This is a genomic window from Serratia sp. Z4 (assembly GCF_009900725.1).
Lineage (GTDB): Bacteria > Pseudomonadota > Gammaproteobacteria > Enterobacterales > Enterobacteriaceae > Serratia > Serratia nematodiphila.
Map to the genome: position 1 here is coordinate 846,351 of NZ_JAAABD010000001.1, position 57,671 is coordinate 904,021.

At 60.7% G+C, this 57,671-nt stretch carries 45 protein-coding genes (2 of these 45 cut by a window edge); 23 read left to right on the forward strand and 22 right to left on the reverse strand.

The annotated features are described in order from the left end of the window. Positions 1–6, reverse strand: the start of a protein-coding gene (locus GT753_RS04205) for a lipoprotein (RefSeq protein ID WP_015377301.1). The gene continues 537 nt to the left of window position 1, outside the view; 6 of the gene's 543 nt are visible here — the first part of the coding sequence; its start codon is at positions 4–6; the stop codon falls past the left edge of the window. Positions 7–165: 159 nt separating this feature from the next. Here GT753_RS04205 and GT753_RS04210 point away from each other — a divergent pair, with 159 nt between their 5' ends. Beyond that, positions 166–489: a heavy metal-binding domain-containing protein gene (locus GT753_RS04210; RefSeq protein ID WP_160125302.1), complete on the forward strand. Its 324-nt coding sequence runs from the start codon at positions 166–168 to the stop codon at positions 487–489. Positions 490–542: 53 nt separating this feature from the next. On the opposite strand, the gene GT753_RS04215 is transcribed toward GT753_RS04210, so the two are convergent. Then, positions 543–2,108 (reverse strand): DUF3300 domain-containing protein, encoded by a 1,566-nt coding sequence (locus GT753_RS04215; protein ID WP_160125303.1) that lies wholly within the window; start codon positions 2,106–2,108, stop codon positions 543–545. A gap of 187 nt (positions 2,109–2,295) precedes the next feature. On the opposite strand from GT753_RS04215, the gene GT753_RS04220 reads away from it, so the two are divergent. Continuing rightward, on the forward strand, positions 2,296–3,132 hold the full coding sequence (locus GT753_RS04220; RefSeq protein WP_015377303.1) for an N-acetylmuramoyl-L-alanine amidase: 837 nt from the start codon (positions 2,296–2,298) through the stop codon (positions 3,130–3,132). Here the strand turns inward: GT753_RS04220 and GT753_RS04225 are convergent, their stop codons facing one another. Both GT753_RS04225 and GT753_RS04230 read right to left on the reverse strand, forming a co-directional pair. After that, positions 3,133–4,143, reverse strand: a complete 1,011-nt coding sequence (locus tag GT753_RS04225; RefSeq protein WP_004928393.1) for an NAD(P)-dependent oxidoreductase — start codon at positions 4,141–4,143, stop codon at positions 3,133–3,135. A 158-nt stretch (positions 4,144–4,301) separates the two neighbouring features. Then, positions 4,302–5,741 (reverse strand): DUF2867 domain-containing protein, encoded by a 1,440-nt coding sequence (locus tag GT753_RS04230; protein WP_160125304.1) that lies wholly within the window; start codon positions 5,739–5,741, stop codon positions 4,302–4,304. A 149-nt stretch (positions 5,742–5,890) separates the two neighbouring features. On the opposite strand from GT753_RS04230, the gene GT753_RS04235 reads away from it, so the two are divergent. After that, complete coding sequence (locus tag GT753_RS04235) at positions 5,891–6,238, forward strand: DUF1294 domain-containing protein (RefSeq protein ID WP_004928387.1); 348 nt, start codon at positions 5,891–5,893, stop codon at positions 6,236–6,238. A gap of 29 nt (positions 6,239–6,267) precedes the next feature. On the opposite strand, the gene ltaE is transcribed toward GT753_RS04235, so the two are convergent. From ltaE to GT753_RS04260, 5 genes are all read right to left on the reverse strand, one after another. Next, entirely contained in the window at positions 6,268–7,284 is a 1,017-nt protein-coding gene (gene ltaE / locus GT753_RS04240) for a low-specificity L-threonine aldolase (RefSeq protein ID WP_021504350.1), read from the reverse strand. 75 nt (positions 7,285–7,359) lie between these two features. Continuing rightward, positions 7,360–9,081 carry a ubiquinone-dependent pyruvate dehydrogenase gene (gene poxB / locus GT753_RS04245; protein ID WP_025302253.1) on the reverse strand — a complete coding sequence of 574 codons (1,722 nt, stop codon included), beginning with the start codon at positions 9,079–9,081 and terminating at the stop codon, positions 7,360–7,362. A gap of 199 nt (positions 9,082–9,280) precedes the next feature. Next, entirely contained in the window at positions 9,281–10,282 is a 1,002-nt protein-coding gene (gene hcr / locus GT753_RS04250) for an NADH oxidoreductase (protein ID WP_076740377.1), read from the reverse strand. Positions 10,283–10,338: 56 nt separating this feature from the next. Beyond that, positions 10,339–11,988 (reverse strand): hydroxylamine reductase, encoded by a 1,650-nt coding sequence (hcp, locus tag GT753_RS04255; RefSeq protein ID WP_075684374.1) that lies wholly within the window; start codon positions 11,986–11,988, stop codon positions 10,339–10,341. Positions 11,989–12,169: 181 nt separating this feature from the next. Beyond that, positions 12,170–13,066 carry a lysine exporter LysO family protein gene (locus GT753_RS04260; RefSeq protein ID WP_075684375.1) on the reverse strand — a complete coding sequence of 299 codons (897 nt, stop codon included), beginning with the start codon at positions 13,064–13,066 and terminating at the stop codon, positions 12,170–12,172. Positions 13,067–13,253: 187 nt separating this feature from the next. Here GT753_RS04260 and GT753_RS04265 point away from each other — a divergent pair, with 187 nt between their 5' ends. After that, a complete protein-coding gene (locus GT753_RS04265) occupies positions 13,254–14,912 on the forward strand; it encodes an ATP-dependent endonuclease (protein WP_160125305.1) in 1,659 nt (552 codons plus the stop codon). Between the two features lie 14 nt (positions 14,913–14,926). Here the strand turns inward: GT753_RS04265 and GT753_RS04270 are convergent, their stop codons facing one another. Further along, a complete protein-coding gene (locus tag GT753_RS04270) occupies positions 14,927–15,880 on the reverse strand; it encodes a VirK/YbjX family protein (RefSeq protein WP_004928358.1) in 954 nt (317 codons plus the stop codon). Positions 15,881–16,074: 194 nt separating this feature from the next. On the opposite strand from GT753_RS04270, the gene macA reads away from it, so the two are divergent. Continuing rightward, positions 16,075–17,190, forward strand: a complete 1,116-nt coding sequence (macA, locus tag GT753_RS04275) for a macrolide transporter subunit MacA (protein ID WP_075684377.1) — start codon at positions 16,075–16,077, stop codon at positions 17,188–17,190. Continuing rightward, positions 17,190–19,136 (forward strand): macrolide ABC transporter ATP-binding protein/permease MacB, encoded by a 1,947-nt coding sequence (gene macB / locus GT753_RS04280; protein ID WP_015377314.1) that lies wholly within the window; start codon positions 17,190–17,192, stop codon positions 19,134–19,136. The genes macA and macB overlap by 1 nt, the downstream gene beginning before the upstream one ends. Positions 19,137–19,223: 87 nt before the next feature. On the opposite strand, the gene cspD is transcribed toward macB, so the two are convergent. Continuing rightward, positions 19,224–19,445: a cold shock-like protein CspD gene (cspD, locus tag GT753_RS04285; RefSeq protein ID WP_004928349.1), complete on the reverse strand. Its 222-nt coding sequence runs from the start codon at positions 19,443–19,445 to the stop codon at positions 19,224–19,226. A gap of 356 nt (positions 19,446–19,801) precedes the next feature. Here cspD and clpS point away from each other — a divergent pair, with 356 nt between their 5' ends. Both clpS and clpA read left to right on the forward strand, forming a co-directional pair. Then, a complete protein-coding gene (gene clpS / locus GT753_RS04290) occupies positions 19,802–20,122 on the forward strand; it encodes an ATP-dependent Clp protease adapter ClpS (RefSeq protein ID WP_004928347.1) in 321 nt (106 codons plus the stop codon). 27 nt (positions 20,123–20,149) lie between these two features. Further along, a complete protein-coding gene (gene clpA, locus GT753_RS04295; RefSeq protein WP_004928343.1) occupies positions 20,150–22,429 on the forward strand; it encodes an ATP-dependent Clp protease ATP-binding subunit ClpA in 2,280 nt (759 codons plus the stop codon). A 207-nt stretch (positions 22,430–22,636) separates the two neighbouring features. Here clpA and infA read toward each other — a convergent pair whose 3' ends face one another. From infA to trxB, 5 genes are all read right to left on the reverse strand, one after another. Next, positions 22,637–22,855, reverse strand: a complete 219-nt coding sequence (gene infA, locus GT753_RS04300) for a translation initiation factor IF-1 (RefSeq protein WP_002211347.1) — start codon at positions 22,853–22,855, stop codon at positions 22,637–22,639. 105 nt (positions 22,856–22,960) lie between these two features. Further along, on the reverse strand, positions 22,961–23,686 hold the full coding sequence (aat, locus tag GT753_RS04305; RefSeq protein ID WP_015377315.1) for a leucyl/phenylalanyl-tRNA--protein transferase: 726 nt from the start codon (positions 23,684–23,686) through the stop codon (positions 22,961–22,963). A 29-nt stretch (positions 23,687–23,715) separates the two neighbouring features. Next, positions 23,716–25,455: a cysteine/glutathione ABC transporter ATP-binding protein/permease CydC gene (gene cydC, locus GT753_RS04310; protein WP_021504341.1), complete on the reverse strand. Its 1,740-nt coding sequence runs from the start codon at positions 25,453–25,455 to the stop codon at positions 23,716–23,718. Between the two features lie 2 nt (positions 25,456–25,457). After that, complete coding sequence (gene cydD / locus GT753_RS04315; protein WP_160125306.1) at positions 25,458–27,224, reverse strand: cysteine/glutathione ABC transporter permease/ATP-binding protein CydD; 1,767 nt, start codon at positions 27,222–27,224, stop codon at positions 25,458–25,460. A 240-nt stretch (positions 27,225–27,464) separates the two neighbouring features. After that, entirely contained in the window at positions 27,465–28,436 is a 972-nt protein-coding gene (trxB, locus tag GT753_RS04320) for a thioredoxin-disulfide reductase (RefSeq protein ID WP_004928321.1), read from the reverse strand. Between the two features lie 654 nt (positions 28,437–29,090). Here trxB and lrp point away from each other — a divergent pair. The 5 genes from lrp (at position 29,091) to serS (ending at position 36,925) form a co-directional block, all read left to right on the forward strand. Further along, positions 29,091–29,585, forward strand: a complete 495-nt coding sequence (gene lrp, locus GT753_RS04325) for a leucine-responsive transcriptional regulator Lrp (protein ID WP_004928318.1) — start codon at positions 29,091–29,093, stop codon at positions 29,583–29,585. A 120-nt stretch (positions 29,586–29,705) separates the two neighbouring features. Then, positions 29,706–33,362 carry a DNA translocase FtsK 4TM domain-containing protein gene (locus tag GT753_RS04330; protein WP_160125307.1) on the forward strand — a complete coding sequence of 1,219 codons (3,657 nt, stop codon included), beginning with the start codon at positions 29,706–29,708 and terminating at the stop codon, positions 33,360–33,362. A gap of 195 nt (positions 33,363–33,557) precedes the next feature. Further along, positions 33,558–34,169: an outer membrane lipoprotein chaperone LolA gene (gene lolA / locus GT753_RS04335; protein WP_015377319.1), complete on the forward strand. Its 612-nt coding sequence runs from the start codon at positions 33,558–33,560 to the stop codon at positions 34,167–34,169. 67 nt (positions 34,170–34,236) lie between these two features. Next, positions 34,237–35,523: a replication-associated recombination protein A gene (locus GT753_RS04340; RefSeq protein ID WP_160125471.1), complete on the forward strand. Its 1,287-nt coding sequence runs from the start codon at positions 34,237–34,239 to the stop codon at positions 35,521–35,523. Positions 35,524–35,632: 109 nt separating this feature from the next. Next, positions 35,633–36,925, forward strand: coding sequence for a serine--tRNA ligase (gene serS, locus GT753_RS04345; protein WP_015377321.1), 1,293 nt, complete (start codon positions 35,633–35,635; stop codon positions 36,923–36,925). A gap of 53 nt (positions 36,926–36,978) precedes the next feature. Here serS and GT753_RS04350 read toward each other — a convergent pair whose 3' ends face one another. Beyond that, complete coding sequence (locus GT753_RS04350) at positions 36,979–37,344, reverse strand: DUF1801 domain-containing protein (RefSeq protein WP_015377322.1); 366 nt, start codon at positions 37,342–37,344, stop codon at positions 36,979–36,981. 163 nt (positions 37,345–37,507) lie between these two features. On the opposite strand from GT753_RS04350, the gene GT753_RS04355 reads away from it, so the two are divergent. Further along, positions 37,508–38,659 carry an MFS transporter gene (locus GT753_RS04355; RefSeq protein WP_033654251.1) on the forward strand — a complete coding sequence of 384 codons (1,152 nt, stop codon included), beginning with the start codon at positions 37,508–37,510 and terminating at the stop codon, positions 38,657–38,659. A gap of 48 nt (positions 38,660–38,707) precedes the next feature. Here the strand turns inward: GT753_RS04355 and pflA are convergent, their stop codons facing one another. The 4 genes from pflA to ycaO form a co-directional block, all read right to left on the reverse strand. Next, positions 38,708–39,448 carry a pyruvate formate lyase 1-activating protein gene (gene pflA, locus GT753_RS04360; protein WP_015377324.1) on the reverse strand — a complete coding sequence of 247 codons (741 nt, stop codon included), beginning with the start codon at positions 39,446–39,448 and terminating at the stop codon, positions 38,708–38,710. A 281-nt stretch (positions 39,449–39,729) separates the two neighbouring features. Beyond that, on the reverse strand, positions 39,730–42,012 hold the full coding sequence (gene pflB, locus GT753_RS04365; protein ID WP_004928286.1) for a formate C-acetyltransferase: 2,283 nt from the start codon (positions 42,010–42,012) through the stop codon (positions 39,730–39,732). Positions 42,013–42,066: 54 nt separating this feature from the next. Beyond that, positions 42,067–42,927, reverse strand: a complete 861-nt coding sequence (gene focA / locus GT753_RS04370) for a formate transporter FocA (RefSeq protein WP_004928284.1) — start codon at positions 42,925–42,927, stop codon at positions 42,067–42,069. Between the two features lie 462 nt (positions 42,928–43,389). After that, positions 43,390–45,153 carry a 30S ribosomal protein S12 methylthiotransferase accessory factor YcaO gene (gene ycaO, locus GT753_RS04375; protein WP_015377325.1) on the reverse strand — a complete coding sequence of 588 codons (1,764 nt, stop codon included), beginning with the start codon at positions 45,151–45,153 and terminating at the stop codon, positions 43,390–43,392. 148 nt (positions 45,154–45,301) lie between these two features. Between ycaO and ansB the strand changes: the two genes are divergently transcribed. The 9 genes from ansB to lpxK all read left to right on the forward strand — a co-directional run bounded on the left by ansB (position 45,302) and on the right by lpxK (position 57,602). Then, the gene (gene ansB / locus GT753_RS04380; protein ID WP_015377326.1) at positions 45,302–46,348 is read left to right on the forward strand and encodes an L-asparaginase 2; all 1,047 of its coding nucleotides are present in this window, start codon (positions 45,302–45,304) and stop codon (positions 46,346–46,348) included. A 302-nt stretch (positions 46,349–46,650) separates the two neighbouring features. After that, positions 46,651–47,736: a 3-phosphoserine/phosphohydroxythreonine transaminase gene (serC, locus tag GT753_RS04385; protein ID WP_004928275.1), complete on the forward strand. Its 1,086-nt coding sequence runs from the start codon at positions 46,651–46,653 to the stop codon at positions 47,734–47,736. Between the two features lie 114 nt (positions 47,737–47,850). Next, on the forward strand, positions 47,851–49,137 hold the full coding sequence (gene aroA, locus GT753_RS04390; RefSeq protein ID WP_016928320.1) for a 3-phosphoshikimate 1-carboxyvinyltransferase: 1,287 nt from the start codon (positions 47,851–47,853) through the stop codon (positions 49,135–49,137). Between the two features lie 259 nt (positions 49,138–49,396). After that, on the forward strand, positions 49,397–50,086 hold the full coding sequence (cmk, locus tag GT753_RS04395; RefSeq protein ID WP_004928270.1) for a (d)CMP kinase: 690 nt from the start codon (positions 49,397–49,399) through the stop codon (positions 50,084–50,086). Positions 50,087–50,270: 184 nt separating this feature from the next. Beyond that, complete coding sequence (gene rpsA / locus GT753_RS04400; RefSeq protein WP_004928267.1) at positions 50,271–51,944, forward strand: 30S ribosomal protein S1; 1,674 nt, start codon at positions 50,271–50,273, stop codon at positions 51,942–51,944. A 62-nt stretch (positions 51,945–52,006) separates the two neighbouring features. After that, a complete protein-coding gene (gene ihfB / locus GT753_RS04405; RefSeq protein WP_004928264.1) occupies positions 52,007–52,291 on the forward strand; it encodes an integration host factor subunit beta in 285 nt (94 codons plus the stop codon). 270 nt (positions 52,292–52,561) lie between these two features. Further along, positions 52,562–54,838 carry a ComEC family protein gene (locus tag GT753_RS04410; RefSeq protein WP_371732146.1) on the forward strand — a complete coding sequence of 759 codons (2,277 nt, stop codon included), beginning with the start codon at positions 52,562–52,564 and terminating at the stop codon, positions 54,836–54,838. Positions 54,839–54,873: 35 nt separating this feature from the next. After that, positions 54,874–56,622, forward strand: coding sequence for a lipid A ABC transporter ATP-binding protein/permease MsbA (msbA, locus tag GT753_RS04415; protein ID WP_015377329.1), 1,749 nt, complete (start codon positions 54,874–54,876; stop codon positions 56,620–56,622). Then, the gene (gene lpxK / locus GT753_RS04420; RefSeq protein ID WP_015377330.1) at positions 56,622–57,602 is read left to right on the forward strand and encodes a tetraacyldisaccharide 4'-kinase; all 981 of its coding nucleotides are present in this window, start codon (positions 56,622–56,624) and stop codon (positions 57,600–57,602) included. The genes msbA and lpxK overlap by 1 nt, the downstream gene beginning before the upstream one ends. A 2-nt stretch (positions 57,603–57,604) precedes the next feature. On the opposite strand, the gene GT753_RS04425 is transcribed toward lpxK, so the two are convergent. Further along, on the reverse strand, positions 57,605–57,671 hold the end of the coding sequence (locus tag GT753_RS04425; RefSeq protein ID WP_004928247.1) for a VOC family protein. The gene runs 1,340 nt beyond the window's last position; only the last 67 of its 1,407 coding nucleotides appear in the window; its start codon lies beyond the right edge, outside the window — the gene reads right to left on this strand; it ends in the stop codon at positions 57,605–57,607.

The following is a 57,671-nucleotide window of genomic DNA, read 5'->3' on the forward strand; positions in this document are numbered from 1 at the left end:
TTTCATCTTATTACCTTATGTGAAAGTCTCTACCATGAAGACCGATAGCTTACAGTATAAATGCGTTTTTTGGCCTTGCATTCGTACTGCGTGCCATTGATTAAGCGAACATAATGTCAATCTTCTGGTCATAGATACGTTGAATTAATCAAACAAGGAGTTCTGATGCAGCTTTCAACTACCCCGACCCTGGAAGGGTTTACCATCACCGAATACTGCGGCGTCGTCACCGGCGAAGCGATTCTCGGCGCCAACATTTTTCGTGATTTCTTAGCCGGCGTGCGCGATATCGTCGGCGGCCGTTCGGGCGCTTACGAGAAAGAGCTGCGCAAGGCGCGACTGATCGCGTTCGAAGAGCTGGAAGACCAGGCGAAAGAGCTGGGCGCCAACGCGGTGGTCGGCATTGATATCGATTATGAAACCGTTGGCAAAGACGGCAGCATGCTGATGGTGACCGTCAGCGGCACCGCGGTGAAAGTGAGCCGCTAACGCCATGCTTTCTTTTCGCCCCGGCCATTCCGCCGGGGCGACATCCTCTTGATTTATCCCACCTTGTGCTGCTCGACGATTGGGCGGTGTTCCTGCGGCTTCGTGGACACCGGCTCCTGGCGATGCGGCATCGGCTGAACGGACGTCTGATGGAGCTGCGGCGCCGGGGCCGCATGCGGCATGATGCGCTGTTGCGGCGCCGGCATCGGGCTTATCGCCGCCGGATGCTGCGGCGCTGCCGGTTCGCGGATCACCGGCTGAGCGACGTGCGGAGCCGGCTGAATCTGCGGGCGCGCGACGGCTGGATGCATCGCCGCAGCGGCCGGCATCGGATGCGTCTGCAGCGGCGCTGAATGTACGGCTGTCGGCTGCTGTGGGTGAGGCGCCGTCGGAACGGCATGCGTGAACGTCGGCGTGCTCATCGGCTGCTGTGCATGGGGCGCGATGACCGGTTGTTGCACGTGTGGGGCGGCCGCTACCGGCGGGTGTACGGCTATCGGCTGCTGTACGTGAGGCGCCACCGGCTGAGTATGCGCAAAGTTCGGCATGGTCATCGGCGCGTGGGCCGCAGGCGCGACGCGCGGCTGTTGCGGCGCAGCGTTAGGCACCGGTTGGCTGAAACGCGGCGCCGGCGCGGCGGCGGTATTGTAGTTGTTCACCGTGCTGGTGCTGCTGCGATTCACAGTGTTCACGTTGTTATATTGGTTGATGTTAGTGACGCGATTCACCACGGTGGTGGAATGCGATACGTAAGGCGCATTGCGGTAGACCACCGGCTGGCGCCGATCGTCCCAGCGCATATCCCAGTTGTGCCAGCCGCTGTTGTGTTGGTTGAGCAAAGAGGCCACCGCGATGCCGACGCCGAAGCTGATCACGCCGGCCGCCAGCATGTCGCCGCCGCTGTAGCCCGAGGGCTGATACTGATAGCTCGGATAGGCCTGGATCGGCGTGCCGTAGGCCTCCCAGGGATCGTAATACGGAACGTAAACCGTATCCGGCTGGCTGGGTTCGATAACGATGGTCTCGCCCGGCGCCGCCACCACGCGCTGGCGATAGGGCTGCTGTTCGACATAACGCGTCGTCGGCGCCACGACGATGCGCTGCTGCGGGGTGTTTTTCAGCGTGCCCTGGCTGGCCGCCCGTTGACGCATCACCTGAATGGCGTTCATCACGTCGGTGGGATCGTTCAGGTAGGCGCTGCCCAGGGTGGTGGTCCAGGGGATGTTTTTCGCCATTTGATCGAGCACGTCGGGGAATTGCACCAGGCCGCGCACGCTGGGATCCCAGGGCTGAGCGTCGGCCGCCGAGCTGAGCGCCGCCGGTTGCAAGCCGCGGTTTTGCGCCAGCCAGGCATCCGCGGCGCTGATTTGGTCAGGATAGCCCGCGCCGGCCAACACCTGCGCCAGCAGCTTGTCGGGGAACAGCGCCACCGGGCTGACCAACTGGTACAGTTGATCGGCGCTCAGCGGCGTATAGGCCGGCGCGCTGGCACTCGTGACGGGCGCGGCCGAGGGCGGGGCGCTCCCGCCCATCGCATCGGCGACTTTTTGCCGATCGCAGCCGCTGAGCGGCAGCATGACGGCACAGAGCAACCAGGACAGATAGCGTGGCGTGAACATGTTCGACTCCGCTCTTTCAGCGCAGATGATACTTTGAGACTATCATGGGCGGGAAAGGCCGCCAGCCGGGAGCAACACTCGCTTGCACATCGGCGCTCTCTGTCATTATTTCTCGATGAGCGTGATGATTGGATACAGATCAATCGCGTCGCGTTACATCTTTCACGGACGTCAATCAGGAGGATAAGTGAAAATTTGGCCAGGGATCATCGCCGCCGCGCTGTTGGCGGGATGCCAAAATCCGCAGCAGAACACGCTCGTCGATCGTGGCGCTTACCAGCTCGAAACCTTGCATCAGGCGCAGGGCGCCGATCAGCGTATTCGGTTTCTGGTGATGCACTATACGGCGGAAGACTTTCATTCATCACTGAAAACGCTGACCGATGAACACGTCAGCGCACACTACCTGTTGCCGGCGCACCCGCAGCGCGAACACGGCAAACCGACGGTGTACCGGCTGGTGCCGGAAGCGATGCGCGCCTGGCATGCCGGTGCCAGCGCCTGGCGCGGCCGCAGCAATCTCAACGACACCTCGATCGGCATTGAAATCGTCAACAAGGGGTTCACCCGCAGCATGCTGTTCACCCATTGGCAGCCTTATACGGCGGAGCAGATCGCCGTGCTGATTCCGCTGAGCCGCGACATCATCCAACGCTATGGCATCCAGCCGCAGGACGTGGTGGGGCACAGCGACATCGCACCGCAGCGCAAACAGGATCCCGGCCCGCTGTTCCCCTGGCGACAACTGGCGCAGGCCGGCATCGGCGCCTGGCCGGACGAGGCAGACGTGCAGCGTTTGCTGGCGGGGCGCGATCGTCATGCGCCGGTGCCGCTGGCGCCGCTGCTTGATAAGCTGGCGCGTTACGGCTACGCGGTTGATTCGTCATGGGATGCGCGGCAGCAGCGCAATGTGCTGGCGGCGTTTCAGATGCATTTCCGGCCCGACGATGTTCGCGGTGAACCGGATGCAGAGAGTGAGGCGATTATCGATGCGCTGCTGTTGAAGTACGGCGCGTGGCGTTGATTACAGGCCGTGCAGTTTGCCGTGATCTTTCAGCCAGCGGGCGGTGCGCGCGATGCCTTCTTCCAGCGAGACGATCGGCTGATAGCCCAGCTCTTGCTGCGCGCGGGTGGTATCGAGCGTGAGGTCGAAGTTGAGTTTGGCGACGCCGTAATGGGTCAGCACCGGCTCCTTTTCGCTTTTGCTGCCCAGGCGCTCCATGCCGCGCGCCATCATGTCGAGCATCGGATAGGGGACGGAGCGGATGCGGCACTTCATGCCCAAATCGTCGATCAGTTGCTGCACCACGGTGCGCAGCGGGCGCGGCTGCTGGTTGGTGATGTTGTAGGCGCGGCCGGACGGCGTGTCTTCTTTTAGCGTCGCCAGCCACATGGCGTGCACCGCATTCTCCAGGTAAGTCATGTCCACCATCGCCGCGCCGCCGCGCGGCAGCAGCAGGTTGCCGTAGCGTTTGATCATCTGCAGCAGCCGCGGCAGCATCACCTTGTCGTGCGGCCCGAACAATCCCTGCGGGCGCAGAATGGTGAAATGGGTCTGCGGATTGGACAGCGCCAGTTGCTGGATCACCTGCTCGCCGGCGGCTTTGCTGCGCGCGAATTCGTTGGCGTAGCGCTGCGGGCGAAAGTCTTCGGTCACGTTGCGGTGATGGTGGTAGTCGAAATAGATCGCCGGGGAGGAGATGTGAATGAACTGCGCCACGCCATAGGCCGCCGCCCATTCACCAAGGCGGCGAGTGGCGCGGACGTTGGCCAGTTCGAAGGCTTCTTCGGTGCCCCAGGGCGAGGTAAAGCTGGAGCAGTGCCACAGCACATCGACGTCCGCCAGCATCGCTTTGGCCTGCGAAGAGATCAGGTTGGTGAGATCGGCATGAATGAACTCAGCGCCCATTTTTTCCAGCAGGCCGCCCATCGCCTGGTTGCGGCCGGTGGCGCGCACTTTGATGCCCTGGCGGCGCAGATATTCAACGGCGTTACGGCCTAACCCACTGGTGGCACCGGTGACCAATACCTTCATAACGGACTCTATTCTCACCCAAAATCGGAATACCGGCGGGCGCTTGCGGCGCTCCCAGCAAATAAGATGCCATTCTTCCGTGATTTCGTGCGCTATGCAATCGGAAAGCCCCGAAGCACAGCGGCAAACTGTGCGGTTGATCGACAAATGAGCGCCGTTCAGCGCTGTTGGCGGTCCAGGTTCTCGGCAAGCTCGGCGATGCGCTTCGCCATGCCGCGAAAAATGAACAGATGCGCGGGCATCATGGCGAACCAATACAGCAGCCCGCTGAAGCCGGCCGGGTGCCACCAGGCGCGCACGTCCAGCGTGCGGCGATCGCCGCGATCGGTGATGGTGAAGCTCAGCCGCCCCAGGCCGGGCGCCTTCATGCCGAACAGCAGCGCCAGCTGCCGCAGCGGCTTCAGCGTGATGACTTTCCAGCCGTCGATCTCGTCACCCAGCGCCAGGGCCACGCGCGCCGGGCGGCCATAGACCACGCCGTTGCCGATCATGTCGTCCATGCGGGCGCGGATCCGCCACAGGATATTGGCGTAGAAATAGCCTTCCTCGCCCCCTAGCTGCTGCACCGTTTGCCACAGGGCCTGGCTGGAGGCGGCGGTGTCGAGCGAACATCCCGCCTGTTTCGGGTAGTAGCCGTAGCCAGGGCGCCAGCGAGCCCGCGCCGCCGGATCGTAGCCCCAGTCGGCGGAGTCGACCACTTCCAGTTCGCGCTGCAGCGTGGCGGTGACCGCCTGATCAAAAGTGTGCAGGCGCTGCGGGATCAAGGCTTGCAGCGGCCGGCCGTCGGCGGGCAGATCGTGCTTCAACCCCTGGATCAGCGCGCGGGCGATCGGCGTTGGCACCGAGGTGATCAGGCTGATGAACCACACTGAAATCAGCCGCGTCGGCAAGGGGATCGGGATCAGCCAGCGCCGTTTGCCGCTGATGGCGATAAAGCGTTGGAACATGTCCTGATAGCTGAGGTATTCCGGCCCGGCGACGTCAAAGATGCGGTGTTCTTGCGCCGGGTGCGCCAGCAGATCGGCCAGGTAAACCAGCAGGTTCTCCAGCGCCACCGGCGAGGACTTCGAGCGCACCCAGCGCGGCGGCGTCAGCACCGGCAGGTTATAGACCATGTCGCGCATCACTTCGAACGCCGCCGAGCCGGGGCCGACGATGATGCCGGCGCGCAGCTCGGTCACCGGCACGCCGCTCTGGCGCAAGATCTCGCCGGTCAGGCGGCGGGCCGCCAGGTGCGGCGAACTGTCGTCGTTCGGCTGCAGCGCGCCGAGAAAGATCACCTGCTTGACGCCGGCATTGCGCAGCGCGTCACGCAGATTTTCCGCCGCCTGGCGCTCCTTTTCGATAAAGTTGTCGCCGTCGCCCATCGCGTGCACCAGATAGTACAGCGTATCGATCTCCCACAGCGCCGCGCTCAGGGTGTCCGTGCGGTACAGATCGACATACAGGCAGTTGACCTGCGGCCAGTTCTGCTCCTGCAGCCACTCGATGCGCCGCGCGGCGGCGGTAATCTGGTGCCCCTGTTCGATCAGGTGCGGGATCAGGTTCTGGCCTATATAGCCGCTGGCTCCAAGAACCAGTACGCGTTGGGGTGTCATCGGGCCGCCTTGTGCGGTGAAAGAGTCGCAGAACGACAGGATGCCAAATTCAGGGTTTAAATGCACTTTTTGTATGGGTATAAGCCAGTTGCATCCGCCGCGGCGCAGGTTCACACTACGCGCCCCTTATCGAACGAAGACCGGATGTCATGAAGCTCAATGTGATTTGTTACGCCCTGCTGGGCCTGGCGCTGATCGCCAGCCTGTTCTCGCCGCATCCGGTGTGGATGGGGTTGCTGCTGGCGAACCTGCTGACGTTTCTGATCTACGGCGGCGATAAGCTGGCGGCGCGCAAGGGATGGCGACGGGTGCCGGAGACGACGCTGTTGCTGTTCGGCGCGCTGGGCGGCTGGTTGGGCGCGCTGCTGGCGCAGCAGCTGTTTCGCCACAAGACCCAGAAGCAGCCGTTTAAAACCTGGTTCATCCTCAGCGTGGCGCTCAACCTGGCGGCGGTGCTGGGGCTGTGGTACTGGGTTTACGGCCGCTGGATTTTCTGATTGCGGGGCGCGGCCTGCGCCCCAAGCGATCAGGCGTGCTGCTGAAGAAACTCCCGCCACAGTTCGACCACCCGCTGCAGATCCTGACGGCTGACGTCGAGGTGGGTCAGAATGCGCGTCAGCGGGCCGCTGCTGATCAGCACGCCGCGTTCGCGCATCCACGGACCGAATTTGGCCGCCAGCGCCGGCGGTTGGCGCAGGTACAACACGTTGGTCTGCGCGCCGGGAGCGGCGATCTCCACGCCGATCTGCCGCAGCTGTTGCTCCAGCCAGGCCGCGTTGTCATGGTCTTCGCGCAGCCGCGCAACGTTATGCTCCAGCGCGTAGAGGCCGGCCGCCGCCAGGATGCCGGCCTGACGCAGCCCGCCGCCGGTCATCTTGCGCCAGCGCAGCGCACGCTGAATGAAGGCCTCGCTGCCGCACAGCAGCGATCCGACCGGCGCGCCCAACCCTTTCGACAGGCAAATGGTGAAGGTGTCGCAGTATTGCACGATCTCTTTCAGCGGCAGGTTCAGCGCCACGGCGGCGTTGAAGATGCGTGCGCCGTCGATATGCAGCGCCAGCTGGCGCTCGCGGGTAAACTGCCACGCCTGCTGCAGGTAGGCCTGCGGCAGGACTCGGCCGCTGATGGTGTTTTCCAGGCTCAACAGCCGGGTGCGGGCGAAGTGGATATCGTCGGGTTTGATGGCGGCGGCGAGCTTGTCCAGCGGCAGCGTGCCGTCGGCGTCGGCCTCGATCGGCTGCGGCTGGATGCTGCCCAGCACCGCTGCGCCGCCGGCTTCGTATTTGTAGTTGTGCGCCTGCTGGCCGACCAGATATTCATCGCCGCGCTGGCAGTGGCTCAGCAGCGCCACCAGGTTGGCCTGGGTGCCGCTGGGCAGAAACAGCGCCGCTTCTTTGCCCGACAGACGCACCGCCTCGGCCTCCAGCGCGTTGACCGTCGGATCATCGCCGTAGACGTCGTCGCCGACTTCTGCCTGAGCCATCGCCTGGCGCATGGCGGCGCTGGGGCGGGTAACGGTGTCGCTGCGTAGATCGATAAGCATAGGGTTCCTGGAATGTAAGGGAGAGGAAAAGGGTACATGGCATCATATACCCTTTATTTTACCGGGGCAGCTTGCTTAGCGCAGCCAGTTGGTTTTCGCCAGCTCGACCACTTCGTCGCCGCGGCCGTTGATGATGGCGCGCAGCATGTACAGGCTGAAGCCTTTCGCCTGTTCGAACTTGATCTGCGGCGGCATCGCCAGCTCTTGCTTGGCGGTGACCACGTCCAGCAGCGCCGGGCCGGGATGCGCCAACATCTCCTGCAGCGCGCCGTCCAGATCGGAGGCTTTTTCCACGCGGATGCCCTTGATGCCGGCGGCGTTGGCGATCGCCGCGAAGTCCGGATTATGCAGGTCGGTGCCGTCGGTCAGGTAGCCGCCGGCCTTCATCTCCATCGCCACGAATCCCAGCACGCTGTTGTTGAACACCACGATTTTCACCGGCAGCTTGAGCTGCGCCAGCGACAGGAAATCGCCCATCAGCATGGTGAAGCCGCCGTCGCCGCACATGGCGATCACCTGTTTATCCGGCGCGGTGGCCTGAGCGCCGATCGCCTGCGGCATGGCGTTGGCCATCGAACCGTGGTTGAACGAACCGAGCAGGCGGCGCTTGCCGTTCATTTTCACGTAGCGGGCGGCCCACACCGTCGGCGTGCCGACGTCGCAGGTGAAGATGGCGTCGTCGCTGGCGTACTGGCTGAGCTGCTGCGCCAGATACTGCGGGTGGATCGGCTGGTCGTCGTTGGCGGTCGCCAGCCCGTCGAGATCCTTGCGCGCGTTGCGGTAATGTTCCAGCGCCTTGTCGAGGAACGCCCGGTCGCGCTTCGGTTCCAGCTGCGGCAGCAGGGCGGTGAGGGTGGTGTGGATATCGCCCACCAGCGCCATATTGACCGGGCAGTGCGCGCCGATGCTGCCGGGGTTGATGTCGATCTGAATGATGTTGGCGTTGGTGGGGTAGAACGCGCGATAGGGGAACTGGGTGCCGAGCAGCACCAGCGTGTCGGCGTTCATCATCGCGTGGTAGCCGGAGGAGAAGCCGATTAGCCCGGTCATGCCGACGCTGTAGGGGTTATCCCATTCGATATGCTCTTTGCCGCGCAGCGCGTGCACCACCGGCGCCTGCAGCAGCTCGGCCAGCTTGACCACTTCATCATGCGCGCCGGCGCAGCCGCTGCCGCACATCAGGGTGATGTTCTTCGCCTTGTTCAGTGTTTCCGCCAGCTTGTTCAACTCGCTCATCGGCGGCTGCACCAGCGGCAGCGCCGGGGTATGCCAGGTCAGGGTCGCGTCTTCCGGCGCCATGCGCAGCGCCACGTCGCCCGGCAAGACCACCACCGAGACGCCACGATTGAGGATCGCCTTGCGCATGGCGATCTCCAGCACGCGCGGCAGCTGTTCCGGGTTGGAGACCAGCTCGCAATAGTGGCTGCATTCGCGGAACAGCTCCTGCGGATGGGTTTCCTGGAAGTAGCCGCTGCCGATTTCGCTGGAAGGGATGTGTGCGGCGATCGCCAGCACCGGCACATGGTTGCGGTGGCAGTCGAACAGGCCGTTGATCAGGTGCAGGTTGCCGGGGCCGCAGGAACCGGCGCACACCGCCAACTGGCCGGTAAGCTGGGCTTCGGCGCCGGCGGCGAAGGCGGCCACCTCTTCATGGCGGGTGCCCAGCCATTCGATGGTGCCCATGCGGTGCAGGCTGTCGCTAAGGCCGTTGAGCGAATCGCCGGTCACGCCCCAAATGCGTTTTACGCCGGCTTGATCCAGCGTTTTGGCGATCAGTGTGGCTACGGTTTGCTTCATGGTTCCCCCAAACAAGGTTTGAAAAACGATGTGGACTCGATCCGGTGAGTGGCAGCAGAACAACTGCAAGCATAGCTTACCGGCTGTGGACGAGATGCGGTCAGGAAGGGTAAAGAGCGTAGGACGGGGAAAAGTGTAACCGGGCTGGCCGCGGGGAGCTTGCCGATAAATGCCCCATCGCGGCGATGGGGCCAGGGGATCACGCCAGCGTGACATCGCCCTGCAGTTGGCAACTGCAGGCCAGCACGTAGCCCTGCGCGATTTCTTCCGCGCTCAGCGTCATGGTGCTGGTGGTGGTGTAGTCACCCTCAAGGATGCGGGTTTTGCACGAGCCGCACACCCCGGCGCGGCAGGCGGCGTTGACCGGCAGGGCATGGGCCTCCATCGCCGCCAGCAGCGTGCTGCCAACCGGTACGCGGAATTCGCGCAGCGGGCGCGCGGCGCGCAGCGTCAGCCCTTCGGTGGCGTCGGCCTGCGCCGCCGGCGTGTGGAACTGCTCTTTATGGAAACGCTCGGCCGGCACGCCGAGCCGGCGGCACAGCTGCTCCACCTGATCCATGTAGGGCGCAGGGCCGCAGGTCATCACCGTGCGTTCGGCGATATCCGGCGCCGCCTGCCGCAGCGTCTGTTCATCGATGCGGCCGCTGAGGTAGCCGGGTTGCAGATCCTGCTCGGCCATCAGCGTCAGGCGCAGCTGCGGATGGGCGGCACACAGCGCGCGCCATTGATCGGCGAAGATCGTGTCGGCGGGAGTGCGCACGTTAACGATCGCGACGATATCGCAGGCCGGACGGTTAGCGGTCAGCCAGCGGCACATCGAGACGATCGGCGTCACGCCACAGCCGGCGGCCAGCATCAGGTAACGATCGGCCGGGTGGCGCTCGCAGCTGAATTCGCCCTGCGCGTCGGACAGCCACAGGGTGTTGCCGGGCTTGACCTCTTGCGTCAGCCAGCGCGATCCGACGCCGTCCGGCAGGCAGCGCACGCTGATGCTGAGAAAGCGGCTCTGGCCGGGCGAGGAGGAGAGCGTATAGGCGCGCAGCGTCTCCTCGCTGTTGCGGATGCTGACCAGCGCAAACTGGCCGGCCTGGTAAGGATAGAAAACGTCGCAGATCAGGTTCAGCGTCCAGACGTCGGCGGTTTCACGCTGGATGGAATGCACCTGCATGCGGTTCGGGCAAAGCGGAGTGGGTTGAGTCATCGGAGCACCTCAAAAAGCAAAGGGGCCGGCGCAGGCGGCCCCATAACGTAACGGCATCAGGCGAGCAGCGCGGTGATATCCTGCTCGACGGTAGTGATCGGGCGCAGGCCGAATTTCTCGTTGAGGATCGCCATCAGGTTGTCGGTCAGGAAGCCCGGCGCGGTCGGGCCGGTGACGATGTTTTTCACCCCCAGCGACAGCAGCGTCAGCAGAATGACGATCGCCTTCTGTTCAAACCACGACAGCACCAGGCTGAGCGGTAGCTCGTTGACGCTGCAGCCGAGCGTATCCGCCAGCTTGACCGCCAACATGATGGCGGAGTAGGCGTCGTTGCACTGGCCGACGTCCAGCAGGCGCGGCAGCCCTTCCAGCGTGCCGAAATCCAGTTTGTTGAAACGGTATTTGCCGCAGGCCAGCGTCATGATCAGGCAGTCTTGCGGCACGCTGCGGGCGAAGTCGGTGAAGTAGCTGCGCTCGTCGCGGCTGCCGTCGCAGCCGCCGACCAGGAAGACGTGGCGCAGTTTTTTCTGCGACACCAGGTCGATGACCGTGTCGGCGGCGTTCAGCAACGTCTGGCGGCCGAAGCCAACGGTGATCAGGTGTTCGATCTCGGTGTAAGGGAAGCCGTTCATTCCCTGTGCCTGGCGGATCACGGCGCCGAAGTCGTCGCCTTCCAGATGGTTGACGCCCGGCCAGCCGACGATGCTGCGGGTCCAGATACGATCGCCGTAGTTGCCGACGTTAGGATCGATGATGCAGTTGGAGGTCATCACGATCGGGCCGGGGAATTTGGCGAATTCCGTCTGCTGGTTTTGCCAGCCGCTGCCGTAGTTGCCCACCAGGTGCTTGAATTTTTTCAGTTCCGGATAGCCGTGCGCCGGCAGCATTTCACCGTGGGTGTAAACGTTGACGTTTTGCCCTTCGGTTTGCTCGAGCAGCATGCGCAGATCTTTGAGATCGTGGCCGGAAATCAGAATGGCTTTCCCGGCCACCGGGCGCACGTTGACCGCGCTGGGCTGCGGATCGCCGTAGGCCTGGGTTTCGCCGCGATCGAGGATCGCCATCACGTTGAAGTTCATCTTGCCGATGCCCATGGCGTTGTTCAGCAGGGTGTCGACGTCGCGCGGCCGGGTGCCGAGCCAGGCCATAAAGGCGTGGTAGTCGGCATAGAGTTGCTCGTCGAACTGGCCGAGCACGTGCGCGTGTTCCATATAGGCCGCCGCGCCTTTCAGGCCATACAGGCACAGCAGGCGCAAACCGTGTACGTCGTCGCCGACCTCGGCCTTGTCGCTGTCGAGGGCAAACTGCGCCGCCTGCTGCAGCAGCGCAGGCATAGCGTCGCCGGCCAGCTGCAGCGCCGCCATCGGGTGATCGACGCGCACGCCGGCGTCCAGCAGCCGGCAACGGGCGGCCAGCGAGTCGCGCAGCAGCAGGGTTTCCCGCGCGTAGCCGATGATGCGCTGGGAATCGAAGTTGACGTTGGTCAGGGTGGAGAAGAAGGCGCGCGGGGCGAAGCTGTCGATTTCGTGGTCGACGATGCCCAGCGAACGCGCCTGCAGCGCCCAGGCGGAGAGGCCCTGCAGCGCCGCCACCAGCAGATCCTGCAGATCGGAGGTTTCCGCCGTTTTGCCGCACATGCCCTGAGCATACGCGCAGCCGTTGCCTGCCGGGGTACGAATGGTTTGTTCACATTGCACACAGAACATAGTCGCTTCCTTTTATTTTTAAAGTTGCATTTATAATGCTTGTTTAAAAGCATAGATCGGCGATCGGGGTTGCAAAAGGCTTTTGTGCGACTACTGCGGGCAAGTTTGATTTAGCGCAATTTTGCGGTGCGGATGGGAATGATTACGCTTTGGGGGCCAGGCGGCCCCCAGGGGGAAAGGATCAGGAGAACAGGGCGATCAGCACCGGCGCCAGCAGGCTCAGCAGGAAGCCGTGCACGATGGCGGGCGGCACCATGTCCAGCCCGCCGCTGCGCTGCAGCACCGGCAGGGTGAAGTCCATCGAGGTGGCGCCGCACAGGCCGAGGGCGGTGGAGCGGCTGCGGCGCACCAGCGTCGGGATCAGCATGATCGCCACCAGCTCGCGCGCCAGATCGTTGAAGAACGCGGCGCTGCCCATCACCGGGCCGTAGGCGTCGGTGATCAGAATACCGGACAGCGAGTACCAGCCGAAGCCAGAGGCCATCGCCAGCCCGGCCTTGACCGGCAGCCCCAGCAGATGCGCCGCCAGCGCGCCGCCGGCCAGAGACGCGATGACCACCGCCAGCGCCACCAGCGTGCCGCGGCGGTTGAGCACGATCTGGCGCAGCGTCATGCCGCTGTTGCGCAGCTGAATGCCGACCAGCAACAGCAGGAAGATCAGCGCATATTCGCTGCCTTTATGGGCGAACTGCAGCCATTGCCACTGCGTCAGGCCGAGCAGGAAGCCGCCGAGCACCACGCCGCACAGCTTGAGCGACTCCAGCGCCATGTGCACGCGCGAAGGCAGCTTTTCCTGTTTATGGCTGCTGCGCCACGGCATGCGCCGCTCCAGCAGCGCCAGCAACAGCAGGTTGGCGCAGAGAATGCAGAAGAAAAACACTGCGCTGTACTGGAAGATCAGCATCAGATTGCTGCTGAGATTCTCCATAAACGCCAGGCTGATGCCCATGAAAAACAGGATCACGTACACCATCCAGCTCAGCAGCCGGTTGATCAGCACCAGCAGCGGGCGATGGCGTAAGGGAATGAGGTAACCGACAATCAGCGGTAACAGAATAATCAACAGTCCTGAGTACATGGTGCAACGAGTGTCCTTGAGTTTTGAAGCGCGCCGAACGGCGGCGAGGAGCACACGCTAACCAAAAGCCCGGCCGGAGTAAAGCGGCAGATTTGACGTTGGCCGCTTGACCTGCAAGGGGTTTTTTGACCATGCTCTGTGAAGGTCACCTCATTGAAGAGGCGACGGCGCGCACGGGAGGCGGCGGATGTTCTTGGAGCGTATCGAAATTGTAGGTTTTCGCGGCATTAACCGGCTGTCGCTGATGCTGGACGACAACACGCTGTTGCTCGGCGAAAACGCCTGGGGTAAATCCAGCCTGTTGGATGCGCTGACGCTGCTGCTGGCGCCGGAGCAGAAGCTGTATCGGTTTGAAGCGCACGACTTCCATTTCCCTCCCGGTGAGGAGTCGGCCAAAGAGCGCCACCTGCAGGTGGTGTTCACCTTCTGCGAAAAAGACATCGGCCATGCGCACCTGCCGCGCTATCGCCACCTGACGCCGCTGTGGGTCAAGGGCGAAGATGGCTTGAGCCGCATTCATTACCGCTGCGAGGGCGAGCTGGCCGACGACGGCACGGTGTGCACCTGGCGTGGTTTTCTCGACGCCGACGGCAACGCCTTTCAACTGCACCATATCGAACAATTGGCCCACGCCATTATCCGCATCCATCCGGTATTGCGCCTGCGCGACGCGCGCTTTATTCGTCGCCTGCGCCCCAGCAGCCTCGGCGATGAACGCAAACCCGATACCCAGGCGCTGGCGCAGCAGTTGGATCAGCTGACGCGCGAGCTGGTGCGCAATCCGCAGAAGTTGACCAACGGTGAGCTGCGTCAGGGGCTGGCGGCGATGCAGCAGCTGCTGGAGCACTATTTCGCCGAGCAGAGTTCACAGGTGACGCGGCCGCGCCGCCGCGGCGGTGAACCGGAGCAGGACGCCTGGCGCGCGCTGGACGGCATCAACCGCATGGTGGCCGAGCCGAACAGCCGCAGCATGCGCCTGATCCTGCTGGGGATGTTTTCCACCCTGCTGCAGGCCAAGGGTGACGTCAAGCTGGATCCCCATGCCCGGCCGCTGCTGCTGGTGGAGGACCCGGAAACTCGCCTGCATCCGATCATGCTGTCGGTGGCCTGGGGGCTGCTCAATCAGCTGCCGCTGCAGCGCATCACCACCACCAACTCCAGCGAACTGGTGTCGCTGGTGCCGGTGGAGCACGTCTGCCGGCTGGTGCGCGAGTCGGGGCGGGTTGCGACCTACCGTCTCGGGCCGCGCGGGCTGAGCGCCGAAGACGGGCGGCGCATCGCGTTTCACATCCGTTTCAACCGGCCGTCGTCGCTGTTCGCCCGCTGCTGGCTGCTGGTGGAAGGCGAGACCGAAGTGTGGCTGCTGAACGAGCTGGCGCGCCAGTGCGGCTACCATTTCGAGGCGGAAGGAGTGAGGGTCATCGAATTCGCCCAGTGCGGCCTGAAGCCGCTGCTGCGCTTCGCCCGCCGCATGGGTATCGAGTGGCATGCGCTGGTGGACGGCGATGAGGCGGGCAAAAAGTACGCTAACACCGTGCGCAGCCTGCTGGACAATCATGAAGACAACGAACGCGATCGGCTGACCGCGCTGCCGGCGCCGGACATGGAACACTTCATGTTCCGCGAAGGGTTCGCCCCGGTCTATCACCGAATGGCGTCGGTGCCGCTCAACGCGCAGATGCCGGTGCGCAAGGTGATCCTGAAAGCGGTTCACCACTCGTCGAAGCCGGATCTGGCGATTGAGGTCGCGATGCAGGCCGGCGAATGGGGTACGGACTCGGTGCCGCCGCTGCTGAAGAAAATGTTCTCACGGGTAATCTGGCTGGCGCGCGGCCGGGCGGACTGACGGCCCGCCGGGCGTTATCGGGCGCAGAAATGCGCCGCCAATCCCTGTTCCAGTTCGTCCAGCAACTGATAGCGGCGGCGATACTCGGCGCGCTTCTTGCTGGCAATTTCTTCGATCGGCTTGCGGGCGATGCGCTCGGGCAGCAGGAAATAGCCGCTGTCGAGCGGTTTGGCGCCCATCGACAGCCAGAACTGATCGTAATCGGCGTGCAGTTGATCCTTCTTCTTACTCTGGTAACGCCAGTTTTGATAGATATGGGTGGCATTGCCGACGGCTACGATCCGGCGGATGCCGAGATGCCGAGCCAGCGTGCAAACGCCTTCCAGCACCAGACGTTTAGGGAACAGACCGTGACACTCCTTGGTGGTGTGCTGGATCTCGGCGTGCGGCACCTCATGGTTCGCGCCCTGCAGGCCGCCGATGAACAGCGTCGGCTGCTGCTGATAATGCATCAGCGCAAAGGTGATTTCCGCCAGCATCACGCCGTTGGCGTTGCGCAGCAGCAGCGTGGCTTCCCCTTCCTTATTCAGTTTGTCGATCGCCGCCAGTTCCAGCGAGATCGGCGCTTCGTTTTTGCCCATCGCGCGGGCCAGCACGAAAGGCTGTGGGCCGAGGTGGCCGAGACGCATCTTCAGCGGCATGCGCTGTACGATGAGATCGTAATGATCGCGCAGGGCGAACAAGCATTCGATCTTGCTCATGTTGGCCGCCAGGTAGGGGCGATGCAGCTTGCACGGCAGGTTCGGCTGCGCGTTCAGGATCTCTTCCAGCAGCGGGTTGCTGGCCAGGGTGCTGAGCAGGCCGCTGGTGGTGCGCCAGTTGAGCAGCGAACGGCCGAGAAACTTCAGGCGAAACGAGGTTTTTTTCCAGGCGTTGCTAGGCGCCTTTTCGCCATTGATCAGCGCCGTCATCAGTTGCCAGCCGTTAAGCGGCCGGGGGGAGGCGAGTGGGTAGCTGAGCTGTGACATGATGAAATCCTTGGCTGTGTTGAATGGCGGTATTTCATCAAGGTTTCACTAAACGGGAGTTCAATGCTGAACTGTAACCAGGCGTGTCTCCACATTGTGTTGAGCTAAGGTTTAGTTATTCCCTACGTTGCATGCTAATTTAGCTCCGCCGCCGCAATGGGCGGTGGATATTCACAAGCACAGGCAGGTCAATTTTGACAGGGTTTAAAGGATATAAACGCCGCTGGATACTCGCACTGGCGGTGATTGCGGCGCTTGCCGCGGCGGCCGTTTGGCACTTCCGCCATCCGGCGCCGACCGATTTCAAAACGGTAAAGGTCATCCAGCGCGATCTGCAGCAGAACGTGTTGGCGACCGGCCAGCTGGACGCCGTGCGCAAGGTTGACGTCGGCGCGCAGGTCAGCGGGCAGTTGGAAAAGCTGTATGTCGAGATCGGCGACAAGGTGAAAAAAGGTCAGTTGCTGGGGGTTATCGATCCGCAACAGGCGCAGAACAGCATCCGTGAAGGCGAGGCGACGCTGCGTGAGCTGCATGCGCAGCTGCTGCAGGCGCAGGCGGAACAGCAGCTGGCGGCGGTTACGCTGCAGCGCAACCAGGCGCTGGCCAGGCTGCAGGCGGTGTCGCGTCAGGATTTGGATCAGGCGGCGACGCAGCTGGCGGTGAAGAAGGCGCAGGTAGGCACCATCAATGCGCAGATCGCGCGGAATCAGGCCAGCCTGGATACCGCCAAGATCAATCTGGCCTATACCCGCATCGAAGCGCCGATGGATGGCGACGTGGTGCAGATTACCACGCTGCAGGGCCAGACGGTGATCGCGGCGCAACAGGCGCCGAACATTCTGACGCTGGCGGATCTCGGCACCATGCTGGTGAAGGCGCAGGTCTCGGAGGCCGACGTCATTAACCTCAAGCCGGGTCAGAAGGCCTGGTTCACGGTGCTGGGCGATCCGACCCGGCGCTTCGACGGCGTGCTGAAAGACATTCAGCCGACGCCGGAAAAGGTCAACAACGCCATCTTCTATTACGCGCGTTTCGAAGTGCCCAACCCGGAAAGGCTGCTGCGCTTGCAAATGACGGCGCAGGTGCACATTCAACTGGCCGGCGTCCAGCAGGCGCTGGTGATCCCGCTGGCGGCGCTGGGCGATCAGATCGCCGACAATCGCTACCACGTTTCGGTGCTGAAACAGGGCAAGGAAGAGAAGCGTGAGGTGGCCATCGGCCTGCGCAACAATATCGATGTGCAGATCCTCAGCGGGCTCGAGGCGGGCGATGAGGTGATCGTCAGCCGCGGCGGCGTGGAGGCCGGCTGATGGCGGCGCTGTTGCAGCTGAACGGCATTCGCCGCAGCTACCGTTCCGGCGAGCAGACGGTGGAGGTGCTGAAGGGGATCAGTCTGAGCATCGACGCCGGTGAAATGGTGGCGATCATGGGGGCTTCCGGCTCCGGCAAATCGACGCTGATGAACATTCTCGGCTGCCTGGACAAGCCGAGCGCCGGCGTCTATCGGGTGGCCGGCCAGGACGTGGCGATGCTGAGCGACGATGCGTTGGCGCAGCTGCGGCGCGAGCATTTCGGCTTTATCTTTCAACGCTATCATCTGCTGCCGCACCTGAGCGCGGCGCACAACGTCGAGGTGCCGGCGGTGTATGCCGGGCTGGGCAAAGCGGCGCGGCGCGAACGGGCGGAAGCGCTGTTGCGCCGTCTGGGGCTGGGGGAGCGAGTCAACTATCGGCCGAGCCAGCTTTCCGGCGGCCAGCAGCAGCGCGTCAGTATCGCCCGCGCGTTGATGAACGGCGGGCAGGTGATCCTGGCGGATGAGCCGACCGGCGCGCTCGACAGCCATTCCGGCGAAGAGGTGATGGCGATCCTTAAACAGTTGTGCGCCCAGGGGCACACGGTGATCCTGGTGACTCACGATCCGGCGGTGGCGCGTCAGGCTGAACGGATCATCGAGATCCGCGACGGCGAGATTATCGCCGACTCGCGGCCGGCACCGCAGGAGAATGCGCAGGCCAAGCCGCTGGCACTGGCCGCCGCGGCGCCTTCCTGGCGGCAGATGGGCGGCCGTTTCCGCGAGGCGCTGATCATGGCCTGGCGCGCGATGGCGGCCAACAAGATGCGCACCGCGCTGACCATGCTCGGCATCATTATCGGCATCGCCTCGGTGGTGTCGATCCTGGTGATCGGCGACGCCGCCAAGCAGATGGTGTTGGCGGACATCAAATCCATCGGCACCAATACTGTCGATATCTATCCCGGCAAGGATTTCGGCGACGACGATCCGACCTACCGGCAATCGTTGAAATACGGCGATCTCGATGCGCTGCGCGAACAGCCTTACATCAGTGCGCTGTCGCCGAGCATCAGCAGCAGCATGCGGCTGCGTTTGGGCAACGTTGATGCGGCGGCCAACGTCAACGGCGTCAGCGAGCAGTTCTTCCGCGTGTACGGCATGAGCTTTACCCAGGGCGTCGGCATCGATCCGATGCAGGTACAGTCGCAGGCGCAGACGGTGGTGATTGACGCCAATACCCAACGGCGGCTGTTCCCGCACCAGAAGAACGTGGTGGGGGAAGTGATCCTGGTGGGCAACATGCCGGCGACGGTGGTCGGCGTGGCCAAGGAGAAGCAGTCGATGTTCGGCAGCAGCAAGACGCTGAACGTGTGGGTGCCGTACAGCACCATGGCCAACCGGCTGATGGGCAACAGCTATTTCGATTCGATCACCGTGCGCATCCGCGACGGTTACGACAGCAAGGAAGCGGAGCAGCAACTGTCGCGACTGTTGACGCTGCGCCACGGCAAGAAGGACTTTTTCACCTATAACATGGACAGCCTGGTGCAAACCGCGGAGAAAACCACCCGCACGCTGCAGCTGTTCCTGACGCTGGTGGCGGTGATTTCGCTGGTGGTCGGCGGCATCGGCGTGATGAACATCATGCTGGTGTCGGTGACCGAGCGCACGCGCGAGATCGGCATCCGCATGGCGGTGGGCGCCCGTTCCGGCGACGTGTTGCAGCAGTTCTTGATCGAGGCGGTGTTGGTCTGCCTGGTGGGGGGCGCGCTGGGGATTACGCTGTCGTTCGCCATCGGCCTGGCGGTGCAGTTGGTATTGCCGGGCTGGCAGATCAGCTTCCCGCCGGCGGCGTTGCTGAGCGCGTTCCTCTGTTCCACCGGCATCGGCGTGGTGTTCGGCTATCTGCCGGCGCGCAATGCCGCGCGGCTGAATCCGATCGATGCGCTGGCGCGCGAGTAAGTAAAAGGCATAAAAAATGCCAGTCACACGGCGGCTGGCATTTTTATCGCAGTCAGGGTCAATGCAGCGCGACGCTGCTGGAGGCGTTCAGGACAGCGCCTCGCTTTCCACCGGCACAATCAGACTGGCATGGTTCCCTTTTGGCCCTTGATGCACGTCGAAGCTGACCTGCTGGCCTGCCTTCAACGTTCTGTAACCATCCATCTTGATGGTGGAATAATGCGCGAAAATATCTTCGCCACCGCCGGCTGGGCAGATGAAGCCAAAGCCTTTGGCGTTGTTAAACCATTTAACAGTACCCGTCTCCATGCTTTTACATCCCTCGCAACGCTATTTTAAGTGAGATGAATAACTGAATTCGCACCCGCCGTGGGCGGGTAGCAGGGTGGACAAGGGGTGGTTAAAAGACCACCAGCCACGAATTTACACTCTAGAGCAAATGATCGGGGCGTCAAGGGATCGGCTTTTGTCGGCGGGGAGCAGTTCACCAAAGTTTGAAGCAGGTAACGCTATTGCCACGATTCAGTCACAATTGGCCCGTTTTTTTTGCGCACGTTACAGTGCGGCGGGACGATGGCGAAGATGATAAAATAGTAACTATCCCCACTTTGAATAACCGAAACCTGTCCCCATATCAGAGGGCAGAGCAGAGAAGATGAGCAGCGATGGGCAATAACAACGACTGGCTGAATTTTGAACACTTGGCCGAAGAAAAACAAATCGATGCGGTAAAACCGCCGTCTATGTATAAAGTTATACTTAACAACGACGATTACACACCGATGGAATTTGTGATTGACGTTCTGCAAAAGTTCTTTTCTTATGATATTGAACGCGCAACGCAACTGATGCTCACGGTCCACTATCAAGGCAAGGCGATCTGTGGTGTTTTCACCGCCGAGGTGGCGGAAACCAAAGTCGTCCATGTGAACCGGTACGCAAGGGAGAACGAGCATCCGTTGCTTTGTACGCTGGAAAAAGCCTGAATAAGGCAATCTATTGGGGAGGTGCTTATGCTCAATCAAGAACTGGAACTCAGTCTCAACATGGCTTTCGCCAGGGCGCGTGAGCACAGACACGAGTTTATGACCGTGGAGCACCTGTTGCTGGCGTTGCTGAGCAACCCTGCCGCGCGAGAAGCGCTCGAGGCATGTACGGTGGATCTGGCCGCGTTGCGCCAGGAGCTGGAAGCCTTCATCGAACAAACCACACCGACGCTGCCCGCCGGCGAAGAAGAGCGCGACACTCAGCCGACGCTCAGCTTCCAGCGCGTGCTGCAGCGCGCGGTCTTCCATGTGCAATCTTCCGGCCGCAGCGAAGTGTCCGGCGCCAACGTGTTGGTGGCTATCTTCAGCGAGCAGGAGTCGCAGGCGGCCTATCTGCTGCGCAAGCACGACGTCAGCCGTCTCGACGTGGTGAACTTCATTTCACATGGCACGCGTAAAGACGAGCCGGGCCAAGCGCCGAATGCGGAAAACCCGGTGAACGAAGAGCAGTCCGGAGGGGAAGACCGTATGGAAAACTTCACCACCAACCTCAATCAGTTGGCCCGTGTGGGCGGCATCGATCCGTTGATCGGCCGCGATCGTGAGCTGGAGCGCGCGATTCAGGTGCTGTGCCGTCGTCGTAAAAACAACCCGCTGCTGGTCGGCGAATCCGGCGTGGGCAAGACCGCCATCGCCGAAGGCCTGGCCTGGCGTATCGTGCAGGGCGACGTGCCGGAAGTGATGGCGGACTGCACGCTGTATTCGCTGGATATCGGTTCACTGCTGGCCGGCACCAAATACCGCGGCGACTTCGAGAAGCGCTTCAAGGCGCTGCTCAAACAGCTGGAACAGGATCAGAACAGCATCCTGTTCATCGATGAAATTCACACCATCATCGGCGCCGGTGCGGCTTCCGGTGGGCAAGTGGATGCCGCCAACCTGATCAAACCGCTGCTGTCGAGCGGCAAGATCCGGGTGATCGGCTCGACCACCTACCAGGAGTTCAGCAACATCTTCGAAAAGGATCGCGCTTTGGCGCGCCGCTTCCAGAAGATCGATATCACCGAACCGACGGCGGAAGAGACCGTTCAGATCATCAACGGCCTGAAGGCCAAGTATGAAGCGCACCACGACGTGCGTTATACCGCCAAGGCGATCCGCGCCGCGGTGGAGCTGTCGGTGAAATACATCAACGATCGTCATCTGCCGGACAAGGCGATCGACGTGATCGACGAGGCGGGCGCCCGCAGCCGGTTGATGCCGGCCAGCAAGCGCAAGAAAACCGTCAACGTGGCCGATATCGAATCCGTGGTGGCGCGCATCGCCCGCATCCCGGAGAAAACCGTGTCGGCCAGCGATCGTGACGTGCTGAGAAACCTGGGCGATCGCTTGAAGATGCTGGTATTCGGCCAGGATCAGGCGATCGAAGCGCTGACCGAAGCGATCAAGATGAGCCGTGCCGGTCTGGGCCACGAGCGCAAGCCGGTCGGTTCCTTCCTGTTTGCCGGGCCGACCGGGGTCGGGAAAACCGAGGTCACCGTACAGTTGGCCAAGGCGATGGATATCGAGCTGCTGCGTTTCGACATGTCCGAGTACATGGAGCGGCATACCGTCAGCCGTCTGATCGGCGCGCCTCCGGGCTACGTCGGTTACGATCAGGGCGGGCTGCTGACCGATGCGGTGATCAAGCATCCGCATGCAGTGGTGCTGCTCGATGAGATCGAGAAGGCGCACCCGGACGTGTTCAACCTGCTGCTGCAGGTGATGGACAACGGCACGCTGACCGACAACAACGGCCGCAAGGCGGATTTCCGCAATGTGATCCTGGTGATGACCACCAACGCCGGGGTGCGGGAAACCGAACGCAAGTCGATCGGCCTGGTGCAGCAGGACAACAGCACCGACGCGATGGAAGAGATCAAGAAGGTGTTTACGCCGGAGTTCCGCAACCGTCTGGATAACATCATCTGGTTCAACCATCTGTCTACCGAGGTGATCCAGCAGGTGGTCGACAAGTTTATCGTCGAACTGCAGGCGCAGCTGGATGCGAAGGGCGTCTCGCTGGAGGTGAGCGACGAAGCGCGCGATTGGCTGTCGGTGAAGGGCTACGACCGTGCGATGGGCGCTCGTCCGATGGCGCGCGTCATGCAGGAGAACCTCAAGAAACCGTTGGCCAACGAGTTGCTGTTCGGCTCGCTGGTGGACGGCGGTTCCGTGAAGGTCGAGCTGGACAAGGACAAGAAACAGCTGACCTACCACTTCCTCAGCGCCGCCAAGCGCAAAGCGGACGAGGGCGCGGTGCACTAAGGCCGCCTTCAGGCAAAGAAAAAGCGATGCTTCGGCATCGCTTTTTTTATGGGTGAGATTCACCGTACAGCAGAAACGAGTGAGCCCTCTCAGTTTACCTGCGCACCTGCAACCCGTTGTGTAACGTCGCTGCGGGGGTAAACGGAAAGGGCTCCCGAGGGATATTACATCCTCGATGCCGCCAGCGTGTGGCGCGCGGTGAGCCGATTAACGGCTACGGAAGACAATGCGGCCTTTGCTCAGGTCGTACGGGGTCAGCTCTACAGTGACTTTGTCGCCCGTCAGGATGCGGATATAGTTTTTACGCATTTTACCGGAGATGTGTGCGGTTACCACGTGCCCGTTTTCCAATTCAACGCGGAACATGGTGTTCGGCAGCGTATCAAGAACGGTGCCCTGCATTTCAATATTGTCTTCTTTGGCCATCGAATCCTCTAGGTCTAACTACCTTAGTTTTTAACCGGCAAGATAATGCCGAAAAACCCCCATTATGTAAAGATGTGTCGGTGAACATTGCACCGTTTCCACCAATTAGTTTGCTGGGCAGGGCGGTTCAACCGGCTGTGGGGATATGACTTGCGGCGCCCAGCACGCCGGTGCCAAAGGCCGCCGTTGAAGGGTGCTGAGCTGCTGCAAAAATTGACGGCGCGGAATTTCACGCGCGCCAAGGCGGGCAGTGTGAGCGTTCAGCACCTGGCAGTCAATCAATTCCCCGCCATAAGCGGCAAAATGGCGGCAAAAGGCCATCAATGCGCATTTTGAGGCGTTGGTGACGCGGCTGAACATCGATTCGCCGCAGAACAACGCGCCCTGCGCCACGCCGTACATGCCGCCGACCAGTTGATCATCCTGCCATACCTCCACCGAGTGCGCGTAGCCGAGGCGATGAAGATGTTGATAGGCGCGCTGTACCTCCGGGCCGATCCAGGTGCCTTCATCCGGCCGGTGGGCGCAGGCGGCGATCACTGAGGCGAAGTCGTGATTAAGCGTGATGCGAAACGGATCGTGGCGCAGAAAGCGTTTCAGGCTGCGGTTGAGATGAAACTCGGCCGGGAACAGCACCGCACGCGGATCGGGTGACCACCACAGAATCGCTTCCCCCGGCGAGTACCAGGGGAAGATGCCGCGCTCGTAGGCTGCCAGCAGCCGTGGTGCCGTCAGGTCGCCGCCGATCGCCAGCAGGCCGTTGGGATCGCGCAGGGCGCCCTCAGGCGAGGGAAACGCCAGCGACTGAGGGGAAAGCTTAACGATGCGCATACAGGGTTTCTGCGTCCTCTACGGGCCGATTACGGCGCCAGGTTGCTGATACGGTTGCGAAAGCGGGCATAGCGGCCCTGCTGGCGCATTAGGGCGGCGTGATCGCCCTGTTCGACAATTTGGCCGTCATCCATTACGCAAATGCGATCGAGATGCTCCAGGCCGTACAGGCGGTGCGTCACCAGGATCAGCGTCTTGCCCTGACAATGCCGGCGCAGCAGCGCCAGGATCTGCTGCTCGGTCTCGGCGTCCAGCCCTTCGGTGGGTTCGTCAAGCAACAGCAGCGGGGCAGGGTGCAGCAGCGCGCGGGCGATGCCCAGCCGGCGCTGTTCGCCGCCGGACAGCTGCCGGCCGCCTTCCCCCAGCCAGGCGTTCAGCCCGCCGTCGCTGTCCAGCAATTTGCCGAGCCCCACCTGCTGCAACACCTCGCTCAGGCGAGCGTCGCCGGCAGCCGGTGCGGCCAGCCGCAGGTTTTCCCGCAGCGTATCGCTGAAGATATGCACTCGCTGGCTGACGACCGTGGTCATTCGACGCAGCGTGGTTTCATCATAATCTTCCAGCGGTTCGCCGTTGAGCAGAATTTTTCCGCCGTCGGTGCGCCAGGCACGGGTCAGCAGCTGCAGCAGGGTGGACTTGCCGCAGCCGGTGCGGCCGAGCAAGGCGATGTGTTCGCCGGCTGCCACCTCGAGCGTGACGTCGCGCAGCACCGGCTGCGGCTGATCGGGGTAGGTGAAGCTCAACTGCCGCAGGCTAAGCTGAGCCCGGTCGGCGGCGGCCGGGCCGACGGCCGGGAAGGAGACTTCCGGTTGGCGATCGATGATCTGTTTGACCCGCGTGGCGGAGGCGATCACCTGGCCGAGGTGCTGGAAGGCGCCGGCCACCGGCATCAGCGCTTCGAACGACGCCAGCGCGGCGAAGACAAACAGCGCGATCAGCGCACCGGGTTGGGTATCGCCGCCGATGCCGGCGGCGGTCAGCCACAGTAGCAGTGTCACCGTCAGCCCGCTGGCGAGGATCATCAGCGCCTGCGCCTTGCCGCTCAGCGAGGCTTGCTGCCACTGGCGGCGTTGCCACAGCTGTTCGGTGGCGTTCAGCGTCTGGCGGAAGTCGTTGACGGCGCCGAACACCACCAGCTCCGCCTGCCCCTGCAGCCAGGCGGTCAGGTCGGTGCGGTATTGGCCGCGCAGCGCGGTGAGTTGCCCGCCGATCGGTTTGCCGGCGCGATAGAACACCGGCGGCACCAGCAGCAACAGCAGCAACAGAATGCCGCCAAGCGTCAGGGCAAGCGCAGGATCCAGCCAGCTCAGGCCGTAGGTGACCACCAGGATCACCGCCGCCGCGCCTACCAGCGGCGAGATCACCCGCAGATAAAGGTGATCCAGCGTGTCCACGTCCGCCACCAGGCGATTGAGCAGGTCGGCCTGGCGGAAACGGGCGATGCCGCCCGGCGTCAGCGGCAGGATCTTGCTGAAGGTGAACACCCGCAGGTGCGACAGCACGCGGAAGGTGGCGTCGTGGCTGACCACGCGCTCGGCGTAGCGCCCGGCGGTGCGGAAGATCGCCGCGCCGCGCACGCCGGCGGCCGGCAGCATATAGTTGAAGGTCAGCAGGCCCGCCAATCCGGCCAGCGAAGAGGCGGCCAGGAACCAGCCGGAGAGCGCCAGCAGGCCGATGCTGGCCAGCAGGGTGACGATCGCCAAAAGGATGCCCAGGCTAATCAGCAGGCTATGGCGGCGATACAACGCCAAAAACGGCAGCAAAACGCGCATGATTAAAGCTCCCCGCGGCGATGGGCGATCAGCGTGGCGAACAGGCCCGGCTGGGCGCTGAGGGTAGCGTAATCGCCCTGCTGCACGATGCGCCCGTTATCCATCACCCAAATCTGATTGTAGTCTTCGGTATCTTCCAACTGGTGCGTCACCAGCAGGGTGGTTTGCTGATGCGAAGCGGCATTCAACGCCTGCATCACCCGTTGTTCGCTATGGGCATCGAGGCTGGCGGCCGGTTCATCCAGCAGCAGCAAGCGGCGCGGGCCGATCAGCGCCCGGGCGACCGCCACGCGCTGCGCCTGGCCGACCGACAGGCGGGCGGCGTTGTCGCCCACTTCGGTGTCGAGCCCCTGCGGCAGATACGGTAACAGTTCGCTGACGTAGGCGAGCTCCACCGCCTGCTGCAGCTGCGCTTCGTCGGCCTGCGGGCAGCCCAGCAGAATATTGGCGCGCAAGGTTTGCGCCGGCAGATGCGGGTTCTGCCCGACCCAGCTGAGCTGTTGACGCCAGTTTTCTGCGGACAGTTCACGCAGCTCGACGCCGTTGACGGTCAACGAGCCGCGGTAGGGCAGAAAGCCGAGCAGCAGATTGAGCAGCGAACTTTTGCCGGCGCCGCTCAGCCCGACCAGCGCCACGCGCTGTTGCGGTTGCAGGGTGAAACTCAGCGGCCCGGCCAGCAGTACGCCGTTCGGCGACAGGATTTCCAACGCGTTCGCCTGCAGCGTCAGCGGTTGATCGGCGGGCAGCTGCCGCGTACCGTTGCCCATCTGCTCGCCTTCGGCGCTGAGGAAGGTTTCCAGCGCTTCCGCCGCGCCGACCGCCTGCGCTTTGGCATGGTAGAAAGTGCCGAGATCGCGCAGCGGTTGGAAAAACTCCGGCGCCAGAATCAGCACCAGAAAACCGGAAAACAGCGTTACGCCGAGGCCGTAGCTGCCGAAATTGAGTTCGCCGAGGTAGGAAAAACCGAAGTACACCGCCACCACGGCGATGGAAATCGAGGCGAAGAACTCCAGTACGCCGGAAGAAAGGAAGGCCATGCGCAGCACTTCCATGGTGCGGCTGCGGAAGTCTTCGGAGGATTTGGCGATTTGCGCGGTTTCGGCCTGCGCGCGGTCGAACAACCGCAGGGTGTCCAGGCCGCGCAGGCGGTCGAGGAAGTTGCCGCTCAATCGCGCCAGTGCCACGAAGTTGCGGCGGTTGGCGTCGGCGGCCCCCATACCGACCAGCGCCATGAACAGCGGGATCAGCGGCGCGGTCGCCAACAGAATCAAACCGGCGGCCCAATTGATCGGGAAAACGGCGATCAGGATCAGCAGCGGGATGAAGACCGCCAGATACATCTGCGGCAGATAGCGCGAGTAATAGTCCTGCATATCCTCGATCTGCTCGACGATGATGCTGGCCCAACTGCCCGCCGGTTTGCCCTGGATCCAGGCCGGGCCGAGCTGCTGCAACTTATCCAGCACCTGCTGGCGCATGCGCTGACGGATCACCTGGCCACACTGGAAACCGACCCGCTCCCGCAGCCAGCTCAACAGCGCCCGCAATGCGAACGCGACGATCAGCCAGATAAACGAAGGGATCAGCTGTTCGCGCGGGATGTGCTCGATGATCAGGGCGTGCAGCAGGCTGGCCAGCAGCCACGCCTGCGCCACGATCAGCAGGCCGCTGAACAGCCCCAACAGCATGGAAAGGCGCAGCCAACGCTGCGCTAACGAACTCTGGGTTTTAAGCCAACGGGTTAACTGTTGCTGTCTGGTTTTTTTCATCAGATATGCGTCTGCGTCGCCGGCGCCCGTTTGTTACGGGCTGGGTTAACGTACTGTTAAATAATAGTGTTTGGCGCAATCGGCGACAAACAAGCGAGGCCTCATGTTACCTCGTCACCCGGCAGACTGAAAAGAATAAAGCGGGCAAATATGGCTATAACAGATGGGAAGGAGAGATTGCTAAACCCAGAAACAAAAAAAGCGGCTCGAGAGCCGCTTTTTGCCGATGATGAAAACGTCTTAGCAGACTTCCGCGCCGGCGATGCCGTCCAGGTAACGTTCTGCGTCCAGCGCCGCCATACAGCCGGTGCCGGCGGAAGTGATCGCCTGGCGGTAGACGTGATCCATTACGTCGCCTGCGGCGAAGACGCCGGGGATAGTGGTTTGGGTCGCATTGCCGTGAATGCCGGACTGTACCTTGATGTAGCCGTTTTCCAGCTCCAGCTGGCCGCCGAAGATGCCGGTGTTCGGGCTGTGGCCGATAGCGATGAACACGCCGGCCAGTTCCAGTTCACGGGTTTCGTTTTCCGCTTTGGTGCTGCGGATGCGCACGCCGGTCACGCCCATTTCATCGCCCAGCACTTCGTCCAGCGTATGGTCGGTGTGCAGCACGATGTTGCCGCTTTTCACTTTTTCCATCAGCCGGTCGATCAGGATCTTCTCCGAGCGGAAGCTGTCGCGACGGTGGATCAGGTGAACCTCGGCGGCGATGTTGGACAGGTACAGCGCCTCTTCAACGGCGGTGTTGCCGCCGCCGACCACCGCGACTTTCTGGTTGCGGTAGAAGAAACCGTCGCAGGTCGCGCAGGCGGAAACGCCTTTGCCCTTGAAGGCGTCTTCGGAAGGCAGGCCAAGGTAGCGGGCGGAGGCGCCGGTCGCGATGATCAGCGCGTCGCAGCTGTATTCGCCGCTGTCGCCGAACAGGCGGAACGGACGCTGCTGCAGATCGACGCTGTTGATATGATCGAAGACGATTTCAGTCTGGAACTTCTCCGCGTGCTCGCGCATGCGCTCCATCAGCGCCGGGCCGGTCAGGCCTTCGGCGTCGCCCGGCCAGTTTTCCACTTCGGTGGTGGTGGTCAGCTGGCCGCCTTGCTCCAGACCGGTGATCAGCACCGGATTCAGGTTGGCGCGCGCCGCGTAGACGGCGGCGGTGTAACCGGCCGGGCCGGAGCCCAGAATCAGTAATTTGCTATGTTTAGCCGTGCCCATGAATAACCTCTTTATTCCACAATGGCGGACAATGAAGCCGATTGTAGGGAAAATGGCGCAGTAAAAAAAGCGCCGGGCGACGTTGTTAACGATTTGTATGATAGTTGTCGCCTATTAATGCACCCGCTGTCGGCAAATCGTACGCCGAACGCAGAAATTTACCTTATCAAAGCCGCATTCGGCTGCTGAATCGCCAACCGCGCAAAAACGGCGCATTCTGCGACTTCAGCCGCTCCCCGCCGGGGTTTATCTGCCAGCGATTCATAACCAAAAATGGGATGCAGACTTTTCGTGACGGTACGTTGTTCTGATTTTGCTTCTTTTACTTTGACAATCCGCTGCGCATTTGCGAAAACATCATAGGAAGAAGAAATTATCCCCGTAACACCAGCAAATCGTACGTATTTGCGCCGCGAGGCGGCAATGCGCGATGGGTGTGCGGAGCAGAGCGCGCAAGCGTTTGCTGATTTTTTCTCGACCTAAACGTCGTTACCTGCATCGCGCGGAGTTGGACAGACAGGCTGCGCGGCGTGGAATGATGGTAGTGAAGAAGCATATGACAGGCATCGGGTCTTCGCTTGGAACGAACCCTTACACATTGACGTTGGCTAGGGTGTGGCAAGTGCACGGAAGAAAATAAGAGAGACAATAATAATGGCAGACAACAAGAAACGCCCGGGTAAAGATCTTGACCGTATCGACCGCAACATCCTGAATGAGCTGCAGAAGGATGGGCGTATTTCGAACGTCGAGCTTTCGAAGCGCGTGGGGTTATCCCCGACACCATGTTTGGAACGTGTGCGCCGTCTCGAGCGCCAGGGTTTCATTCATGGCTATACCGCATTGCTTAACCCGCATTATCTGGATGCGTCCCTGCTGGTTTTCGTGGAGATCACGCTGAACCGCGGCGCGCCGGATGTGTTTGAGCAATTCAACTCGGCAGTGCAGAAGCTTGAAGAGATTCAGGAGTGTCATCTGGTTTCCGGCGATTTCGACTACCTGTTGAAAACCCGCGTACCGGACATGTCGGCTTACCGCAAATTGCTGGGCGAAACCTTGCTGCGTTTGCCGGGGGTTAACGACACCCGTACCTACGTAGTGATGGAAGAAGTGAAACAGAGTAACCGTCTGGTTATCAAAACACGGTAAGGTGCAGGTGCAAAACCTGATTAAATTGGTTACACTCCTGTTTATTCATACAGTTTCGGCGCCGGGGCAGTTTCTCGGCGCTGTTGCTATGTCAGCTAACAGGAACCTGGAGAGCCTTTCTTGAGCCAGGAATATACAGAAGATAAAGAAGTTACCCTGAAAAGACTCAGCAGTGGCCGGCGTTTGCTGGAAGCTGTGCTTATCGTGGTAGCGATTTTTGCCGTTTACCTCATGGCTGCGTTGGTCAGTTTCAATCCGTCTGACCCAAGCTGGTCGCAGACCGCGTGGCATGAGCCGATTCACAATCTGGGCGGCGGTGTCGGGGCCTGGTTGGCCGATACGCTGTTCTTCACCTTCGGGGTGCTCGCCTACGCGATACCGCCGATCATGCTGGTCCTGTGCTGGGCGGCTTATCGCCAACGCAGCAACAGAGACTACATCGACTATTTCGCGCTTTCCCTGCGCCTGATCGGCACCCTGGCGTTAGTGCTCACCTCCTGCGGGCTGGCGGCGCTGAACGTCGACGATCTCTATTACTTCGCTTCCGGCGGCGTGATCGGCAGCCTGCTGAGCAACGCCATGTTGCCGTGGTTCAACGGCATCGGCGCTACGCTGGCGCTGCTGTGCGTATGGGCGGCGGGGTTGACGCTGTTTACCGGCTGGTCCTGGCTGGTGATCGCCGAGAAGATCGGCGGGGCGGTGCTGGGCGTCGCGACGGTGATGACCAATCGCTCACGTCGCGAAGAGCGCTATTTTGAGGATGACGAGCGTTACGTCGACGACGAGCCTGAGCAGGCAGGGAAGGGCGCCGCCGCAGCGGTTGCCGCGACCGCCGCCGGAGCCGCGGCCGCCGATGACGACGTGCTGTTCTCCGCGCCTTCGGTCACCGACAGCGCCAAAGCGGCGGCGGAAGACGCCGCCGATCCGTTGCTCAGCGGCCTGCGCGCCGACGATGGCGAGCTTGAAGCAGAAGCCGCATCCATCGCGCCGGCGGCTTCGCCTGCACCGGCGGTGAAGGCAGAGATCCACGAGCCCGTTGCAGCGCCGATCGCCACACAGGCGCCGTCGGTGACGGTGGCGCCGGCCGCGCCGGCCTCTGTCAATCAGCACCCGGTGAGCGCCCCGGCGCAAGACGCTACGCCGCCGCTGTATTCCTTCGAGATCCCGGAAGAAACGCCCGCGCCTAAGGCGACGCGTCCTGTCGATCCTTATCAGGATGACGATGAGCCGCGCCTCGGCAACTGGCAAGAGCCGGCCGCACCGCAGCCGCCGGCGCGTTCTCCCTTTGATTTTACCGCCGCACAGCGTGACAGCGTCGACATCGGCAATTCGAGCGGTTTCAGCGCCACCGGCGCCAAACCGCAGCCGGATACGGCGGCAGCCGCTGCTGCTGCAGGTGCCGCGGCGGCGACCTTTATGCCGGCCTTCACGGCGACCAGCGACGGCAATCCGCAGGTTAAGCAGGGCATCGGCCCTGAACTGCCGCGGCCGAATCCGGTGCGCATCCCGACCCGTCGCGAACTGGCTTCCTACGGCATCAAGCTGCCTTCGCAGCGTGCGGCCGAACAGGAGCAGCGCCAGACAGAGGCGGTGGTGAACCCGCAGGAAGAAGAGGCGCTACAGGAAGCCGCGCTGCGTCAGGCGTTTGCCGAGCAGCAAAGCCAGCGCTATGGCGAAAGCTACGCGCCGGAGCAGGATGATGAACAGGCTCAGCAGGAGGCCGAGCTGAGCAAGGCGTTTGCCGAGCAGCAGCACCAACGCTACGGCGAAGGCTATCAACAGGACGACGAAGAGGCGCAGCAAGAGGCCGCGCTGCGCCAGGCGTTCGCCGAGCAGCAACAGGCGCGCTACGGCCAGCAAGCACCTGCTCCGCAGGCACCGGCCGCCAGCCCGATCGATACCCGCAATGCTTTCAGCTTCTCGCCGATGGCGGATCTGGTGGACGATGGCCCGAGCGAGCCAATGTTCACGCTGTCCCCGCAGCTTGAAGAGCGCATTGAACAGCAAAGCGAGCAGGAGGACGATGTGCCGTTCGGTCAGTTTGAGCCTGTGGCGCCTGCGGCTCAACCTCAGCAATCGCATCAGCCGCCTCAACAATACCAACAGCCGCCGCAGCAATACCAGCAGCCGCAGCAACAGCAGTATCAACAGCCGTCGCAGCCGCAATATCAGCAGCCGCAGCAACCGGCGCAGCAGCAGCCTCAGCAAGCTCAGGCCGAGCAACATCCGGCGATGGACAGCCTGATTCACCCGTTCCTGATGCGCAACGATCAGCCGCTGCAGAAGCCGACCACGCCGCTGCCGACGTTGGATCTGTTGACCGAAGCGCCGAAAGAGGTGGAGCCGGTCGATTCCTTCGCGCTGGAACAGAAGGCGCGCCTGGTGGAGGCCAGCCTGGCCGATTACCGCGTGAAAGCCGACGTGGTGGACATCCTGCCGGGGCCGGTCATCACCCGCTTCGAGCTGGATCTGGCGCCGGGCGTTAAAGCGGCGCGCATTTCCAACCTGTCGCGCGATCTGGCGCGCTCGCTGTCGACTTCGGCGGTGCGCGTGGTGGAAGTCATCCCCGGCAAGCCTTATGTCGGCCTGGAGCTGCCGAACGCCAAACGGCAAACGGTGTATCTGCGCGAAGTGCTGGATTGCCCGGCTTTCCGTGACAATCCGTCGCCGCTGTCCATCGTATTGGGTAAAGACATCTCCGGCGAACCGGTAGTGGCCGATCTGGGCAAAATGCCGCACTTGCTGGTCGCCGGTACCACCGGTTCCGGTAAGTCGGTCGGGGTCAACGCCATGATCCTGAGCATCTTGTATAAGGCCACGCCGAAAGAAGTGCGCTTTATCATGATCGACCCGAAAATGCTGGAGCTGTCGGTTTACGAAGGCATTCCACACCTGTTGACCGACGTGGTCACCGACATGAAAGACGCCGCCAACGCGCTGCGCTGGTGCGTGGGTGAAATGGAACGCCGCTACAAGCTGATGTCAGCTCTGGGCGTGCGTAACCTGGCCGGCTACAACGAGCGCGTCGATCAGGCCGAAGCGATGGGGCGTCCGATCCCGGATCCATTCTGGAAGCCGACCGACAGCATGGACATCACGCCGCCGGTGCTGGAGAAAGAGCCGTACATCGTGGTGATGGTCGACGAATTCGCCGATCTGATCATGACGGTGGGCAAGAAGGTCGAAGAGTTGATCGCTCGCCTGGCGCAGAAAGCGCGTGCGGCGGGTATCCACCTGGTGCTGGCGACCCAGCGTCCGTCGGTGGATGTGATCACCGGCCTGATCAAGGCCAACATCCCGACGCGTATCGCCTTTACCGTGTCGAGCAAGATCGACTCTCGCACCATCCTCGATCAGGGGGGCGCCGAGTCCTTGCTGGGCATGGGTGATATGCTTTATCTGGCGCCGAACTCCTCGATCCCGGTGCGCGTACATGGCGCATTCGTGCGCGATCAGGAAGTGCATGCGGTGGTCAAGGATTGGAAAGCGCGCGAGCGGCCCCAATATAAAGAGGGCATTCTCAGCGGCGGTGAAGACGGCGAGGGCGGTGCCGGCGGCGGCATGGACGGTGACGAAGAGCTGGATCCGCTGTTTGACCAGGCGGTGGATTTCGTGGTGGATAAACGCCGCGCCTCCATCTCCGGCGTACAGCGCCAGTTCCGTATCGGCTACAACCGCGCGGCGCGCATCATCGAACAGATGGAGGCGCAGGGCATCGTCAGTGAGCAGGGGCATAACGGCAACCGCGAGGTGCTGGCGCCGCCGCGGCATGACTGATGGTTTAGCCGTTGCAATTCAATAAGAAAGGGCCGCTTAAGCGGCCCTTGTGCAAAGAAGCGTAAACCCGTTTCTTCTCGGAACATTGGCCTACCGGCCGATCGCCGGCTTCAGGTAAAGTAACGGGAGTAAAGGGTTGATTGACCCGCACGGCGTCGCCCTGCGGTTAACGCATTTCATAAGGTATCTGGAATAATGAAAAAACTGTTAGTTGCCTGCTGTCTGCTTTCGGGATTCGCTTCTACCTCCGTGCTGGCCGACGCCGCACAGGATCTGCAAAGTCGCCTGGCGAAGGTGAACAGTTTCCACGCCAGCTTCTCGCAAACCGTGACCAGCGCCGAAGGCGCCGCGGTGCAACAGGGTGAAGGCGAGCTGTGGGTGAAGCGGCCGAACCTGTTCAACTGGCACATGACCTCACCCGATGAGAGCGTGCTGGTCTCCGATGGCCAAACCCTGTGGTTTTACAACCCGTTCGTCGAGCAGGTGACGGCGACCTGGTTGAAGAACGCCACCGGCAATACGCCGTTTATGCTGATCACCCGCAATAATGCCAGCGACTGGAAACAGTACAACGTGAAGCAAAAGGGCGATGATTTCGAATTAACGCCAAAATCCGCCAGCGGCAACCTGAAGCAATTCGCCATCAGCGTGACCAACAGCGGCACCATCCGCAGCTTCGCCGCGGTGGAGCAGGACGGCCAGCGCAGCGCTTATACGCTGAAAAGCCAGCAGAACGTTGCCGCCGATCCGGCCAAATTCAAATTTACCCCGCCGAAGGGGGTGACGCTGGACGACCAGCGCCAGTGAGGTGCAAGTGAGTAATAATCTGTCGCTCGATTTTTCCCAGAACGAGTTCCAGCCGTTGGCCGCGCGCATGCGGCCGACCACGCTGGCGCAGTATATCGGCCAGCAGCATCTGCTGGCCGCCGGCAAGCCGCTGCCGCGCGCCATCGAGGCCGGGCAGTTGCACTCGATGATTTTATGGGGGCCGCCGGGCACCGGGAAGACGACGCTGGCAGAGCTGATCGGCCGTTATGGTCAGGCGGATGTCGAACGGATCTCCGCCGTGACCTCCGGCATCAAGGAGATCCGCGAGGCGATCGAACGGGCGCGGCAAAACCGCGACGCCGGCCGCCGCACTATTCTGTTCGTCGATGAAGTGCACCGCTTCAACAAAAGTCAGCAGGACGCATTCCTGCCGCACATTGAAGACGGCACCATCACCTTTATCGGCGCCACTACCGAAAACCCGTCGTTCGAATTGAACTCGGCGCTGCTGTCGCGCGCCCGCGTGTATCTGCTTAAGGCGCTGACCGCCGAAGATATCGGCCAGGTGCTGGATCAGGCGATGAACGACAAGGCGCGCGGCTTTGGCGGCCAGAACGTCGAGCTGCCCGCGGAAACGCGCCGCCTGCTGTCGGAGCTGGTGGGGGGCGATGCGCGCCGGGCGCTGAACAGCCTGGAAATGATGGCGGACATGGCGGAGCTCGACGCCAAAGGCGTGCGGGTGCTGACGCCGCAGCTGCTGAAGGAGGTGTCGGGCGAGCGCAGCGCGCGCTTCGACAACAAGGGCGACCGTTATTACGACCTGATTTCCGCGCTGCATAAATCGGTGCGCGGCTCGGCGCCGGACGCCGCGCTGTACTGGTATGCGCGCATCATTACCGCCGGCGGCGATCCGCTCTATGTGGCGCGCCGTCTGTTGGCGATCGCCTCTGAAGACGTGGGCAACGCCGATCCGCGCGGCATGCAGGTGGCGATCGCCGCCTGGGATTGCTTCACCCGCGTGGGGCCGGCGGAGGGCGAGCGCGCCATCGCGCAGGCGATTGTTTACCTGGCCTGCGCGCCGAAGAGCAACGCGGTTTACACCGCGTTCAAGGCCGCCATGCGCGACGCCAAAGAGCAGGCCGATTATGACGTGCCGGAGCATTTGCGCAACGCGCCGACCAAGCTGATGAAGGAGATGGGGCTGGGGGCGGAGTACCGTTACGCCCACGACGAACCCAACGCCTACGCCGCCGGCGAGAACTACTTCCCGCCTGAAATGGCCCATACGCGCTACTACCAACCGACCTCGCGCGGGCTGGAAGGGAAAATCGGCGAAAAGTTGGCATGGCTGGCTGAGCAGGATCAAAATAGCCCGACAAAACGCTACCGCTAGCGTGGCCGTTGCGGTAAGGTTAGCGGGTATCACTCTTCTTTTATGCGGCTATAAATCAGCCGCATAGAACAACAACACTTCTTTCAATAACAACAAGCACAGGATTAGCATGCTCGATCCCAATCTGCTGCGTAATGAGCTAGACGCAGTCGCCGTCAAACTGGCTCGCCGAGGTTTTAAACTCGATCTGGATCTGCTGCGTTCGCAGGAAGAACGCCGCAAAGTTCTGCAGGTAGAAACTGAAACGCTGCAAGCGGAACGCAACTCCCGATCGAAATCCATCGGCGCGGCCAAAGCGCGTGGGGAAGACATCGAGCCGCTGCGTCGCGAAGTGAACGAGCTGGGTGACAAGCTGGATGCCGCCAAGGCGGCGCTGGATGCGCTGCAAAGCGAGATCCGCGATTACGCCCTGACGCTGCCTAACCTGCCGGACGACGCGGTGCCGGACGGTAAAGACGACAGCGAAAACCTGGAAGTCACCCGCTGGGGCGAACCGCGCCAGTACGACTTCGCGGTGCGCGATCACGTCGATCTGGGCGAAATGGCCGGCGGGCTGGATTTTGCCGCCGCAGTTAAGCTGACCGGTTCACGCTTCGTGGTGATGAAAGGGCAAATCGCCCGCATGCACCGCGCGCTGTCCCAGTTCATGCTGGATCTGCACACCGAGCAGCATGGCTATCTGGAGGCCTACGTGCCTTATCTGGTCAACCACGCCACGCTGTACGGCACCGGTCAGCTGCCGAAGTTCGGCGAAGATCTGTTCCATACCCGCCCGCTGGAAGAAGAAGCCGACAGCAGCAACTACGCGCTGATCCCAACGGCGGAAGTGCCGCTGACCAACCTGGTGCGCGACGAGATCGTGGAAGAGGAAACTCTGCCGCTGAAGATGACCGCACACACGCCATGCTTCCGTGCGGAAGCCGGTTCTTACGGCCGCGACACCCGTGGTTTGATCCGCATGCACCAGTTCGACAAGGTTGAAATGGTGCAGATCGTCCGTCCGGAAGATTCGATGGATGCCCTGGAAGAGCTGACCGGCCACGCGGAAAAAGTGCTGCAGTTGCTGAACTTGCCTTACCGCAAGGTGCTGCTGTGCACCGGCGACATGGGCTTCGGCGCGTGCAAGACTTACGATCTGGAAGTGTGGCTGCCGGCGCAGGATACCTACCGCGAGATCTCGTCCTGCTCTAACATGTGGGACTTCCAGGCGCGTCGCATGCAGGCGCGCTGCCGCAGCAAGGCCGACAAGAAACCGCGTCTGGTTCACACGCTGAACGGCTCCGGCCTGGCGGTCGGCCGTACACTGGTGGCGGTGCTGGAAAACTACCAGCAGGCCGACGGTCGCATTCAGGTGCCTGAAGTGCTGCGTCCTTATATGGGCGGCCTGGAATATATCGGCTGAACAGCCAATCACTAGAAAAAAGCGCCTGCGGGCGCTTTTTTTATGTCGAGAATTCAGCCTTTCGCCAGCGCGTAGGCTTGTTTAATGTAGTCCGCCAGGTGCTTGCTTTTCACTTCGGCGGGCGAGTGAAGCTTGATGTGCCGCCGATATTGGCCGTTGCCTTCAAGTTGCTGATAGCGATCTTCCAGTCGGTGCCCTTGGCCGAATTCCACCGTGACGTGATTGCGGTAGGCGAAAACGCCGCAGAAAAATTGAGTATGCGAGAACATGATGCCGCCGTATTTGACCGATTCGCTGACGCCACTGCCGCTCGCCGTGGCGATCCGGCGCACCTGTTGTACGATCTCCAGCAGCTCGCCGTGCGTGCTGCCGATGTCCGCCAGCAAGGTCTCGACCGCCGCATTATTTGCCTGACTCATCTCGCTTCTCCGTCGTCAAATCCGCTCTGCGCTGAGCATAACGCTTTTTCGGTCGTTTGGTCGGAAACAAATCGTGCGCTGGAATGATAAGAGGCGATTGACTTTTTTATCGCCAGTGGCATGATGCGCGCACTCTCATTGCGCGTTCGGTCACAATTTCACTATGTCCGCATACTCCCGCCCAGTGCTCCTGTTGCTCTGCGGCCTGTTGTTGCTCACGGTATCCATTGCCGTTTTGAATACGTTAGTGCCTCTTTGGTTAACCCATGCTCAGCTGTCGACCTGGCAAGTGGGAATGGTCAGCTCCTCCTATTTCAGCGGCAACCTGTTGGGCACGTTGGTGGCGGGTAAACTGATCCAGCGCGTCGGCTTCACCCGCAGCTACCATCTCTCCTGTTTGTTGTTCGCCGCCGCGACCGCCGGCATGGTGCTGTCGATCGATTTCTGGAGCTGGCTGGGCTGGCGCTTCTTCGCCGGCGTCGGTTGCGCCTGGATCTGGGTGATTGTGGAAAGCGCGCTGCTGCGCAGCGGCAATCTCAGCAACCGCGGCCAGCTGCTGGCGGCCTATATGATTGTCTATTACCTCGGTACGGTGACCGGCCAATTGCTGTTGAGCATGACCTCGACCGAATTGCTGCACGTGGTGCCGTGGGTGACCGCGATTGTGATCAGCGCCATGCTGCCGATGCTGTTCGCGCGGGTCAACCGCCATGAAGACGAGCCGCAGCAGGCGGCGGTGTGGACAATGTTGAGACGCCGCAGCGCGCGCCTCGGCATCAACGGCTGCATCATCTCCGGCATCGTGCTCGGTTCGCTGTACGGCCTGATGCCGCTGTACCTCTCTCATCAGGGCATGAGCGACGCCAACGTCGGTTACTGGATGGCGCTGCTGGTCAGCTCCGGCATCGTCGGCCAATGGCCGGTCGGGCGTCTGGCCGATCGTTACGGGCGCCTGCTGGTGCTGCGCATTCAGGTGTTCGTAGTGATCCTCGCCAGCGTGGCGATGCTCGGCAACTACGCCATGGCGCCTTCACTGTTCATCCTCGGCTGCGCCGGCTTTACCCTGTATCCGGTGGCGATGTCCTGGGCCTGTGAGAAGGCAATGCCGCACGAACTGGTGGCGATGAATCAGGCGCTGTTGATGAGCTACACCATCGGCAGCCTACTGGGTCCGTCGATGACGGCGCTGCTGATGCAGAACTACTCTGACCGCGTACTGTTCGTGATGATCGCCGCCGTGGCGCTGGTTTACCTGCTGATGCTGCTGAAGAAGCAGAAGCCGGATCACCATCACACGCCGTTCGCCGCCGCCTGAGCATAAAAAAACCGGCTATGAGCCGGTTTTTCTTTGGCGCTGCGCCAATCAGTAAATCACTTTGTGGCCGTAGCTTTCCAGGATGCCTTTGACGCGATCCATGGTCTCGGCCTTCGGCGGATGAACGCCGTCCAGCTTGTACTCTTCCCCCATCGCCACCCATTTGTGCTTGCCCAGTTCGTGGTAGGGCAGCAGCTCGATTTTCTCGATGTTGGTCATGTCTTTGGTGAACTCGCCCAGCAGGTGCGCCGATTTATCGTCGTCTGACCAACCCGGCACCACCACGTAGCGGATCCAGGTGCGCTGGTTGCGTTTCGCCAGGTAGCGGGCGAATTCCAGCGTGCGATGGTTGGAAACGCCGACCAGATTCTGGTGGATCTCATCGTTCATCTGTTTCAGATCCAGCATCACCAGATCGGTAGTGTCCAGCAGCTCGTCGATCACCGGATCGTAGCGGCGCACGAAGCCGTTGGTATCCAGACAGGTATTGATGCCTTCGGCGTGGCAGGCGCGGAACCAGTCGCGCACGAATTCAGCCTGCAGGATCGCTTCGCCGCCGGACGCGGTCACGCCGCCGCCGGAAGCGTTCATGAAGTGGCGGTAGGCCACCGCGTCTTTCATCAGCTCTTCGACGGTCACTTCTTTGCCGCCGTGGGTATCCCAGGTGTCGCGGTTATGGCAATAGAGGCAGCGCATCAGGCAGCCTTGGAAGAAGACGATAAAGCGGATCCCTGGCCCGTCGACGGTGCCGCAGGATTCGAAGGAGTGGATGCGACCAGTTACTGACATTGCGGGGTTTTCTCCAATATTGACTGTCAAACGCAGTCTAAAAATAGGCGCGTGGCCGCCGGCCAGGTATCTGCGATGCAGTGGCGGAGTGAGCCCGCCACCGGGGGTAATGATGCCTGTCGGCCGGTCAGTTGCCGGATAACTGTTTTGCCGGCTATCCATTCAGTATAGATGTCCGGCAAAACAGACTCGTACAGAGTCAGGGGAGAGCGGTGGGAGAAAAGGGCCGGCAGAACCGGCCCTGACGTTGCTACCGAGCGGTTTCCCGCCCGGCTGGCGCATTACATCGTTTGAGTGAAGGTACGAGTAATGACGTCCTGCTGTTGCTCTTTGGTCAGCGAGTTGAAGCGCACGGCGTAACCGGAGACGCGGATGGTCAGCTGAGGGTATTTCTCAGGGTTTTCCATCGCGTCCAGCAGCATTTCGCGGTTCATTACGTTGACGTTCAGATGCTGACCGCCCTCGATGGAGGCTTCATGGTGGAAGTAACCATCCATCAGGCCCGCCAGGTTGGCTTTACGCACGTCGTCGTCTTTACCCAGCGCGTTAGGCACGATGGAGAAGGTGTAGGAGATCCCGTCTTTCGCGTAGGCAAACGGCAGTTTGGCTACCGAGGTCAGGGAGGCGACTGCGCCTTTCTGGTCACGGCCGTGCATCGGGTTGGCACCTGGGCCGAATGGTGCGCCGGCGCGGCGGCCATCCGGGGTGTTACCGGTTTTCTTACCGTACACCACGTTGGAGGTGATGGTCAGTACGGACTGGGTCGGTACCGCGTTGCGGTAGGTGCGCAGTTTCTGAATTTTCTTCATGAAACGCTCAACCAGGTCGCAGGCGATGTCATCGACGCGGGCGTCGTTGTTACCGAACTGCGGATACTCGCCTTCCACTTTGAAGTCGATAGCCAGGCCGTCTTCGTCGCGAATGGTGGTGACTTTCGCGTACTTGATGGCGGACAGGGAGTCGGCCGCCACGGACAGACCGGCGATGCCGCAAGCCATGGTGCGATAAACGTCACGGTCATGCAGCGCCATCAGCGCAGCTTCGTAGCTGTACTTGTCGTGCATGTAGTGAATGATGTTCAGCGCGGTCACGTACTGCTTGGCCAGCCAATCCATAAAGTGGTCCATGCGCGCCATGACTTTGTCATAGTCCAGCACTTCGTCCATCATCGGCGCTTCTTTCGGGCCGACCTGCATTTTCAGTTTTTCGTCAACGCCGCCGTTGATGGCGTACAGCATGGTTTTCGCCAGGTTGGCGCGGGCGCCGAAGAACTGCATTTGTTTGCCGACGATCATCGGGCTGACGCAGCAAGCGATGGCGTAGTCATCGTTGTTGAAGTCAGGGCGCATCAGGTCGTCGTTTTCGTACTGTACGGAAGAGGTGTCGATGGACACTTTCGCCGCGAATTTCTTGAAGTTCAGCGGCAGCTTCTCAGACCACAGGATGGTCATGTTCGGTTCCGGAGACGGCCCCATGGTGTACAGGGTGTTCAGGAAACGGAAGCTGTTTTTGGTGACCAGGGTACGGCCGTCGACGCCCATACCGGCCAGGGACTCAGTCGCCCAGATTGGGTCGCCGGAGAACAGCTCATCGTACTCAGGGGTACGCAGGAAGCGCACCATACGCAGTTTCATCACCAGGTGGTCGATCAGTTCCTGCGCTTGTTCTTCGGTCAGTTTGCCCGCCTTGATGTCGCGCTCGATGAACACGTCGAGGAAGGTGGACACGCGGCCGAAGGACATGGCGGCGCCGTTCTGGGATTTCACCGCGGCCAGGTAGCCGAAGTAGGTCCACTGCACCGCTTCTTGCGCGCTGGTGGCCGGGCCGGAGATGTCGTAACCGTATTTGGCGGCCATCTCTTTGATCTGAGCCAGAGCGCGATGCTGTTCAGCGATCTCTTCGCGCAGCTGGATGGTCATTTCCAGGTCTTCGCCGTTTTCCAGTTTTTCCTGCAGCGATTTGAACTGGTTCAGCTTGTCGGCCATCAGGAAGTCGATACCGTACAGCGCAACGCGGCGGTAGTCGCCGATGATGCGGCCGCGGCCGTAGGCGTCCGGCAGACCGGTCAGCACGCCGGATTTACGGCAGTTCAGGATGTCTTTGGTGTAAACGTCGAATACGCCCTGGTTGTGGGTTTTGCGGTATTCGGTGAACACTTTTTTCAGCTGCGGATCCAGTTCGCGGCCGTACACTTTGCACGAACCTTCGACCATTTTGATGCCGCCGAACGGGATCAGCGCGCGTTTCAGAGGGGCGTCGGTCTGCAGACCCACGATGGTTTCCAGCTCTTTGGCGATGTAACCCGCGTCGTGAGAAACGATGGTTGAAGCAACGTTGGTGTCGAAATCAACCGGCGCATGAGTGCGGTTTTCCAGTTTGATCCCTTCCATAACCTTGTCCCACAAGGTGGTGGTGGCTTGAGTAGCGCCAGCCAGGAAGGATTCGTCACCCTCATAAGGCGTGTAGTTTTTCTGGATGAAGTCACGAACGTTGACTTCATTCTGCCAGTCACCCTTGCTGAAACCTTCCCAAGCGTTGGCTAATTTCTCGTTAAGTTCGGTCATTGTACACCTACCTTTGATTGTGGATTTCTAACTCTGCGCGCGGTTACTCACAGCTTAGTGCTGCTCGCGGCCCCCGCGCAGATAAATTACCCAGTAAGTCAACCCAACCAGCAGACCACCGCCGATGATGTTACCGAGGGTGACCGGAATCAGGTTGTCGATGATGAAGTTGCTTACTGTCAGATGAGCGAATTGCTCAGGTACCGCCCCTACGGCTTGCCAGAATTCCGGCGTGGCGAAGTGTTTGACCACGATGCCCATAGGGATCATAAACATGTTAGCGATGCTGTGTTCGAAGCCGCTGGCGACAAACATCCCGACCGGCAGCACCATGGCGAGCATCTTGTCGGTCAGGGTGCGGCCGGAGTAGCTCATCCAGACCGCCAGGCAGACCATCAGGTTGGCCAGAATGCCGAGGCAGACGGCTTCGATGAAGGTGTGATGCAGCTTGTGGTCTGCGGTTTGCAGGACATTCAGGCCCCACTGGCCGTTGGCGACCATATACTCGCCGGAGAACCAGATCAGCGCCACGAAGAACAGCGCGCCGACCAGGTTGCCGAGATAAACGTTCAGCCAGTTGGCGCCCAGCTGGCCCCAGCTGATGCGGCCGCTGGCCTTGGCGATGACGATAAGCACGGTAGAGGTGAACAGGTCGGCGCCCGACACCACCACCAGCATTAACCCGAGAGAGAAGCAGATGCCGCCGACCAGTTTCGCCAGCCCGAAAGGCACGCCGGCGGTGCCGGTGGTCGCCGTGATGTAGAAGACGAAGGCGATGGAAATGAAGACACCGGCGGTGATCGCCAAATAAAACGTTTTCAGCGGATGTTTGGTGGCTTTATACACGCCGGCATCTTCAGCGATTTTCGCCGTTGCCGCAGGTAAAATCAGATCGAAGGGGCTGTCAGTTTTCAAACTAACTCTCGCTCTTAAGGGTTAAAACAACGCAATGAGATACTAGCAAAGCAGTATAGGGGAAAATTTGATTTGGATCATAAGGCGGGGAAGTAGAGCGGTGAAATGGCGTGTTTTTTGTGTGGTTTTTTATGGTTAATTTATTGATTTTTAATAAAAAACAATTTTTTAATGTTTGCAAATTTTTTTGAATCCACCGAGTGGTCGGCGTGGAGTAAAGTTAAATTTTTAGGCGTTTTGTCGCCGCGCGGCGTTGAAAGTTTAATTATCGGTTAATTATTATTTCACCGTCCGGCAACAATTGACGGTTTATTTATTTTTATGGTCGTTTAACCACCTATTTCCCGGCGAAAAAATAAAACCGAATGCGTTGAAATAAACCGCAAAATTGAAAACGCCGCAACGGAGTGCGGCGTTTGGCAACAGGGGTACTCCCAAAGTGGCAGTATCCCCTGATGATGCTTAGGCCTTGGCCCAGTGGCGGCGTTTGGCCGCCTGCAGCTTCTCGTAAGCCGCCAGCAGAGCCTGATGGGCCGGCAGCGCCTTCAGATCGGCATCGACGGCGAACAGCCCGTTGAAGCGCTCTTCACCGCTGATGGCGGCGGAGGCGGCGTCGACCGCTTCCTGGCCGTACATCTTCACGAACGCGGTATAGTACTGCGCCGCTTCGCGTTCAGGCTCCTGCGCCAGCAGCAGCAGCGTTTGCAGGCAGCGGTAGTAGTTGCTGCGCGCCGGGCTCAGCACCGAGGCGTTGAAGTCCTGCGTCCATTCGGTCCAGATCAGCGCCTGATCCAGATCGCCGCCCGCCAGCGCCAGCATCGATTTCAGCTCGCCCACGCGCAGGGTATACCAGGCGTTGTCTTTGCCGCTGGCAATGCCCAGCAGTTCGCGTACGCGGGTGAAATCGTCCAGTCCTTCGTCGTCCAACTGCTCGATCAGCGCCAGGTATTCTTCCGGCTCCCACTCGCTGCCCGGCAGCGCCAGCAGCGTATCGCGCAGGTGCGCGCCCATGCTGTTGTTAGCCAGCAGCAGGTCTTCCGCCGGGTAGATATCGGACATGCCCGGCACGATGATGCGGCAAGCGTAGACGCCCAGGTGCTCGTAGTCGGCGATGTACACTTCCGCGTCTTCCTTGTCGAAGATGCTCATCAGGGTGGCGAACTCTTCCTGCGTGCTGCCGCTGAAGTTCCAGTCAACGAACGGGTAATCGGCATCCTGTTTGAACAGATCCCAGGAGATCAGACCGCTGGAGTCGATGAAGTGCGTTTCCAGGTTGGTGTGTTCCGCCACTTCTTCGTCATCGAAGGTCGGCGCGGTGAACACGTCGAGATCTTTCAGGCTGCGGCCCTGCAGCAGTTCGGTTACCGTGCGCTCCAGCGCCACGCCGAAGTCCGGGTGCGCGCCGAATGAAGCGAAGCAGGTGCCGTTGGTCGGGTTGAACAGCACCACGCAGATCACCGGGTAGTTGCCGCCCAGCGAGGCGTCATAGGAGAGGATTGGGAAACCTTCCTCTTCCAGCTTGGCGATGGCTTCCACCACGCCCGGGTAGCGGTTCAGCACCTCGTCCGGGATCGCCGGCAGGCTGATGGATTCGGCGATAATGCGGTTTTTCACATAGCGCTCGAACACTTCCGACAGGCCCTGCACGCGCGCTTCGTTGGCGGTGTTGCCGGCGGACATGCCGTTGGAAACATACAGGTTGCCGATGATGTTCATCGGAATGTATACCGTTTGCTGATCTGACTGACGGGTGAACGGCAGCGCGCAGATGCCGCGATCGGCATTGCCGGACTGCAGATCGACCAGATCGCTGGCGCTCAGCTCTTGCTGCGGATCGTAGAAGGCGTGCAGACGTTCGTCGAGGATGCCGGCCGGCAGCGCGTCGTCTTCAGGGATCGGGAACCATTTCTCATTCGGGTAGTGCACGAAGTCGCCTTCGGCGATCTGCTTGCCCAGATAGAAATCGGCGAAGAAGTAGTTGGTGGACAGGCGCTCGAAATATTCACCCAGCGCGGAGGCCAGCGCGGCTTTTTTGCTGGCGCCTTTGCCGTTGGTGAAGCACAGCGGGCAATCGCGATCGCGGATGTGCACCGACCACACGTGCGGCACCGGGTTCAGCCAGGAGGCTTCTTCGATGTTGAAACCGAGATCGCTCAGTTTCTGCTGGAAACGGGAGATGGAGTCTTCCAGGGCGGCGTCTTTACCGGGGATAAAAGTTTGCGTCATTGTCTTCACTTTTTGCGCGTACTAAAAACGCGCAATGATACGGGGTTTTACGCTGGAGCTCCACGTATTCCTAAAGCGGCGGCAAAGTCACAGTTTTTTTAAGGATAAAGGCCATAATTCAGCAAGTTATCTGTCACGGAGAAATCTAATGAAATCAGTGAAACTCAGCGCGTTAACCCTCTTGTTGACCGGTGTCAGCGCCTCGGCGCTGGCGCTGCCCAACATCACCCTGCTGGCGACCGGCGGCACTATCGCCGGCGGCGGCGATTCGGCGACGAAATCCAACTATACCGCGGGCAAACTGGGCGTCGAGGCGTTGGTCGATGCGGTGCCGGCGCTGAAAGATATCGCCAACGTGCAGGGGGAACAGGTGGTGAACATCGGCTCGCAGGACATGAACGATCAGGTCTGGCTGACGCTGGCGAAGAAAATTGACGCCGACTGCAGCAAAACCGACGGCTTCGTCATCACTCACGGCACCGATACGCTGGAAGAGACGGCCTATTTCCTTGATTTGACGGTGAAATGCGACAAGCCGGTGGTGTTGGTGGGGGCTATGCGGCCGGCGACGGCGATGAGCGCCGACGGCCCGTTCAACCTGTATAACGCGGTGGTGACGGCGGCGGATCCGCAATCGGCCAACCGCGGGGTGCTGGTGGCGATGAACGACACCGTGCTGGATGCGCGTGACGTCACTAAGACCAATACCACCGCCGTGCAGACCTTCCAGTCGCCAAACTACGGCCCGCTGGGGTATATCCACAACGGCAAGATCGATTACCAGCGCTCGCCGCAGCGTAAGCATACCCGGGAGACGCCGTTCGACGTCAGCAAGCTGAACGAGCTGCCGAAGGTCGGCATCGTCTACAACTACGCCAACGCCTCCGATGCGCCAGCCAAGGCCCTGATCGCCGAAGGCTATCAGGGCATCGTCAGCGCCGGGGTCGGCAACGGCAACCTGTATAAAACCGTGTTCGACACCCTAGCGACGGCGGCGCACAACGGCGTGGCGGTGGTGCGTTCTTCGCGCGTGCCGACCGGCGCCACCACCGAGGATGCGGAAGTGGACGACGCCAAGTACGGCTTCGTGGCCGCCGGCACGCTGAATCCGCAAAAGGCGCGCATTCTGCTGCAGCTGGCGCTGACGCAAACCAAAGACGCGAAGCAGATCCAGCAGATGTTTAATCAGTACTGATCGTTTCTTCTCCTGCGGGGGCCATCCGGGCTCCCGCAGCCATGTTGGCTGAATACAGCATAAAACACCGCGTTAACCCGCTGAATTTCCCCATGTCACAGGGTTTTATCGTCCAAACAATCGCGACGGCCGCAGAGCCTGTCATCACCCGGCACGGCCGTTTGCCGCCGACGGGCGAATAAGCGTTGCAGCCATGGGGCGTGAGTGATAAAACCGATGGGTTGGTTAACGCGAGCGTTAACTTCGGGCGTCTTTTCGACAGGTCGCTTTTCTGCGGCGAACAGTGAATGTGGTGAGGGGAAATGACTCAGGTTTATAATTTTAGCTCTGGCCCGGCGATGCTGCCGGTGGAAGTGTTGCGTCGTGCGGAACAGGAACTGTGCAACTGGCACGGCCTGGGAACGTCTGTGATGGAGATCAGTCACCGCAGCAAAGAATTCATCGCCGTTGCCGAGCAGGCGGAACAGGATCTGCGCGATCTGCTGAAAGTCCCCTCCAACTATAAAGTGCTGTTTTGCCACGGCGGCGCCCGCGCGCAGTTCGCCGCGCTGCCGCTGAACCTGCTGGGCGACAAGGCCACCGCCGACTATATCGACGGCGGTTATTGGGCGCACAGCGCCATCAAGGAAGCGGAAAAGTATTGCGCCCCGAACGTCATCGACGTGAAAACCCGCATCGACGGCCTGAGCGGCATCACGCCGATGAAAGAGTGGCAACTGAGCAACGACGCGGCTTACGTGCATTATTGCCCGAATGAGACCATCGACGGCGTGGCCATCGATGAAACGCCGGACTTCGGCGACAAAGTGGTGATCGGCGATTACTCCTCGACCATCCTGTCCCGCCCGCTCGACGTCAGCCGTTTCGGCGTGATTTACGCCGGCGCGCAGAAAAATATCGGCCCTGCCGGCCTGACGCTGGTGATCGTGCGCGACGATCTGCTGGGCAAGGCGCGCAAAGAAGTGCCGTCTATCCTTGACTACACCGTGCTGGCCGAGAACGGCTCGATGTTCAACACCCCGCCGACCTTCGCCTGGTACTTGTCCGGGCTGGTGTTCAAATGGCTGAAAGAGCAGGGCGGCCTGGTGGAGATGCAAAAACGCAATCAGGCCAAGGCCGAGCTGCTGTACGCGACCATCGATAAATCTGACTTCTACCGCAGCCAGGTGGCGATCGCCAACCGTTCCTGGATGAACGTGCCGTTCCAGCTGGCCGATGCGGCGCTGGACAAGGTGTTCCTCAGCGAAGCCGAGGCTATCGGCCTGCAGGCGCTGAAAGGCCACCGGGTAGTTGGCGGCATGCGCGCTTCTATTTACAATGCCATGCCGCTGGCCGGCGTCCAGGCGCTGACCGACTTCATGGCCGACTTCGAACGTCGTCACGGTTGATTCCGGCAGCCCGCCAGGCGCGGGCGGCCTCAGGCTGTTGTCCTTTTGCATTAAAGCGGCTCCGGCATTATTCCGGAGCCGTTTCGTTTATCAGAATTGGAGAGTTTTGTTCACATGGTGGATTCCCTGACGTTACAACCGGTCGCCCTGGTCAATGGCACCGTCAACTTACCCGGCTCGAAGAGCGTTTCTAACCGCGCTCTGCTGCTGGCGGCGCTGGCGGAGGGAACGACCCGGCTGACCAACCTGCTGGACAGCGACGACGTGCGTCATATGCTGAATGCGCTGCAGGCGTTGGGTGTGAACTACCGGCTTTCCGCCGACCGCACCGTGTGTGAAGTGACCGGCGTGGCCGGGCCGTTGGTGGCCAACCAACCGCTGGAACTGTTCCTCGGCAATGCCGGCACCGCGATGCGCCCACTGGCGGCGGCGCTGTGCCTTGGTGAAGGCGACGTGGTGCTGACCGGGGAACCTCGCATGAAAGAACGCCCGATCGGCCATCTGGTGGACGCGTTGCGCCAGGGCGGGGCGCAGATTGATTACCTCGAACAGACCGATTACCCGCCAATTCGCCTGCGCGGCGGTTTCCAGGGCGGCGACGTCACCGTTGACGGCAGCGTTTCCAGCCAGTTCCTGACCGCGTTGCTGATGACCGCGCCCCTGGCGCCGCAGGATACGCAGATCCACATCAAGGGCGAGCTGGTTTCCAAGCCGTACATCGACATCACGCTGCATCTGATGCGCACCTTCGGCGTATCGGTGAGCCACGACAACTACCGGGTATTCCATATCCAGGGGCGCCAGACGTATATCGCGCCGGGCGATTACCTGGTTGAGGGCGACGCTTCTTCCGCCTCTTACTTCCTGGCGGCGGCGGCGATCAAGGGCGGCACCGTGCGCGTGACCGGCATCGGTCGCAAAAGCGTGCAGGGCGACACCAAGTTTGCCGACGTGCTGGAGAAAATGGGCGCGCGCATCACCTGGGGCGACGATTTCATCGAGTGCAGCCGCGGTGAACTGCGCGGCATCGACATGGACATGAACCACATTCCCGACGCGGCGATGACCATCGCCACCGCAGCGCTGTTCGCCGAGGGGCCGACCACCATCCGCAATATCTACAACTGGCGGGTGAAGGAGACCGACCGTCTGGCGGCGATGGCCACCGAGCTGCGTAAAGTGGGGGCGGAAGTGGACGAAGGCGAAGACTACATTCACGTCGTGCCGCCGGCCAAGCTGCAGTTCGCCGAGATCGGCACCTACAACGATCACCGCATGGCAATGTGCTTCTCGCTGGTGGCGCTGTCGGATACGCCGGTCACCATTCTCGATCCGAAATGCACCGCGAAGACCTTCCCGGATTATTTCGAACAGCTGGCGCGCATCAGCCAGCCGGCGTAACCCGTCAAATCGTTTATTTTAAGGCCCCTTTGCGGGCCTTTATCGTTTTTAACCTTTGGCGACCGGCGTTTCTTCTATACTTTTTCGCGGTTGTGCGCTTATTTTCAACAACCGGATAGTTCCAGGGTAACAGATCGCCGTAGGGCAGCGTATAATACGCCACCGTATTTGCCCCTGATTGGGCAGGTGACAGAGCTCACGTGCTTCGAGTCGAAGCACGCCGTGTCTCTGTGAGGTTTTCTACCTGAAGGAGAGAGAAATGACGGCTACAGCCCCGGTGATAACCGTTGATGGACCAAGTGGCGCGGGCAAAGGCACGCTGTGTAAAGCGTTGGCCGAGTCCCTTGGTTGGCGTTTGCTGGACTCCGGCGCGATCTATCGCGTGCTGGCGCTGGCGGCGTTGCATCATCAGGTGGATATCACTTCTGAGGAAGCGCTGGTTCCGCTGGCCGCACATCTCGATGTTCGCTTCGTTGCCCAGGACGGCAAGCTGCAGGTGATTTTGGAAGGTGAGGACGTCAGCAATGAGATCCGCACCGAAACCGTCGGCAACACCGCGTCGCAAGCGGCTGCGTTTCCGCGCGTGCGCGAGGCGTTGCTGCGCCGCCAGCGCGCATTCCGTGAGGCGCCCGGCCTGATTGCCGATGGCCGCGACATGGGCACGGTGGTGTTCCCTGACGCGCCGGTCAAGATTTTCCTCGACGCCAGCTCGGAGGAGCGCGCGCACCGCCGCATGCTGCAGTTGCAGGAGAAAGGCTTTAATGTTAACTTTGAACGTCTTTTAGCCGAGATAAAGGAACGGGACGACCGTGACCGTAATCGGCCTATCGCGCCTCTGGTGCCCGCTTCTGACGCCCTCGTGCTGGATTCTACCAGCATGTCGATCGAAGAAGTGATCCGGCAGGCGTTGACGTATGCACAGAAAGTGTTGGCGTTGCCGCAGCAATAAGCGCGGCGGCGCTATTGGCTTTTTGTCATATTTGTCATAGCGGTATCGCAATATATCGGGTAAAATTTTACCCCTGTAACCTTAAACCCTGTCGGCATGGAGCCAATGGCGGGGTATGTGAAACAACCCCATTCGGCGGGACGCTAAATGGACGTTAAACTAAAGAACCCTGAAGATTAACAACATGACTGAATCTTTCGCTCAACTCTTTGAAGAATCCTTAAAAGAAATCGAAACCCGCCCGGGTTCCATCGTTCGTGGCGTCGTTGTTGCTATCGACAAAGATATCGTACTGGTTGACGCCGGTCTGAAATCTGAGTCTGCCATCCCGGCTGAGCAATTCAAAAACGCCCAGGGCGAGCTGGAAATCCAGGTTGGTGACGAAGTTGACGTTGCTCTGGATGCTGTTGAAGACGGCTTCGGTGAAACCCTGCTGTCCCGTGAGAAAGCTAAGCGTCACGAAGCTTGGATCACGCTGGAAAAAGCCTACGAAGAAGCTGAGACTGTAACCGGTGTTATCAACGGCAAAGTGAAGGGTGGCTTCACCGTCGAGCTGAACGGCATCCGCGCGTTCCTGCCAGGTTCCCTGGTTGACGTGCGTCCGGTACGTGACACTCTGCACCTGGAAGGCAAAGAGCTTGAGTTCAAAGTCATCAAGCTGGATCAGAAGCGCAACAACGTTGTCGTTTCTCGCCGTGCGGTTATCGAATCCGAGAACAGCGCTGAGCGCGATCAACTGCTGGAAAACCTGCAGGAAGGCATGGAAGTTAAAGGTATCGTTAAGAACCTCACTGACTACGGTGCATTCGTTGATCTGGGCGGCGTAGACGGCCTGCTGCACATCACTGACATGGCTTGGAAACGCGTTAAGCACCCAAGCGAAATCGTCAATGTTGGCGATGAAATCACTGTTAAAGTGCTGAAGTTCGACCGCGAGCGTACTCGTGTATCCCTGGGCCTGAAACAGCTGGGCGAAGATCCATGGGTTGCTATCGCGAAACGTTACCCAGAAGGCACCAAGCTGACTGGCCGTGTAACCAACCTGACTGATTACGGCTGCTTCGTAGAAATCGAAGAAGGCGTTGAAGGTCTGGTACACGTTTCTGAAATGGATTGGACCAACAAAAACATCCATCCGTCCAAAGTTGTTAACGTGGGCGACGTAGTGGAAGTGATGGTTCTGGACATCGATGAAGAACGTCGTCGTATCTCCCTGGGCCTGAAGCAGTGCAAATCCAACCCATGGCAGCAGTTCGCAGAAACCCACAACAAGGGCGACCGCGTTGAAGGTAAAATCAAGTCTATCACTGACTTCGGTATCTTCATCGGCCTGGACGGCGGCATCGACGGCCTGGTTCACCTGTCTGACATCTCCTGGAACGTTGCAGGCGAAGAAGCAGTACGTGAATACAAGAAAGGCGACGAAATCGCTGCTGTTGTTCTGCAAGTTGACGCAGAGCGCGAGCGTATCTCCCTGGGCGTGAAGCAACTGGCTGAAGACCCGTTCAATAACTACCTGTCTATGAACAAGAAAGGTGCTATTGTTACTGGTAAAGTCACTGCAGTTGACGCCAAAGGTGCTACAGTTGAATTGGCAGGCGGCGTAGAAGGTTACCTGCGTGCATCTGAAGCCTCTCGCGACCGCATTGAAGATGCAACTCTGGTTCTGAACGTAGGTGACGAAGTTGAAGCTAAATTCACCGGCGTTGACCGTAAGAACCGCGTTGTAAGCCTGTCCGTACGTGCTAAGGACGAAGCTGACGAGAAAGACGCCATCGCAACTGTTAACAACAAACAGGAAGAAGGCAACTTCTCTAACGCAATGGCTGAAGCTTTCAAAGCGGCTAAAGGCGAGTAATGACGGGGGGCGGTCGCTGACCGCCCCAATACGGTAGTTTAGCTGCAAAGCTTGGAGGTACTATGACCAAGTCTGAACTTATTGAAAGACTTGCTGGCCAGCAATCTCATATTCCGGCGAAGGCCGTTGAGGATGCAGTGAAAGAGATGCTTGAGCACATGGCCGCTACGCTGGCCGAGGGCGAACGCATTGAGATCCGCGGATTCGGCAGTTTTTCTCTTCACTACCGTGCCCCGCGTGTAGGCCGCAACCCGAAAACCGGTGACAAAGTCGAGCTGGACGGCAAGTACGTTCCTCACTTCAAACCAGGCAAAGAGTTGCGTGACCGCGCCAATATCTATGGCTAGTCGCTGACTGATCATAGCGTTGTTGCTTGTAAAGAATATAAAACGGTGCCTGTAAGGCGCCGTTTTTTTTCGCCTGCGATTCTCCACGATACGCTTGTGAATTGCGTACTGCGCCGCATTTGCGGTGTAGTTGCTGCATAAACCTCTCTTACCCTGGCGCGCTCGCCGCATTCTCGCTAAAGCCCGCTGGTCGCGACATGCCGCTTGACTCATCCTGTTTGCCTGCCGTAACGCGCTTGTGCGCGTGGCGGGTGCGATGGGAGAAGAACGATCAAAATTTCGCTGGATCTGGCGATATTCGCCGTTATCTGCGGCATCTTGCCGCTGCTGATTTTACCGCAGTTGCCAGAACTATGGCTGCTGTGGCCGATGCTGTTTGTCGGCTGCTTGCTGTTGCGCGCGCGTTGGCCGTTCTGCCGCTATTTGGCCTGCCTGGGATTGGGATTCACATGGGCGGTTTTCAACGCCGGAAGCCTGCTCGGGCAAATGGAGCGCTTAACTCGCATGCCGGACGTGACGGCGGTGGTGCAGGTGAGCAGCGTCGCGCTGGAGCCCGCCGCCAGTAAACAGACGCTGATGCGCATCGAGCGGGTCGACGGTCATTGGTTGGCGCCTGCGCTGGCGTTTACCACGACGTGGGCTCCCGAACGGCAGCGGCTGTGTGCCGGGCAGCGTTGGCAATTGAAACTGCGCCTGCGGCCGGTACATGGCAAGCTCAATGAAGGCGGATTTGACAGCCAACGTTGGGCGATTGCCCAGCGCCAGCCGTTGACGGGGCGGGTCAGGCAGGCTCGTTTGCTGGATGGCGACTGCGGGCTGCGTCAGCGCATCATCAGCCATGCGGAAACTAACATCGGTGAATTGCGTTACAAGGCGGTATTGCTGGCGCTGGCGTTTGGGGAACGAACCGCGCTGGAGCAGGCTTTGCGCACGCTGATGCTGAAAACCGGCATCGCTCACCTGATGGCCATTTCAGGGTTGCATGTGGCGATGGTCGCCATTTTGTTCTGGGCCGCGTTGCGAGCGCTGCAGTTTTTTCTTCCCGCCCATTTGATTGGCTATCGCTTTCCATTGGTCGCAGGCTGGGTGGCGACGCTGATCTATGTTTGGTTGGTGGGCGCCCAACCGCCGGCGGTGCGTACCGCGTTGGCGATGACGCTGTGGATGCTGTTGCGCTTGCGCGGCGTTCATTGTTCTTCCTGGCAAGTGTGGCTGTGGTGTATCGGGCTGATTTTGCTGTGCGATCCGTTGGCGGTTTTGTCAGACAGTTTTTGGCTGTCGGTGCTGGCGGTGGGGTGTTTGATTTTTTGGTTTGAATGGGCACCGCTCAGCGAGCGATTTCGCTCGGCCTGGTATTGGGCGCCGGTACGCTGGCTGCATATTCAGTTGGGCATGACGTTGTTGCTGGTGCCGATGCAGGTCGCGCTGTTTTTAGGTCTGACGCTGACCTCGCTGCCTGCCAATCTTTGGGCTGTGCCCATCGTCTCATTGGTGACGGTGCCGTTGATTTTGCTGGCGGTGATCGGCGGCGTCTTCCCCTCGCTAAGTTACGGGCTTTGGTGGTTGGCAGATTTCACGTTGAGCGGGGTGTTTGTGCCGCTGCATTACCTGCAACGCGGTTGGGGGGATTTGGGGGCCGCCTCGCTGCTGGCCAGCATAGCGGGATGGCTTATCGTTATCTGCTGGCGCTTTCATTGGTGGTGGCGCTATGCGCCGGGGCTGGCGGCGGTGGCGATATGCTGCGTGTTGTGGCGTGGCAAAGCGCCGGACTATCGCTGGCGTGTCGATATGCTTGATGTCGGGCACGGGTTGGCGGTGGTTATCGAGCAAAACGGCAAGGGGATACTGTACGATACCGGCGATCGTTGGCCCACGGGCAGCGCTGCCGAACGGCATATCTTACCGATGTTGAACTGGCGGAATATTGAACTGGAGCAGATCATTATCAGCCATATTCACCTCGATCATATCGGCGGGCTGCCGGTGATGCGGCGGGCGTTTCCGCAGGCGACGGTGCGCAGCCCGATACGCGGGGAAGGACACTTGCCCTGCATCGCCGGGGAGCGTTGGCGCTGGCAATCGCTGCAATTCGAGGTGCTGTGGCCACCGAAAACGCGCAAAAGGCCGGTCAATGACGACTCCTGCGTGATCCGCATCGACGATGGGCAATTCAGTTTGCTGCTCACCGGCGATGCGGAAAAGAAGGCGGAGGCGCAGCTGTTACGGTTGCGGCGCGATCGCTTGGCGGCTACGGTGTTGCAGGTGGGGCATCACGGCAGCAAGACGTCCTCGACGCCGCCGTTTCTGCGCGCGGTCAATCCCGAAGTGGCGCTGGCCTCCGCATCGCGTTACAACAAATGGCGATTGCCGGCGCGGAAAGTGGTCGCCAGATACCGGGCAAATGGCATCCAATGGCGCGATACAACGCGCTCGGGTCAGTTATCGGTACTTTTTTTCGACAACGATTGGCAAATTAAAGGCTTTCGCGAACAATTAATGCCCCGTTGGTACCATCAGCGGTTTGGCGTAGAGGGTGATAATGAGTAAAATAGGCCGCTATTTCTTCCGATGCTGGTATTTGCATGATGAATGATAAAGATCTCTCGACCTGGCAGACGTTCCGTCGACTCTGGCCGATGATCACTCCTTTTAAGACCGGGCTGATTGTGGCCGCCATTGCGTTGATTATGAACGCAGCGGGGGACACGCTGATGCTGTCTCTGCTTAAACCGCTATTGGACGATGGGTTTGGAAAAACCGACAGCAGCGTGCTGGTATGGATGCCGTTGGCGGTGATTGCGCTGATGTTGATGCGCGGCGTGACCAGTTTTGTTTCAAGCTACTGCATTTCCTGGGTTTCCGGCATGGTGGTGATGCAAATGCGCCGCCGCCTGTTTGGCCACATGATGAGAATGCCGGTGGCCTTCTTCGATCAGCAGTCCACCGGGACTTTGCTGTCGCGTATTACCTATGATTCCGAGCAGGTAGCTTCCTCCTCTTCCAGCGCGCTGGTGACCGTGGTGCGTGAAGGAGCCTCGATCATTGGCCTGTTCATCATGATGTTTTACTACAGCTGGCAGCTGTCGGTGATCCTGATCGTGCTGGCGCCGATCGTCTCCATCGCCATTCGCCTGGTGTCCAAGCGTTTCCGCAACATCAGCAAGAACATGCAGAACACCATGGGGCAGGTGACCACCAGCGCCGAGCAGATGCTGAAAGGCCATAAAGAAGTGTTGATCTTCGGCGGCCAGCAGGTGGAAACCGAGCGTTTTAACTCGGTGAGCAACCGCATGCGCCAACAGGGCATGAAACTGGTCTCCGCGTCTTCGATTTCCGATCCGATCATTCAGCTGATCGCTTCGCTGGCCCTGGCGTTCGTGCTGTTTGCCGCCAGCTTCCCAAGCGTGATGGAAACCCTGACCGCCGGCACCATTACCGTGGTGTTCTCGTCGATGATCGCGCTGATGCGTCCGCTGAAGTCGCTGACCAACGTCAATGCCCAGTTCCAGCGAGGGATGGCGGCCTGTCAGACGCTGTTCTCCATTTTGGATATGGAACAGGAAAAAGACACCGGCACCCGCGAAGTGAAGCGTGCGAAAGGCGATATCGAATTCCGCAACGTCACCTTCTACTACCCGGCCAAAGAAACGCCGGCGCTGCGTGATATCAACCTGAAAATCTCCGAAGGCAAAACCGTCGCGTTGGTGGGCCGTTCCGGTTCGGGTAAATCCACCATCGCCAACCTGCTGACGCGCTTCTACGATATTCAGGAAGGCGAAATCCTGATGGATGGCCACGATCTGCGTGAATATACCCTGGCCTCGCTGCGCAATCAGGTGGCCCTGGTTTCACAAAACGTGCACCTGTTCAACGACACCATCGCCAACAACATCGCCTATGCGCGCGAGAGCGAATACAGCCGCGAGCAGATTGAGAAAGCGGCGGAAATGGCGTACGCGATGGACTTCATCAACAAGATGGAAAACGGTCTGGATACGGTGATCGGTGAAAACGGCGTGATGCTGTCCGGCGGCCAACGCCAGCGCATTGCCATCGCGCGTGCTTTGCTGCGCGATTGCCCGATCCTGATCCTGGATGAGGCGACGTCTGCGCTGGATACCGAATCCGAGCGTGCCATTCAGGCCGCGCTGGACGAGCTGCAGAAAGACCGCACTTCGCTGGTGATCGCGCACCGTCTGTCGACCATTGAGAAGGCGGACGAGATCCTGGTGGTGGAGGACGGCCGCATCGTCGAACGCGGTGAACACGCCGAGTTGCTTGAGCGCCAGGGCGCCTATGCGCAGCTGCACCGCATGCAGTTTGGTCAATAATGATTGAGCGCATCTGGTCCGGCGGTTCGTTGCTTTATCTGGCGCTATTGCCGCTCTCGTGGCTTTATGGCTTGTTCAGTTGGCTGATCCGTCTCAGTTACCGCTGCGGCCTGCGTAAAAGTTGGCGTTCGCCGGTGCCGGTAGTGGTGGTGGGTAACCTCACCGCCGGCGGCAACGGTAAAACGCCGATGGTGATTTGGCTGGTGGAACACCTGCAACAACGGGGCTATCGCGTTGGCGTGGTGTCACGCGGCTACGGCGGCAAGTCGGCGGTTTATCCGCTGGTGCTCGGTCAGAATACGTCGACCCGCGAGGCGGGCGATGAGCCGGTGCTGATTTATCAACGTACCGGTGCGCCTGTGGCGATCGCGCCCAAGCGAGCCGAGGCGGTGCAGGCCCTGCTGCAACAACAGCCGCTGGATGTGATCATCACCGACGACGGCTTGCAGCACTACGCTTTACAGCGTGACTTCGAGCTGGTGGTCATCGACGGCGTGCGTCGTTTCGGTAACGGCTGGTGGTTGCCGGCCGGGCCGATGCGTGAACGTGCCGCGCGGCTTGGCAGCGTCGATGCGCGCGTCGCCAATGGCGGCGTGGCGCAGGCCGGGGAAATTGCCATGCGTCTGCAGGCGCGTGATGCGGTGAACCTGCTGAGCGGTGAGCGTCGCCCGGCGGCCGAGCTGCCGCGCGTGGTGGCGATGGCGGGTATCGGCCATCCGCCGCGTTTCTTCGCGACGTTGGAAAAGTTGAACGTCGAAGTCGTGCAGGAAGTGGCGTTTGCCGATCATCAGGAATATCAGCAGGAACCGCTGGCGGCGTTGGTTAATGCAGATCAAACGCTGTTGATGACGGAGAAGGACGCGGTGAAGTGTCGCGCCTTTGCCCAGCCCAATTGGTGGTATCTACCGGTTGATGCGGTGCTACCGTCCGCTCAGGCTGAGCAACTGCTGCAGGATATCGAGTCCCTGCTGACTAAGTAATCTCAGGATGCCAGCGTGGCAAGCCCCAGGGCTTGCGCGCAGGCTTCCAGCGAACGCTGCTGGGTTTGC

Bases quoted from the DNA above. Each gene is read 5' to 3' on its own strand.
- ltaE (WP_021504350.1), bottom strand. From the start codon at position 7,284: ATGCTTATCGATCTACGCAGCGACACCGTTACCCGCCCCAGCGCCGCC.
- rpsA (WP_004928267.1), top strand. From the start codon at position 50,271: ATGACTGAATCTTTCGCTCAACTCTTTGAAGAATCCTTAAAAGAAATC.
- GT753_RS04265 (WP_160125305.1), top strand. From the start codon at position 13,254: ATGTTCTTGGAGCGTATCGAAATTGTAGGTTTTCGCGGCATTAACCGG.
- infA (WP_002211347.1), bottom strand. From the start codon at position 22,855: ATGGCCAAAGAAGACAATATTGAAATGCAGGGCACCGTTCTTGATACG.
- clpA (WP_004928343.1), top strand. From the start codon at position 20,150: ATGCTCAATCAAGAACTGGAACTCAGTCTCAACATGGCTTTCGCCAGG.
- cspD (WP_004928349.1), bottom strand. From the start codon at position 19,445: ATGGAGACGGGTACTGTTAAATGGTTTAACAACGCCAAAGGCTTTGGC.
- GT753_RS04270 (WP_004928358.1), bottom strand. From the start codon at position 15,880: ATGTCACAGCTCAGCTACCCACTCGCCTCCCCCCGGCCGCTTAACGGC.
- pflA (WP_015377324.1), bottom strand. From the start codon at position 39,448: ATGTCAGTAACTGGTCGCATCCACTCCTTCGAATCCTGCGGCACCGTC.
- hcr (WP_076740377.1), bottom strand. From the start codon at position 10,282: ATGACTCAACCCACTCCGCTTTGCCCGAACCGCATGCAGGTGCATTCC.
- serC (WP_004928275.1), top strand. From the start codon at position 46,651: ATGACTCAGGTTTATAATTTTAGCTCTGGCCCGGCGATGCTGCCGGTG.
- clpS (WP_004928347.1), top strand. From the start codon at position 19,802: ATGGGCAATAACAACGACTGGCTGAATTTTGAACACTTGGCCGAAGAA.
- GT753_RS04260 (WP_075684375.1), bottom strand. From the start codon at position 13,066: ATGTACTCAGGACTGTTGATTATTCTGTTACCGCTGATTGTCGGTTAC.
- cydC (WP_021504341.1), bottom strand. From the start codon at position 25,455: ATGCGCGTTTTGCTGCCGTTTTTGGCGTTGTATCGCCGCCATAGCCTG.
- GT753_RS04340 (WP_160125471.1), top strand. From the start codon at position 34,237: ATGCGGCCGACCACGCTGGCGCAGTATATCGGCCAGCAGCATCTGCTG.
- ansB (WP_015377326.1), top strand. From the start codon at position 45,302: ATGAAATCAGTGAAACTCAGCGCGTTAACCCTCTTGTTGACCGGTGTC.
- GT753_RS04235 (WP_004928387.1), top strand. From the start codon at position 5,891: ATGAAGCTCAATGTGATTTGTTACGCCCTGCTGGGCCTGGCGCTGATC.
- GT753_RS04230 (WP_160125304.1), bottom strand. From the start codon at position 5,741: ATGACACCCCAACGCGTACTGGTTCTTGGAGCCAGCGGCTATATAGGC.
- pflB (WP_004928286.1), bottom strand. From the start codon at position 42,012: ATGACCGAACTTAACGAGAAATTAGCCAACGCTTGGGAAGGTTTCAGC.
- GT753_RS04210 (WP_160125302.1), top strand. From the start codon at position 166: ATGCAGCTTTCAACTACCCCGACCCTGGAAGGGTTTACCATCACCGAA.
- GT753_RS04355 (WP_033654251.1), top strand. From the start codon at position 37,508: ATGTCCGCATACTCCCGCCCAGTGCTCCTGTTGCTCTGCGGCCTGTTG.
- GT753_RS04350 (WP_015377322.1), bottom strand. From the start codon at position 37,344: ATGAGTCAGGCAAATAATGCGGCGGTCGAGACCTTGCTGGCGGACATC.
- GT753_RS04215 (WP_160125303.1), bottom strand. From the start codon at position 2,108: ATGTTCACGCCACGCTATCTGTCCTGGTTGCTCTGTGCCGTCATGCTG.
- ycaO (WP_015377325.1), bottom strand. From the start codon at position 45,153: ATGACGCAAACTTTTATCCCCGGTAAAGACGCCGCCCTGGAAGACTCC.
- poxB (WP_025302253.1), bottom strand. From the start codon at position 9,081: ATGAAGCAAACCGTAGCCACACTGATCGCCAAAACGCTGGATCAAGCC.
- lpxK (WP_015377330.1), top strand. From the start codon at position 56,622: ATGATTGAGCGCATCTGGTCCGGCGGTTCGTTGCTTTATCTGGCGCTA.
- msbA (WP_015377329.1), top strand. From the start codon at position 54,874: ATGATGAATGATAAAGATCTCTCGACCTGGCAGACGTTCCGTCGACTC.
- hcp (WP_075684374.1), bottom strand. From the start codon at position 11,988: ATGTTCTGTGTGCAATGTGAACAAACCATTCGTACCCCGGCAGGCAAC.
- aroA (WP_016928320.1), top strand. From the start codon at position 47,851: ATGGTGGATTCCCTGACGTTACAACCGGTCGCCCTGGTCAATGGCACC.
- lolA (WP_015377319.1), top strand. From the start codon at position 33,558: ATGAAAAAACTGTTAGTTGCCTGCTGTCTGCTTTCGGGATTCGCTTCT.
- lrp (WP_004928318.1), top strand. From the start codon at position 29,091: ATGGCAGACAACAAGAAACGCCCGGGTAAAGATCTTGACCGTATCGAC.
- cmk (WP_004928270.1), top strand. From the start codon at position 49,397: ATGACGGCTACAGCCCCGGTGATAACCGTTGATGGACCAAGTGGCGCG.
- ihfB (WP_004928264.1), top strand. From the start codon at position 52,007: ATGACCAAGTCTGAACTTATTGAAAGACTTGCTGGCCAGCAATCTCAT.
- macB (WP_015377314.1), top strand. From the start codon at position 17,190: ATGGCGGCGCTGTTGCAGCTGAACGGCATTCGCCGCAGCTACCGTTCC.
- serS (WP_015377321.1), top strand. From the start codon at position 35,633: ATGCTCGATCCCAATCTGCTGCGTAATGAGCTAGACGCAGTCGCCGTC.
- trxB (WP_004928321.1), bottom strand. From the start codon at position 28,436: ATGGGCACGGCTAAACATAGCAAATTACTGATTCTGGGCTCCGGCCCG.
- GT753_RS04225 (WP_004928393.1), bottom strand. From the start codon at position 4,143: ATGAAGGTATTGGTCACCGGTGCCACCAGTGGGTTAGGCCGTAACGCC.
- cydD (WP_160125306.1), bottom strand. From the start codon at position 27,224: ATGAAAAAAACCAGACAGCAACAGTTAACCCGTTGGCTTAAAACCCAG.
- aat (WP_015377315.1), bottom strand. From the start codon at position 23,686: ATGCGCATCGTTAAGCTTTCCCCTCAGTCGCTGGCGTTTCCCTCGCCT.